At 39.8% G+C, this 52,903-nt stretch carries 83 protein-coding genes and 1 tRNA gene (2 of these 84 running past the window's edge); 15 read left to right on the top strand and 69 right to left on the bottom strand.

Annotation, left to right across the window (positions count from 1 at the left end; genetic code table 11):
* A protein-coding gene (locus H4K34_RS11610; RefSeq protein ID WP_210757561.1) for a hypothetical protein crosses the window boundary here: on the bottom strand, nucleotides 1–1,803 show its 5' portion. The gene continues 213 nt to the left of window position 1, outside the view; 1,803 of the gene's 2,016 nt are visible here — the first part of the coding sequence; its start codon is at nucleotides 1,801–1,803; its stop codon lies beyond the left edge, outside the window.
* A gap of 76 nt (nucleotides 1,804–1,879) precedes the next feature.
* Nucleotides 1,880–3,922 (bottom strand): hypothetical protein, encoded by a 2,043-nt coding sequence (locus tag H4K34_RS11605; protein ID WP_210757560.1) that lies wholly within the window; start codon nucleotides 3,920–3,922, stop codon nucleotides 1,880–1,882.
* Between the two features lie 86 nt (nucleotides 3,923–4,008).
* On the opposite strand from H4K34_RS11605, the gene H4K34_RS11600 reads away from it, so the two are divergent.
* From H4K34_RS11600 to H4K34_RS11565, 8 genes are all read left to right on the top strand, one after another.
* Nucleotides 4,009–4,081, top strand: a tRNA-Met gene (locus H4K34_RS11600).
* A 133-nt stretch (nucleotides 4,082–4,214) separates the two neighbouring features.
* Complete coding sequence (locus tag H4K34_RS11595; RefSeq protein WP_210757559.1) at nucleotides 4,215–5,333, top strand: tyrosine-type recombinase/integrase; 1,119 nt, start codon at nucleotides 4,215–4,217, stop codon at nucleotides 5,331–5,333.
* A gap of 58 nt (nucleotides 5,334–5,391) precedes the next feature.
* Nucleotides 5,392–5,718, top strand: a complete 327-nt coding sequence (locus H4K34_RS11590) for a hypothetical protein (protein ID WP_210757558.1) — start codon at nucleotides 5,392–5,394, stop codon at nucleotides 5,716–5,718.
* A gap of 29 nt (nucleotides 5,719–5,747) precedes the next feature.
* Nucleotides 5,748–6,002 (top strand): hypothetical protein, encoded by a 255-nt coding sequence (locus H4K34_RS11585; RefSeq protein WP_210757557.1) that lies wholly within the window; start codon nucleotides 5,748–5,750, stop codon nucleotides 6,000–6,002.
* A gap of 58 nt (nucleotides 6,003–6,060) precedes the next feature.
* The gene (locus H4K34_RS11580; RefSeq protein ID WP_210757543.1) at nucleotides 6,061–6,384 is read left to right on the top strand and encodes a Thoeris anti-defense Tad2 family protein; all 324 of its coding nucleotides are present in this window, start codon (nucleotides 6,061–6,063) and stop codon (nucleotides 6,382–6,384) included.
* A gap of 56 nt (nucleotides 6,385–6,440) precedes the next feature.
* On the top strand, nucleotides 6,441–6,746 hold the full coding sequence (locus H4K34_RS11575) for a hypothetical protein (RefSeq protein WP_210757542.1): 306 nt from the start codon (nucleotides 6,441–6,443) through the stop codon (nucleotides 6,744–6,746).
* Nucleotides 6,747–6,879: 133 nt separating this feature from the next.
* Nucleotides 6,880–7,164, top strand: a complete 285-nt coding sequence (locus H4K34_RS11570; protein WP_210757556.1) for a hypothetical protein — start codon at nucleotides 6,880–6,882, stop codon at nucleotides 7,162–7,164.
* Between the two features lies 1 nt (nucleotide 7,165).
* Entirely contained in the window at nucleotides 7,166–7,834 is a 669-nt protein-coding gene (locus H4K34_RS11565; protein ID WP_210757555.1) for a hypothetical protein, read from the top strand.
* Nucleotides 7,835–7,921: 87 nt separating this feature from the next.
* Here the strand turns inward: H4K34_RS11565 and H4K34_RS11560 are convergent, their stop codons facing one another.
* The 38 genes from H4K34_RS11560 to H4K34_RS11375 form a co-directional block, all read right to left on the bottom strand.
* Nucleotides 7,922–8,410, bottom strand: coding sequence for a hypothetical protein (locus H4K34_RS11560; RefSeq protein ID WP_210757540.1), 489 nt, complete (start codon nucleotides 8,408–8,410; stop codon nucleotides 7,922–7,924).
* Nucleotides 8,403–8,588: a hypothetical protein gene (locus H4K34_RS11555; RefSeq protein ID WP_210757539.1), complete on the bottom strand. Its 186-nt coding sequence runs from the start codon at nucleotides 8,586–8,588 to the stop codon at nucleotides 8,403–8,405. The genes H4K34_RS11560 and H4K34_RS11555 overlap by 8 nt, the downstream gene beginning before the upstream one ends.
* Nucleotides 8,589–8,592: 4 nt before the next feature.
* A complete protein-coding gene (locus H4K34_RS11550; protein WP_210757538.1) occupies nucleotides 8,593–9,102 on the bottom strand; it encodes a hypothetical protein in 510 nt (169 codons plus the stop codon).
* 9 nt (nucleotides 9,103–9,111) lie between these two features.
* Nucleotides 9,112–9,405 (bottom strand): hypothetical protein, encoded by a 294-nt coding sequence (locus tag H4K34_RS11545; RefSeq protein ID WP_210757537.1) that lies wholly within the window; start codon nucleotides 9,403–9,405, stop codon nucleotides 9,112–9,114.
* 5 nt (nucleotides 9,406–9,410) lie between these two features.
* The gene (locus tag H4K34_RS11540; RefSeq protein ID WP_210757554.1) at nucleotides 9,411–9,878 is read right to left on the bottom strand and encodes a hypothetical protein; all 468 of its coding nucleotides are present in this window, start codon (nucleotides 9,876–9,878) and stop codon (nucleotides 9,411–9,413) included.
* Between the two features lie 56 nt (nucleotides 9,879–9,934).
* Nucleotides 9,935–10,630 carry a hypothetical protein gene (locus tag H4K34_RS11535; protein WP_210757553.1) on the bottom strand — a complete coding sequence of 232 codons (696 nt, stop codon included), beginning with the start codon at nucleotides 10,628–10,630 and terminating at the stop codon, nucleotides 9,935–9,937.
* Entirely contained in the window at nucleotides 10,630–11,013 is a 384-nt protein-coding gene (locus H4K34_RS11530; RefSeq protein ID WP_210757535.1) for a hypothetical protein, read from the bottom strand. The genes H4K34_RS11535 and H4K34_RS11530 overlap by 1 nt, the downstream gene beginning before the upstream one ends.
* Complete coding sequence (locus H4K34_RS11525) at nucleotides 11,013–11,405, bottom strand: hypothetical protein (protein WP_210757534.1); 393 nt, start codon at nucleotides 11,403–11,405, stop codon at nucleotides 11,013–11,015. Before H4K34_RS11525 ends, H4K34_RS11530 begins: the two co-directional genes overlap by 1 nt.
* Nucleotides 11,406–11,417: 12 nt before the next feature.
* Entirely contained in the window at nucleotides 11,418–11,684 is a 267-nt protein-coding gene (locus H4K34_RS11520) for a hypothetical protein (RefSeq protein ID WP_210757533.1), read from the bottom strand.
* Between the two features lie 5 nt (nucleotides 11,685–11,689).
* Nucleotides 11,690–12,196: a hypothetical protein gene (locus tag H4K34_RS11515; protein ID WP_210757532.1), complete on the bottom strand. Its 507-nt coding sequence runs from the start codon at nucleotides 12,194–12,196 to the stop codon at nucleotides 11,690–11,692.
* Nucleotides 12,193–13,977, bottom strand: coding sequence for a zeta toxin family protein (locus tag H4K34_RS11510; protein WP_210757552.1), 1,785 nt, complete (start codon nucleotides 13,975–13,977; stop codon nucleotides 12,193–12,195). Before H4K34_RS11510 ends, H4K34_RS11515 begins: the two co-directional genes overlap by 4 nt.
* A gap of 722 nt (nucleotides 13,978–14,699) precedes the next feature.
* Nucleotides 14,700–15,935, bottom strand: coding sequence for a hypothetical protein (locus tag H4K34_RS11505; RefSeq protein ID WP_210757551.1), 1,236 nt, complete (start codon nucleotides 15,933–15,935; stop codon nucleotides 14,700–14,702).
* On the bottom strand, nucleotides 15,932–16,477 hold the full coding sequence (locus H4K34_RS11500; RefSeq protein WP_210757530.1) for a lysozyme: 546 nt from the start codon (nucleotides 16,475–16,477) through the stop codon (nucleotides 15,932–15,934). The genes H4K34_RS11505 and H4K34_RS11500 overlap by 4 nt, the downstream gene beginning before the upstream one ends.
* Nucleotides 16,478–16,620: 143 nt before the next feature.
* Nucleotides 16,621–16,977: a hypothetical protein gene (locus H4K34_RS11495; protein WP_210757529.1), complete on the bottom strand. Its 357-nt coding sequence runs from the start codon at nucleotides 16,975–16,977 to the stop codon at nucleotides 16,621–16,623.
* On the bottom strand, nucleotides 16,974–17,174 hold the full coding sequence (locus H4K34_RS11490; protein WP_210757528.1) for a hypothetical protein: 201 nt from the start codon (nucleotides 17,172–17,174) through the stop codon (nucleotides 16,974–16,976). The genes H4K34_RS11495 and H4K34_RS11490 overlap by 4 nt, the downstream gene beginning before the upstream one ends.
* Before the next feature lie 210 nt (nucleotides 17,175–17,384).
* Nucleotides 17,385–17,525 carry a hypothetical protein gene (locus tag H4K34_RS11485; RefSeq protein ID WP_210757527.1) on the bottom strand — a complete coding sequence of 47 codons (141 nt, stop codon included), beginning with the start codon at nucleotides 17,523–17,525 and terminating at the stop codon, nucleotides 17,385–17,387.
* Between the two features lie 19 nt (nucleotides 17,526–17,544).
* Nucleotides 17,545–18,066, bottom strand: a complete 522-nt coding sequence (locus H4K34_RS11480; protein WP_210757526.1) for a hypothetical protein — start codon at nucleotides 18,064–18,066, stop codon at nucleotides 17,545–17,547.
* 41 nt (nucleotides 18,067–18,107) lie between these two features.
* Nucleotides 18,108–18,356, bottom strand: coding sequence for a hypothetical protein (locus H4K34_RS11475; protein WP_210757525.1), 249 nt, complete (start codon nucleotides 18,354–18,356; stop codon nucleotides 18,108–18,110).
* Between the two features lies 1 nt (nucleotide 18,357).
* Entirely contained in the window at nucleotides 18,358–18,543 is a 186-nt protein-coding gene (locus H4K34_RS11470; protein WP_210757524.1) for a hypothetical protein, read from the bottom strand.
* A 2-nt stretch (nucleotides 18,544–18,545) separates the two neighbouring features.
* Complete coding sequence (locus H4K34_RS11465) at nucleotides 18,546–18,830, bottom strand: hypothetical protein (RefSeq protein WP_210757523.1); 285 nt, start codon at nucleotides 18,828–18,830, stop codon at nucleotides 18,546–18,548.
* A 1-nt stretch (nucleotide 18,831) separates the two neighbouring features.
* On the bottom strand, nucleotides 18,832–19,353 hold the full coding sequence (locus H4K34_RS11460; RefSeq protein ID WP_210757522.1) for a hypothetical protein: 522 nt from the start codon (nucleotides 19,351–19,353) through the stop codon (nucleotides 18,832–18,834).
* Nucleotides 19,354–19,421: 68 nt separating this feature from the next.
* Complete coding sequence (locus H4K34_RS11455) at nucleotides 19,422–20,051, bottom strand: hypothetical protein (RefSeq protein WP_210757521.1); 630 nt, start codon at nucleotides 20,049–20,051, stop codon at nucleotides 19,422–19,424.
* Nucleotides 20,052–20,191: 140 nt separating this feature from the next.
* Complete coding sequence (locus tag H4K34_RS11450) at nucleotides 20,192–20,560, bottom strand: hypothetical protein (protein ID WP_210757520.1); 369 nt, start codon at nucleotides 20,558–20,560, stop codon at nucleotides 20,192–20,194.
* Nucleotides 20,561–20,642: 82 nt separating this feature from the next.
* On the bottom strand, nucleotides 20,643–20,834 hold the full coding sequence (locus H4K34_RS11445) for a hypothetical protein (RefSeq protein ID WP_210757519.1): 192 nt from the start codon (nucleotides 20,832–20,834) through the stop codon (nucleotides 20,643–20,645).
* A 63-nt stretch (nucleotides 20,835–20,897) separates the two neighbouring features.
* On the bottom strand, nucleotides 20,898–21,497 hold the full coding sequence (locus H4K34_RS11440) for a hypothetical protein (protein WP_210757518.1): 600 nt from the start codon (nucleotides 21,495–21,497) through the stop codon (nucleotides 20,898–20,900).
* Between the two features lie 204 nt (nucleotides 21,498–21,701).
* The gene (locus H4K34_RS11435) at nucleotides 21,702–22,538 is read right to left on the bottom strand and encodes a hypothetical protein (RefSeq protein WP_210757517.1); all 837 of its coding nucleotides are present in this window, start codon (nucleotides 22,536–22,538) and stop codon (nucleotides 21,702–21,704) included.
* Nucleotides 22,538–22,885: a hypothetical protein gene (locus tag H4K34_RS11430; RefSeq protein ID WP_210757516.1), complete on the bottom strand. Its 348-nt coding sequence runs from the start codon at nucleotides 22,883–22,885 to the stop codon at nucleotides 22,538–22,540. The genes H4K34_RS11435 and H4K34_RS11430 overlap by 1 nt, the downstream gene beginning before the upstream one ends.
* Complete coding sequence (locus H4K34_RS11425; protein ID WP_210757515.1) at nucleotides 22,882–23,151, bottom strand: hypothetical protein; 270 nt, start codon at nucleotides 23,149–23,151, stop codon at nucleotides 22,882–22,884. Before H4K34_RS11425 ends, H4K34_RS11430 begins: the two co-directional genes overlap by 4 nt.
* 294 nt (nucleotides 23,152–23,445) lie before the next feature.
* Nucleotides 23,446–23,712, bottom strand: a complete 267-nt coding sequence (locus H4K34_RS11420) for a hypothetical protein (RefSeq protein WP_210757514.1) — start codon at nucleotides 23,710–23,712, stop codon at nucleotides 23,446–23,448.
* Between the two features lie 719 nt (nucleotides 23,713–24,431).
* Nucleotides 24,432–24,947 carry a hypothetical protein gene (locus tag H4K34_RS11415; protein WP_210757513.1) on the bottom strand — a complete coding sequence of 172 codons (516 nt, stop codon included), beginning with the start codon at nucleotides 24,945–24,947 and terminating at the stop codon, nucleotides 24,432–24,434.
* Between the two features lie 13 nt (nucleotides 24,948–24,960).
* Nucleotides 24,961–25,488, bottom strand: coding sequence for a hypothetical protein (locus tag H4K34_RS11410; protein WP_210757512.1), 528 nt, complete (start codon nucleotides 25,486–25,488; stop codon nucleotides 24,961–24,963).
* 127 nt (nucleotides 25,489–25,615) lie between these two features.
* Nucleotides 25,616–26,485, bottom strand: coding sequence for a DNA cytosine methyltransferase (locus tag H4K34_RS11405; RefSeq protein WP_210757511.1), 870 nt, complete (start codon nucleotides 26,483–26,485; stop codon nucleotides 25,616–25,618).
* Entirely contained in the window at nucleotides 26,478–26,618 is a 141-nt protein-coding gene (locus H4K34_RS11400) for a hypothetical protein (protein ID WP_210757510.1), read from the bottom strand. Before H4K34_RS11400 ends, H4K34_RS11405 begins: the two co-directional genes overlap by 8 nt.
* A gap of 103 nt (nucleotides 26,619–26,721) precedes the next feature.
* On the bottom strand, nucleotides 26,722–29,547 hold the full coding sequence (locus H4K34_RS11395) for a hypothetical protein (RefSeq protein ID WP_210757550.1): 2,826 nt from the start codon (nucleotides 29,545–29,547) through the stop codon (nucleotides 26,722–26,724).
* A gap of 222 nt (nucleotides 29,548–29,769) precedes the next feature.
* Nucleotides 29,770–29,967, bottom strand: coding sequence for a hypothetical protein (locus H4K34_RS11390; protein ID WP_210757549.1), 198 nt, complete (start codon nucleotides 29,965–29,967; stop codon nucleotides 29,770–29,772).
* 254 nt (nucleotides 29,968–30,221) lie between these two features.
* A complete protein-coding gene (locus H4K34_RS11385) occupies nucleotides 30,222–30,476 on the bottom strand; it encodes a hypothetical protein (protein ID WP_210757548.1) in 255 nt (84 codons plus the stop codon).
* The gene (locus tag H4K34_RS11380) at nucleotides 30,469–31,254 is read right to left on the bottom strand and encodes a hypothetical protein (RefSeq protein ID WP_210757547.1); all 786 of its coding nucleotides are present in this window, start codon (nucleotides 31,252–31,254) and stop codon (nucleotides 30,469–30,471) included. Before H4K34_RS11380 ends, H4K34_RS11385 begins: the two co-directional genes overlap by 8 nt.
* Nucleotides 31,251–31,484, bottom strand: coding sequence for a hypothetical protein (locus H4K34_RS11375; protein WP_210757505.1), 234 nt, complete (start codon nucleotides 31,482–31,484; stop codon nucleotides 31,251–31,253). The genes H4K34_RS11380 and H4K34_RS11375 overlap by 4 nt, the downstream gene beginning before the upstream one ends.
* Nucleotides 31,485–31,587: 103 nt before the next feature.
* On the opposite strand from H4K34_RS11375, the gene H4K34_RS11370 reads away from it, so the two are divergent.
* The 7 genes from H4K34_RS11370 to H4K34_RS11340 all read left to right on the top strand — a co-directional run bounded on the left by H4K34_RS11370 (nucleotide 31,588) and on the right by H4K34_RS11340 (nucleotide 35,632).
* A complete protein-coding gene (locus tag H4K34_RS11370) occupies nucleotides 31,588–31,878 on the top strand; it encodes a helix-turn-helix domain-containing protein (protein ID WP_210757504.1) in 291 nt (96 codons plus the stop codon).
* 254 nt (nucleotides 31,879–32,132) lie between these two features.
* The gene (locus H4K34_RS11365; RefSeq protein WP_210757546.1) at nucleotides 32,133–32,555 is read left to right on the top strand and encodes a hypothetical protein; all 423 of its coding nucleotides are present in this window, start codon (nucleotides 32,133–32,135) and stop codon (nucleotides 32,553–32,555) included.
* Nucleotides 32,556–32,631: 76 nt separating this feature from the next.
* A complete protein-coding gene (locus tag H4K34_RS11360) occupies nucleotides 32,632–33,264 on the top strand; it encodes a tyrosine-type recombinase/integrase (RefSeq protein WP_210757545.1) in 633 nt (210 codons plus the stop codon).
* A 56-nt stretch (nucleotides 33,265–33,320) separates the two neighbouring features.
* Nucleotides 33,321–33,632 (top strand): hypothetical protein, encoded by a 312-nt coding sequence (locus H4K34_RS11355; RefSeq protein WP_210757544.1) that lies wholly within the window; start codon nucleotides 33,321–33,323, stop codon nucleotides 33,630–33,632.
* Between the two features lie 341 nt (nucleotides 33,633–33,973).
* Nucleotides 33,974–34,297, top strand: a complete 324-nt coding sequence (locus H4K34_RS11350; RefSeq protein ID WP_210757543.1) for a Thoeris anti-defense Tad2 family protein — start codon at nucleotides 33,974–33,976, stop codon at nucleotides 34,295–34,297.
* Nucleotides 34,298–34,352: 55 nt separating this feature from the next.
* Nucleotides 34,353–34,658 (top strand): hypothetical protein, encoded by a 306-nt coding sequence (locus H4K34_RS11345; RefSeq protein ID WP_210757542.1) that lies wholly within the window; start codon nucleotides 34,353–34,355, stop codon nucleotides 34,656–34,658.
* Between the two features lie 416 nt (nucleotides 34,659–35,074).
* On the top strand, nucleotides 35,075–35,632 hold the full coding sequence (locus H4K34_RS11340; RefSeq protein WP_210757541.1) for a hypothetical protein: 558 nt from the start codon (nucleotides 35,075–35,077) through the stop codon (nucleotides 35,630–35,632).
* 197 nt (nucleotides 35,633–35,829) lie between these two features.
* On the opposite strand, the gene H4K34_RS11335 is transcribed toward H4K34_RS11340, so the two are convergent.
* The 29 genes from H4K34_RS11335 to H4K34_RS11195 form a co-directional block, all read right to left on the bottom strand.
* A complete protein-coding gene (locus H4K34_RS11335) occupies nucleotides 35,830–36,318 on the bottom strand; it encodes a hypothetical protein (protein WP_210757540.1) in 489 nt (162 codons plus the stop codon).
* Entirely contained in the window at nucleotides 36,311–36,496 is a 186-nt protein-coding gene (locus tag H4K34_RS11330; protein ID WP_210757539.1) for a hypothetical protein, read from the bottom strand. Before H4K34_RS11330 ends, H4K34_RS11335 begins: the two co-directional genes overlap by 8 nt.
* A gap of 4 nt (nucleotides 36,497–36,500) precedes the next feature.
* Nucleotides 36,501–37,010: a hypothetical protein gene (locus H4K34_RS11325; RefSeq protein WP_210757538.1), complete on the bottom strand. Its 510-nt coding sequence runs from the start codon at nucleotides 37,008–37,010 to the stop codon at nucleotides 36,501–36,503.
* Nucleotides 37,011–37,019: 9 nt separating this feature from the next.
* The gene (locus H4K34_RS11320) at nucleotides 37,020–37,313 is read right to left on the bottom strand and encodes a hypothetical protein (RefSeq protein WP_210757537.1); all 294 of its coding nucleotides are present in this window, start codon (nucleotides 37,311–37,313) and stop codon (nucleotides 37,020–37,022) included.
* Between the two features lie 5 nt (nucleotides 37,314–37,318).
* The gene (locus H4K34_RS11315) at nucleotides 37,319–38,302 is read right to left on the bottom strand and encodes a phage head spike fiber domain-containing protein (protein ID WP_210757536.1); all 984 of its coding nucleotides are present in this window, start codon (nucleotides 38,300–38,302) and stop codon (nucleotides 37,319–37,321) included.
* Nucleotides 38,303–38,536: 234 nt separating this feature from the next.
* Nucleotides 38,537–38,920, bottom strand: a complete 384-nt coding sequence (locus H4K34_RS11310; protein ID WP_210757535.1) for a hypothetical protein — start codon at nucleotides 38,918–38,920, stop codon at nucleotides 38,537–38,539.
* Nucleotides 38,920–39,312: a hypothetical protein gene (locus H4K34_RS11305; RefSeq protein WP_210757534.1), complete on the bottom strand. Its 393-nt coding sequence runs from the start codon at nucleotides 39,310–39,312 to the stop codon at nucleotides 38,920–38,922. The genes H4K34_RS11310 and H4K34_RS11305 overlap by 1 nt, the downstream gene beginning before the upstream one ends.
* 12 nt (nucleotides 39,313–39,324) lie before the next feature.
* The gene (locus H4K34_RS11300) at nucleotides 39,325–39,591 is read right to left on the bottom strand and encodes a hypothetical protein (protein WP_210757533.1); all 267 of its coding nucleotides are present in this window, start codon (nucleotides 39,589–39,591) and stop codon (nucleotides 39,325–39,327) included.
* 5 nt (nucleotides 39,592–39,596) lie between these two features.
* Nucleotides 39,597–40,103, bottom strand: a complete 507-nt coding sequence (locus H4K34_RS11295) for a hypothetical protein (protein ID WP_210757532.1) — start codon at nucleotides 40,101–40,103, stop codon at nucleotides 39,597–39,599.
* A complete protein-coding gene (locus H4K34_RS11290) occupies nucleotides 40,100–43,843 on the bottom strand; it encodes a zeta toxin family protein (protein ID WP_210757531.1) in 3,744 nt (1,247 codons plus the stop codon). The genes H4K34_RS11295 and H4K34_RS11290 overlap by 4 nt, the downstream gene beginning before the upstream one ends.
* Nucleotides 43,840–44,385: a lysozyme gene (locus H4K34_RS11285; RefSeq protein ID WP_210757530.1), complete on the bottom strand. Its 546-nt coding sequence runs from the start codon at nucleotides 44,383–44,385 to the stop codon at nucleotides 43,840–43,842. The genes H4K34_RS11290 and H4K34_RS11285 overlap by 4 nt, the downstream gene beginning before the upstream one ends.
* 143 nt (nucleotides 44,386–44,528) lie before the next feature.
* Nucleotides 44,529–44,885, bottom strand: a complete 357-nt coding sequence (locus H4K34_RS11280) for a hypothetical protein (protein ID WP_210757529.1) — start codon at nucleotides 44,883–44,885, stop codon at nucleotides 44,529–44,531.
* Entirely contained in the window at nucleotides 44,882–45,082 is a 201-nt protein-coding gene (locus H4K34_RS11275; protein ID WP_210757528.1) for a hypothetical protein, read from the bottom strand. Before H4K34_RS11275 ends, H4K34_RS11280 begins: the two co-directional genes overlap by 4 nt.
* 210 nt (nucleotides 45,083–45,292) lie before the next feature.
* Nucleotides 45,293–45,433, bottom strand: a complete 141-nt coding sequence (locus H4K34_RS11270) for a hypothetical protein (RefSeq protein ID WP_210757527.1) — start codon at nucleotides 45,431–45,433, stop codon at nucleotides 45,293–45,295.
* Between the two features lie 19 nt (nucleotides 45,434–45,452).
* Nucleotides 45,453–45,974 (bottom strand): hypothetical protein, encoded by a 522-nt coding sequence (locus H4K34_RS11265; RefSeq protein ID WP_210757526.1) that lies wholly within the window; start codon nucleotides 45,972–45,974, stop codon nucleotides 45,453–45,455.
* A 41-nt stretch (nucleotides 45,975–46,015) separates the two neighbouring features.
* Complete coding sequence (locus H4K34_RS11260) at nucleotides 46,016–46,264, bottom strand: hypothetical protein (protein WP_210757525.1); 249 nt, start codon at nucleotides 46,262–46,264, stop codon at nucleotides 46,016–46,018.
* Between the two features lies 1 nt (nucleotide 46,265).
* Nucleotides 46,266–46,451, bottom strand: a complete 186-nt coding sequence (locus H4K34_RS11255; RefSeq protein WP_210757524.1) for a hypothetical protein — start codon at nucleotides 46,449–46,451, stop codon at nucleotides 46,266–46,268.
* A gap of 2 nt (nucleotides 46,452–46,453) precedes the next feature.
* Nucleotides 46,454–46,738 carry a hypothetical protein gene (locus H4K34_RS11250; protein WP_210757523.1) on the bottom strand — a complete coding sequence of 95 codons (285 nt, stop codon included), beginning with the start codon at nucleotides 46,736–46,738 and terminating at the stop codon, nucleotides 46,454–46,456.
* 1 nt (nucleotide 46,739) lies between these two features.
* Nucleotides 46,740–47,261, bottom strand: a complete 522-nt coding sequence (locus H4K34_RS11245; RefSeq protein WP_210757522.1) for a hypothetical protein — start codon at nucleotides 47,259–47,261, stop codon at nucleotides 46,740–46,742.
* Nucleotides 47,262–47,329: 68 nt separating this feature from the next.
* A complete protein-coding gene (locus H4K34_RS11240; protein WP_210757521.1) occupies nucleotides 47,330–47,959 on the bottom strand; it encodes a hypothetical protein in 630 nt (209 codons plus the stop codon).
* Between the two features lie 140 nt (nucleotides 47,960–48,099).
* The gene (locus H4K34_RS11235) at nucleotides 48,100–48,468 is read right to left on the bottom strand and encodes a hypothetical protein (RefSeq protein WP_210757520.1); all 369 of its coding nucleotides are present in this window, start codon (nucleotides 48,466–48,468) and stop codon (nucleotides 48,100–48,102) included.
* A gap of 82 nt (nucleotides 48,469–48,550) precedes the next feature.
* Nucleotides 48,551–48,742, bottom strand: a complete 192-nt coding sequence (locus tag H4K34_RS11230; RefSeq protein ID WP_210757519.1) for a hypothetical protein — start codon at nucleotides 48,740–48,742, stop codon at nucleotides 48,551–48,553.
* Nucleotides 48,743–48,805: 63 nt separating this feature from the next.
* Complete coding sequence (locus H4K34_RS11225) at nucleotides 48,806–49,405, bottom strand: hypothetical protein (RefSeq protein ID WP_210757518.1); 600 nt, start codon at nucleotides 49,403–49,405, stop codon at nucleotides 48,806–48,808.
* A 204-nt stretch (nucleotides 49,406–49,609) separates the two neighbouring features.
* The gene (locus H4K34_RS11220; protein WP_210757517.1) at nucleotides 49,610–50,446 is read right to left on the bottom strand and encodes a hypothetical protein; all 837 of its coding nucleotides are present in this window, start codon (nucleotides 50,444–50,446) and stop codon (nucleotides 49,610–49,612) included.
* Entirely contained in the window at nucleotides 50,446–50,793 is a 348-nt protein-coding gene (locus H4K34_RS11215) for a hypothetical protein (RefSeq protein ID WP_210757516.1), read from the bottom strand. Before H4K34_RS11215 ends, H4K34_RS11220 begins: the two co-directional genes overlap by 1 nt.
* Complete coding sequence (locus tag H4K34_RS11210) at nucleotides 50,790–51,059, bottom strand: hypothetical protein (protein WP_210757515.1); 270 nt, start codon at nucleotides 51,057–51,059, stop codon at nucleotides 50,790–50,792. The genes H4K34_RS11215 and H4K34_RS11210 overlap by 4 nt, the downstream gene beginning before the upstream one ends.
* A gap of 292 nt (nucleotides 51,060–51,351) precedes the next feature.
* Nucleotides 51,352–51,618: a hypothetical protein gene (locus H4K34_RS11205; protein ID WP_210757514.1), complete on the bottom strand. Its 267-nt coding sequence runs from the start codon at nucleotides 51,616–51,618 to the stop codon at nucleotides 51,352–51,354.
* 719 nt (nucleotides 51,619–52,337) lie between these two features.
* Nucleotides 52,338–52,853, bottom strand: coding sequence for a hypothetical protein (locus tag H4K34_RS11200; protein WP_210757513.1), 516 nt, complete (start codon nucleotides 52,851–52,853; stop codon nucleotides 52,338–52,340).
* A 13-nt stretch (nucleotides 52,854–52,866) separates the two neighbouring features.
* Nucleotides 52,867–52,903: the 3' end of a hypothetical protein gene (locus H4K34_RS11195; protein WP_210757512.1), read on the bottom strand. The gene runs 491 nt beyond the window's last position; 37 of the gene's 528 nt are visible here — the last part of the coding sequence; its start codon lies off the right edge, out of view; the stop codon is at nucleotides 52,867–52,869.

The following is a 52,903-nucleotide window of genomic DNA, read 5'->3' as shown; positions in this document are numbered from 1 at the left end:
TTCCTGATCCGCCTCAATATTAAGCTGATAGTTCACTTCATAAGGCAAAGGCAATGCGTAAATATTTGCCTTTGCGGGGAAGCGTTTTAAAACAATGGCATCCCTTAAACTTATTCTTAATGAATTCTCATTTAGGACTTTCTTCCCCGAATTTACGGTATAAGATCTACGGTTAAACACCCCATTATTGGTTCGAACAAATTCCGAAGCAGTATGACAATCAAAAGCACTGTCTGGATGGACGATATACTCATAGTACATCCGATTTCGGAAGGCCCCATAAAATTCAAAATCTTCTCTTAATTCATAGCTCTTATTCTGAAGATCAACTTTATAAGTAAGTAGCTTCTTAAATCCATCTTGAGCAGCTGGATTATAGGGTAAATCTAATTTATAATACGATTTTTCATTCAGATTAAAAGCAATGGCTTGCCCACCCGAAAACTCAGAAGGAAAATGATCTACCTCATAAAAATTACCCAAATAAGGACCTAAAAAAGCAAAATGAAACTTGCCTTCTAAATCCATGAAGCCCATGGCCATAGCTTGAAACTGTGAACTAGAGATAAAGGAAGGATCAAAAGTCCCTGTTCTTTTCATTTTCATCAAAATAGGGAAGGCTGGATAGCCTCTTTTCTCCAATAGCTGAAAGTAAAACTTTGACAAGAGACTGTAATGCGCAAACACAATGGGCGGTGCTTCTTTATGACCTAAAGTCAGAATAACAAATTGGTTTACCTCTCGACTGAGTAGCCTTACAGACTCCACAATATTTAAACTGGTATCCGCCGCAAGACTATCGGTATAGGCTATCAGATCTTCCAGGGCCGTCATAACCGGTTTATTGCGCGAAACCCGTGTAAATGACAACATATAAAGGAAGCCATCAATATAACTACGATTGGAGTAACTATTAACCAAATTTACCTGAGGAGATAGATAAATCCTGTAACCAAAATTTAAATTATCCCAGCATTCAAAGTCATTAAAATCGTAAATATCTCCATTATAAAACAGGTCAGGAATATACTCGTACCAGGACGAATAGGTTCGACCATTTTCAAAGTCCACCAAATGCCGCCAATCAAAACTCACATAAGGCTCATGGTTACTATGCACATCCAAACCTGAAACTTTGGGACCGGGAAAAGCCCCCATAAGCTTAAAATTATAAACACGGATATTGTGCTTGGAGGTATCTGATACTTCTACCCTAGGATGTTTACCATAAATCAAGTCTCGATCACTGCGATAGCTCACTTCCAGTTCCGATTGCTTTATCGGTTTATCCCAATTCAAAAGATGTCTTTTAGGAAAATGAATGTCCTTAACACGGTAAAACACTTCCAGGACTGAGCCCGGCACTAAACCTTCAAGTTTTACACGAATATTAGATTGAATAGACCTTCCGGTCAAGGCAACACTAACTTGGTCATCAAGCTCCTTTTTTCTTGGCTCATAAATTACCTGCCCATCTTTCCAAACACGGTAACCGAAAGTCTCAAAACTTCCACCATATTCAGAAAAAATCATAAGACTCTTGTTTCTCTGAATAGAACTGTCGGTTGCAAATTGCTGAATATAGTGCCGCGAGAAATGCTCCTCCATCCGCTCAAAACTGTAGAAGTAAAAATCAAGATAGTCTTTGCGGTATTGATAATCCCCATCTCCTATATATGGATCCAATTGTCGCTTTTCCTGAAATCGCTCTTCTTCCCAAGTAACGGTTGAATACGGATAAATGGCCCAAAGAGAAGAACTGAAACAGAGGGCCAATACTAATGGCAGGATAAATCTAGGCATAAAGGTTGTTTGGTCGCGGCAAATATAAGGCAATCCCTAGGCCTATGTCACAGCTATTTGCAGTCCCTTTGGTATCCTATCTTTTTAAACGCCCAATATTGATCGAATGCTCCGAATTTAAAAAGTCAAAAAGATGCTGATAAAGCCTAATTTCCTCCTCCTTGATGAAGCACTTTTTCATCTTCAGGTCCAAATAAAATTCATACTTGGAGTCTGAAATCTTTTGCCATGAATTCTGAAGCTCATAAAGGGGGCTATGTTCCTCCGGTAGCCCCGATCCTATCCAAATTAAACTATCCTTACTTTCAAAGGTCCACACCCATTTGGCACTGTAAACCATAGGCAAGGCAAAGGCCCGGTCGGGGGTAGGTGCATTTTTAAGGATTAAACCCTTTGACAAATCCAGATTCATGCTGATGGTATCCTGCAGTTTTTGGCTCTCAGCGGCTTGCACTAAAATAGAATCGCTTAATAAGGCATTGTGTAGTAATTGATAATTGGTAAAACCTAGCATGTCCTGCGCCGAATCTCCCTTGATATAGGCATGTGCTAGAATAGATCGAAAAGCCCCGCTAAATAAAGTGCTATCTCGAATAATCAAACGATTCACATCTGACCTCAGCACTAAGTTTCGACGAAATTCTACTTTGTGATTTTCAGGCTTAAGCTTCGGTAAATTCACCAAATCGGGCTTTTTCTCAAACCTTTGAAATAAGAGGGCTGTGCCTCCTTGAAAATCAGGCGGGATAGTACCCGGATAAAAATACTGACCTAAATATGGGCCGGGAAAAATGTATTGCCACTCTGCATCCGGCGAAGGCCGAAAAGCCACTCCTCTAGCATAAGCCGGCCAGGGTGAAGGATAATCGATGGCCGGAACGCCACTTCTTTCGGGGTAAAAAAAGACGAGACGATGCTCAATATCAAAGTGACTGAAAAGCGCTTCATAATGAGAGCAAAAAAGGCCATACTCCGTAAATACCGGAGGGTAAACAGGCATATTGCGGATATAAGCCTTTGCCGTAGTCTCTTGAGCCCGGTAAATAACATCCATGGCCTCCCGCCAATTAGGAATTGAATTTTCCTCGATAATGGATCGCAATTGATCTTCAATCGCCAGCCACCTTTCGGCATAAGCCCGGGAAAGCCTCCATCTGCCCGCTGCATATGCCTCATTATTGGATAAGCTCTCCGACCGTTCATGAAAATACCGCACGGGACGTACCCACGAACCATAGTATTGCTGCAGGCCAAATTCTTGATCTAAGGTATTTTGATAAACCGCGTAATCCTGCACATCTCCTTTATAAAACATGTGATCTATTATCTGCGACCAGGAGCCATTTTCTTCGCGGTCGTATATAAAGATTTGATCTTTCCAATCCAGCCAAACCGAAGGCAGCTCTGCGGGAACGGTAGTTAATCCCCGTTCCAAGTTCAAAGCTTTGCAATTACTGCTCTTAAAGCTGTAAAAAATATTCTCATAGATGCGCTCTTTGCTCTGCTCCACTACCTCCGAAGCCGAAAATTGCAAAGGGTAGGCAGACAAAACCTTTATCCTTTGTATAGATTCTGATATGGGAAAAACCTCATTGAAGCCAAGGTTATAGGGCAAAGGAGCGCCCTCCAAACTTATCATCACTTCAACAATTTGCCCTGGTTTTAATTCTGGGAACTGCAAGCTAAAGGCAAAGAGTTTTCCGCTGTGAGGATCTGCTATCAGGCTATCCAAAAAATAATTTCGAATACTGGCCGCCCGGGCTTCATAAACCAGAATATCTTCTTCCCAAATGCGAAAGTCGATATCCTTTAGAATTTCATAGTTGGGTAGCTGAAACAAGATTTTTGACCAATTGTCGATGGATGACTGATCCGGGTATTGAAAGCGTGCATAATGGAAGTAGCGCTCGCCACTTACATCCGAACCGCTGTTAAAATATTCCCTTTGCACGATGTTTTGAACCGCTGCAAATGAGTCAATTCGATAATCAAAACGCGGGCGAGGCCAGTCGCGCCAATTTTTTTCCCAGTACTCTGCAGTATAAGGTCTTCCCTGCGCAAGGAGCGGATTTCCAGCCCATCCCAGGCATAGTAAAAGGACGATCAGGTATCTGGCCATGCCACTAAATTAATAGAATTCAATAATCTTTTTGTCAGTTCCCAAAAAGCTTTTATATTTGCCGCCCCAATAGGGAAACAACATATCGCGGGGTGGAGCAGTTGGTAGCTCGTTGGGCTCATAACCCAAAGGTCGTCAGTTCGAGTCTGGCCCCCGCTACTACCATCAATAAAAGCCCTGTATATCAGGGCTTTTGCCTTCTAAAAAACCCAACCGGGACAAATACGGGTCAATAATTTGACAACAGATCACGTTTTACGTGGCCTGAGCACAGCTAAAACCCGCATTTGCCATGTCTACCGTTTTACCTTACTATCCTGCCAAGCTCCACGAAGGGGCCACCTGGTATATTGCTTTTTATGTGATAGATCCGCGCACGGGGAAACTCTCCAGGCGACGCATTAAATGGAATCGCATTGAAAAGATTAGTGAGCGCCGGCGCCAGGGAAAGGAAATGTGCCGGCAGTTAAATGAGCGATTGGCCCGGGGCTGGAATCCTCTGGCAGAGGAATTAGCTTCACGATCGCAGAGTTTATTACCGGATGCGGCCCGCGAGTTTTTACGCGAAAAGGAAAAACGATTTGAAGAGGGCACCGTAAGAGCTGATACTTTGCGCTCATACCGGTCGTATCTATCGATGATTGAAAAGCATATTCCCCATTGGGAGCATACCAATTGTGTGGGCTTTCAGCGAGAAGCCATTATCACATTTTTAGACTTTGTCTACCATGATTTAGGACGATCAGCGCGGACCCGCAATAATTACCTAGGCTTTCTTCACAATTTTTGCGAATGGATGATTCAGGCCGGCTACCTCTATGTAAATCCAGCCTTGGGCCTGCGGAAAATCCCAGAGAGTGAGAAAAAACGAAAAATCATTCCCCCTTCAGAACGGCTTCGAATTTTCAAGCACCTAGAAAAGACCAATTACGGTTACTATGTGCTTTGTTTAGTAGAATATTATCTTTTTATCCGACGTACAGAAATTACTAAGCTTCGCGTGCATCACTTTGACCTGGAGCGTTGCACGGTGCTTATTCCGGCCAAGTATTCTAAGAACCGCAAAGATGATACGATTACCATCCCTAAAACCGTGGCAACGGTTTTGCGTATCTATCTAAAAAATGCGTCCGATCAGCACTTTTTTACCGGTCCCGATTTTAGGCCAAGCCCCAAGGCTTTAAGCCCCAAAAAAATTAGTGATCAATGGACCAAACTTCGTCAGGAACTCGGCTTTTTAAAGGCTTATCAATTTTATTCCCTGAAGGATACGGGCATTACTGATATGCTACGGGCGGGTATTCCTTCCATTTTAGTACGCGACCAAGCCCGCCATTATGATGTAAGCCAAACCGATCAATATGCCGCCCGGGGGAAAGGGGCCAACCCGGAAATTGAAGCCTTTGAGTAGAATTAAATATCAATGAGGTAGATTTTTCTACATTTGATGCAACCACAAAATTTACATTATGACTGAAGAACGATGGGGACATGAATACAACCTCGAAAACTATGAAGGTAAATCCAATCAGTGTCTAGTTTTTGTCGAACAATCCTGCCCTGGAGATGAACTACCTAACTCTAATGGGCCTTTAAAGACGATCCAAAATGGCACTACTGAGGAAGAAGTGCTAAAAGCTTTACTCAGCCGTCTAAGATATTTGAATCTTCAAGTTCATTTTCAGTGTAGTTCAAATTTCATTGCAGAACAAAAATTAAGGGAAGCGCTTTGGTGGCTTTATGAAAGTGAAACCAACCGGAGTAAAAGAGCCAAATACCAAGAAGCTCAATCTTAAAATCTATTTGTTCATTTTAATTAGTACCAATGTCAGAGTTTAAAAAATACCGTCGTAAACAAATCGCTGAATTACGCGAAGTTACCCAAGAGCATATTGACCTATTCAAGCTTAAACATGCTTTAGTTCTTCCTGGTGGCATTCAGGTTTCAATTTCTCCAGAAGATATCAATCATGGATCTCCTAAGCTGGGAGATATGATTGCTCGAAACCCGAAAAACTATAAAGATCAATGGCTAGTGGCCGAGCAATATTTCAAAGACAACTTTGAAGCGATTCAATAAGAAACTTTTTAAAGTGTAGATTTTTCTATATTTCGACAAGTAATATAAATATTGAATTATGACTTTAAGTTTTGGCGATGCAATCAATGCATTAGAACAGGGTAAAATGGCCCGACGCAAATCCTGGGCGGATAGCGGAAAGTTTGTATTTAGACAAGTTCCTTCTATAATCAAGAAAGAAATAGTACCTAAAATGCAATCTTTGCCCGAATCGGTAAAAAAGGAGTTTCAAAAACGATTTGATTTCTCCAATAATCAAATTGACGCAATTTATTATCAAGATCAATTTGCTTTAGTTAATTCTAGCAACTTGATCACCAGTTGGTGTCCAACTGTACCTGATTCATTGGCAAAAGATTGGGAAGTTTTGCCTAGTGATTAGTGTAGATTATTCTACATATATTTAAAGCTCGTTTTTGTCTAATCTAAATCTCAAACATGAAAAAACATCTTGTTTTAGTGCTTGCGGGCTTAGCGTTTGCGCCAGTAGTCAGCTTAGCAGAGGTTATTGAAGATGCAGAAGCGCCCATTTTTTGCGAAGTGGATGCAACGGAATCTTTCACGGCTATTGATCTAAAGATCGAAGCGGTTGATTTCTACCAGGTGGAAAGCCTACAGGTAGCAGCCGTATTGTGTGAGCCGGTGATCAATGTTGGACCTTCCGGAAAGGATTTCGCGCCAGTGGGTAGCTATAAGCATCGTCAGCCGCAGCCCTTTCGATGGGGTGGCGCCTATTTTTATTAACCTGGATACATTTATTAGGTTGAAAGCTCGGGATTTTCCCGGGCTTTTTTTATGCCCAAAAAAATCACTTTCGAATATTTTTCTTTTCTTTTTGCAGATTTTTCTATATTTGATGAATATTAAACTACTATTTATGCGTGCGACAAAACACCCCATCTGCCCTTTTACCAAAGAGCCCATGCTTATAACCGTACTGGACCTCCAAAATCGATTAACCAAAGAATATGGCATGAAGTGCGAGGTTTTTCCCTTAGACCCTACTGTGACATTCTTTGGCAGCGAATTAGAATGTTACAGAATGAGCTACCGCTTTAAAAAGAAAGAAAACCGGGTGGCTTATTCCAAGCCTCTCGAATGCTGGTACATCAGTTTTTCTCGCTGGTTTACAATCGAATTTTCCCAAAATATTATTGCTTAATATGAGTTACCAAAGCACTTTTGAAAAATGTAAGATCATTCGTGAATTTATTCTCAACGAATCTATTGAGGCCTTACTTTATGCCCATGGCCAGCCCGAGCATTGGTTTGAACGAATTTCTAAAATCCCTTCCTTGGTTCAGGAGTCTGAAGGTGATTTTTCGATTGATCCGAATGACCTTAGTCGCGAAGAGCGCATTGACCTAGGATTTAAAGATTTGAGTAATCCAGAAATATGCCTTATTCCCGTTTGGCTTTATCCCTTTTTAGCACCAGAGTTTAATTGGGTTAGTATCAAAGGAAAACGGGGCACAAAAAAGCCTCGGGATATAGATAGTCGATTAGGGCATTTAGGCTTTGGAGTGGACCTTCAAAACAATCAGCACAAGCAGTTGGCAAGACTAATAACGGAGAAAGTTATTAATCAGTGCACTGATAATGTTCTTGCAGATATTGATCTATCCAATGAGTTTCTCATTCATAGTATTCTCCAATTCAAATCAGACATTATTTGTAATCTGCATTTTTACCGACGTCCGAAAAAAGAGATTATTAAAATGATTGAAGACCTATGGCAAAAAGGCATTGAAGGTCAAAAGTTAGATCCGGTAGTGATTCAAATTTATGGCGCTTATAAAGCTGATTTAATCGACGCCATCCAAAACGCCTAATATGTTCTTTCAGAAAACTAAAAAGATTCTACGCTAGAATTTGTCCAAAGTATTCTAAATCCAAAAAGCCCCAATTAGGGGCTTTTCTTATTCAGTTACGGGCTGCTTTCTCGCCCGAATGAGCTCCTTAAAGTGGGGGGCGACATTTTGAATGGTACGTTCGCCAAAAAGGAAAGCCAGGACAATCATATTAATAGTATAAAGCATATCCTCACCGGTAGGCGTTAAATCCAGACGCTTTAAGAAATAAAGTACGTCTATGATAATGGTTCCCCAGCCCCAAATAGGCCGCTGTGCCCCTCTTAAAAACAGCACAACACGCCCCATCCAACCGGCTTGCACCAGGTCTTTTGCCGTACCTTCCAGGTCCTTTATTCGCTGGTTAAATTCCATTTCAACTTTGAAGGCTTCTGACTGAAGCGCTAATTCATGCTCATGGGCAATTTGAAGAGCAATGTTTTCTAACTGCGCCTTTTCTTCTTTGGTAGTTACAAAGCGATCGACACCATCTACAATTTGCTTTACCATATCCCCACCGGTGAAAATACCGCTGATTTTCTGCCAAATACTACTCATCTTGTATTGCTTTTTGTTTCTGCTCTAGGTGCAATAACCGAATTTTATAGCCTGTATAGACTACTGCTAATCCAGCTCCAATCATACTTAAAACTGAAGAGGCCAAATCTGAAAAACTAACTACCAGGGTAGTTAAATTGAAACCCCAAACCTTTATTTGATCGATATCGATTTGCATGCCCTCAAACATTAAATAAATGGACTTTTGAATTATAAGGATCATCGCAAACGTCTAAATGAACCCAGGAAATTGGAACGCCATTCAAATTGTTTTCCAATCGAATTGGATAGGGGCAATCCTTTTGGTTTTCGATAAACCATTGACGAACTTTAGGGGCCGGCATATCCTTTACCTTGAAGTCTAAAGCCATTCCCAAAACATGGCCGGAAATATAGACTTGTGTTTTTCCTTGAACAATATCACAAAGATTATCGCGCAATCCCCGCTCATCATATACCGTTTCCCCAGGATTAGCCGTATGCCAATTATTGGCATAAAAAGGCCGGTCAATGGATTCTCGTGCCCAAAGAATTACTGTCAGTAGTCGCGGATCAAAACGAGAGAGGAAAAAGTAGTTTCCTCGATTTTTAAATTTTGCATGACATTCCGGAGTTACTAATTCTTCAATACAGAAAAATTGTAAAAAGCGATCGTAAAGCTCCTTTGTAGTGCGGGGTCTATTCCAATCCATAACTTAGGTTTAAAACGAATGAAACAATGCATTCAACTCACTAATGTTATTCCCAAAATCTAGGTTCAAATTTTCGCTCATAACATCGGCATGAGTAAGGGGAGAAAGGATTTCTTGTTGAGTTAGATTACCCTGCTGATCATATTGCGCCCTTTGTACCGGTACATGATTTAAAATCACAACCGAATGCGTTTGCGCAGCATATTGGCCAGCCTCATTTAGTACTCCTTTAGCTTTTAAAGCTGCTGTTAGGTCCTGTAAATTAGGATAAGCAATAGAATAAATCTTCACATCTATATTCATTCCAATTATGTTGTTAGATTGTTAGATTCGGTGGCATTTAGCTTATTCGGGTTATACGCGCAAACCCGGATCCTGCCCCTAAATGGATTTGTCCCATCCGTAAAACGCCACTGATTCAAAGTACTAGGCAGACCTCCATTTGATGCGCTGCCTTCCGTGCTTCCGTCTACATGCAAGCTCATACCACTTGCCCCATAGTTGAAACAAACTTTATTGTAGGTACCGGCTACGGCCGGAGCTCCAGAAATAGAAGTAGTACCTCCGGAACCAACACAAGTCCCCTCAATTCCAGTACCATTAATATCAATGCGAATGGCGTTTGTAGATTCAGCTCCACTTTGGGAAAGCTCGATTACATTACTTACCGTATCATCAAAGACCGTGGCTTCTAGGTAAAAATTCCCTTCTAAGTCCTCCAATAAGGCTCCAATTGCACTAGATGAAACTACATCCGCATTTCGGGTACGCGCCAAGCCGGTTGTTCTAATAACGCTAGTTGCATATGTGCCAGCTTCTAATTGAAAAGCCGTTAACTGCAACGTATTACCGTCATCAACTCCAGAATTGCCCCACTACTGGGTAACTGTAGGAATAAATTATTTGCGCCCAAAGTAGTCCCTAGAATTACTACTCGTTTAATGTCATCGTTTACAGTATCGTAAACCTTTACGGAAGAAATTCCTCCTCCGGCTGTAGTTACAGTTTCGGTAGAAATACGCACTACCCCAATACCATTCCCGGTTTCTCTTACCCCGATATAATCCCCACTAGCTGATATTTTCACATACAAACTAATTGCCCAGTTTTGGCCTGGTGAAAAACCCCCATAGACAAATCCTAAATTATTGGTAGTGCCGTTTTGGGTATATAGGCCCCAGTCAAAACTATTGTTTAGTTCAAATGCGCCTGGCTCAGCAGGCGTTAAAGTGGAATTATACCAATTTGCAGGGGTGCTATTATCCGTGGCAAAATTTGTCCGATCAGGTTCATCCAATAGGCTTGGACAGTTCCCTAATTCCGCCCAACACCATCGGGGCGTATTAGCGGGCACAAATTCAATTTGCCCCGTACTATTGACGCGACTAGCATTAGAAGTATTTTGAACAGCATCAAAATCTACTAATGTCCCTAATCCCGAGCTTGGGCTTTCTCCATAAAGGGTACCAGCCTTAAAACCCCCACCTTTTCCAATCAAAATATTTGCGCTGTCAAATGCCGTTGCCATTATAAATTCACATTATTAAGTTCAATAATCCCTTGCCTATAGCAGAAAGGACTTTCTAAGGATCCACCATCTAATTCTACTGCGGCCTGATATGCTTGTAATGCTGCTAAAGATTGAATTTCAACCGAATTGAAAGCAATTAAATTTTGTCTATAACAGAATGGACTTTCTACAGACCCACCATCGGTTTCAACTGCTCTTTTATAAGCTAAAGATGTCGTCAGCATTTGTATATCTACCGCATCTAAAGCATTAATACTTGCTTGATAGCAAGTAATGCTTTCTACCTGGCCACCGGCTGCAATTACAGCTTGTCGATAAAGATTAGCGGCAGATTCACTAGTAGATAAAATTGGAGCTAGTATTTTAAATAATTGCGCCATTAATTTTGTAAAAATGAGCCTTCAACTTTAGCCCGAGTAGGTCCATAAACCCGAACATATACTGAGTTCCATTGGTTTTCAATGGAAATGCTTAAATCTTCTACTCCATTAATTGTAAAACCATTACCCCTAAATTCAAAAGATCCAGAGCCCAAACGCTCTAGGGTACAGAAAAACCCTTCGGATATATCCGATGGAATACGAACAATTACGGGATCATCTGAAAGGCTTTGAATGCAATAACCTCTATCGTCATCGGACAAATTGTAATCGGCCTCAATGGTTTTAACTGGAATACCGGCCAGCTCATTAAGAACATCCCGGTGCGTGCCATGCGTGGTACTGTTAAAATTATCTCGGTAAAGTTTCGTAATACGTTCTAATATCGTCATAGCCTTAAAATCTTAGGTAAATGCCCGAATAATAAAATTATCATTGAGACCGGCACTAATACTTTGAACTACCATGGCCAAGCCTGAATTTTGGCTCCAGTAATCCATTTGTTCCCCGGGTAAAATATCATCCTCTTGGCCATTAATAGTGATTTTAGCGGAATCACCTGGGTCTTGATTAGTAACCACAATCCTGCTAAACACTTGATTGTTAAACGGATTAATTGGATTACCTCCTGCTGGAACAACTAAAACTTTAAATAAACCTTTGCCGGCCATACCTATTATTCAATTTGATTACTATTCATCCAGCTCCAAGCAATTTCTACTTGAGGCTGAAAATTTCCTTGCCATTGGCTAATGGTATCGTAAAGAGACCCATAATCACCAGTACCCCATCCACTCACATCTAATCCTTTGATACGCTGTTCCCAGTCATTTATAACTGCAATCTTCTGATTGTAGGAAAGTGAGTTAAAGGTGGCAAATGCATTATTGATATCCGTACCATTAGGAGAATACCAACGATGGTCCTGAATAGTTTGATAAAGTCGATCGGTTACAGATTGAGGATTCCATGCATTATCACCGGTCCCATCTGAAACATATACCTTTCGAACAACATCCTTGGACCCCGTATTATCGGAATTATCATCTAAGCCAAAAAGTCGAGTGAAGAAACCCGGCTCACTACCATCGGAACGACCCTTGTAGTAAACAGCTATTAGAATAATTAGAGCCACTAAAATGGCTACTGCTACGGCTTTGTTCTGTAAAATTAAGCTTTTCATTTACCATTCCATAATTGTTGCCAAAAGCCTCCAGAGGAAGAATTAGCGGGTTCTAACTTTTTGATTTTTCTCGGTTTGATGGTTGGTTTTGTTTCATCTGGAGCATCTATTCCAGGTAAATCGTATGCCCCGGGATTTTTTGCCCATCGGAATAGGCCGTCAGCCGTAAGAGGCAGTACCTTTTTATTAATCTGAGATCCATCTATTTTTTGGCTATTGACTTTTCTTAAGCGATTAATCTTTTCCGCAAAATTCCTCACTTGGTTTTCTGATAAAATCAAGTATTCATTGATTTCTTTACGAATAGTACCTATCGAATCTCGATCTGCTTTTGAAGGCTCACTTTTAGATGGTTGATTAGCTAACTTTCGCCTTTTCGGAAGCTGCATTCCTCCCTTTTCAACAATCTCTTGGGTTTCACCATTCACTCGAATAAAGCCATCCGCGCTCTTAATTACTTCATCATACGCTTCAAGGCCATTTTCGTAAATTTCATCTATTACCGACATCGGAACATAACGCCCTGAAGTTTTGTATCGATCTAATACCCTTTGTTTGCTTAGCTCCTTTGGAACTTGGAGATAAATCACAAATACCTGGTACCCTAAATCCTTAAGTTGAGTTACTAAGGGCCCATACTTTTTGGCCTTATTCATGGTGCCATCATAAATAAGGTCATATTCACAAGGCTTGCCAATTTCACGAATCAGTTTTTTAGTGATATCGCTAGTTTCCTCATGCGTGGCACTTGCATTCCATCCCTTATATTCAGGCAATTTTGCCCTTACTTCATCTGCGTCAATGTGATAAACACTATCAGATAAAAGCCAAGGAGCAAAGTTTTTCAAAAAGGTGCTTTTACCTGCTCCAGGTGCTCCGCCCGTAAGAATTGCAATTGGCTTTTTACCACCGGTACATTTTGCATCCTTCTTAAACTCGCCTATTATTTTGGCATGCAGCTTTAAGCGATCGGCCTGGTATTCTCCTGCCTCATTGGTATGTTGCTTTTTTGTTTGGGGTAAGTTGGCTATACAGGATTCTAATTTGCGAATGCTTTCAGCATCAATTAACCGTTTACCGTCCTTCATTGGAGGACAGCCAATAATCTCTTTAAAATCATCAGCCGCTGAAACCTCCTTAATAGCTTCCTGAACCTGCATAGCCTGGCCCGTGTAAATCTTTAGCCCATAACCTTTGACCTGTCCTTTATCCAGTGGCCAGCTCTCCAAAATATTTCTAGTGCGCTTATCAAAGCTTGAACCGTCTCGCATCTCAATAAAGATGTGATGATCAGATCGGTTTTCTCCTGAAGTTTTGGTACTAACTTTTACGGCATTTCCACCGCCTAAATTCAATAGGTTTCGGATAGAAGCGGCCAAAGCTTTTAAATCTACTTTCCATTCCTTTTTCTTTGGATCAGAAATAGGATTTAGTGTTTTCTTTTTGCTTTGGTTTACCTTAAATAAATCTTCCCAAGGACCTTCACTTTTAATAAAAGAAAGCTTGGCTGTTTTAAAAATGGCATTATCGGTAACCATGCGCTGCCATGCCTTCTTACTGGGAGCCCATTTAAATCCACTTTTTTTAAGCTCATCCCTGGTATTGGCATCCGGCTTATCATCAAAGAATATCTGAATACGATTATCTAATGCGTTTAACACGACTACACCACCATCAAACTTAACTTCTGGTGTTTTCCCTGATTCCGCAATCTTACTTTTAACTTCTAACTCCTTAATGCGCTGCTCAACTCGCTTGATGTTCGCATTATTATTGCTCATTTGATAGGGCTGAATAGGAGCCGTTTCATAACTATAGTCCGGTTTCCAATTTCGTATCCTTTCTTTCACCACATCGGATAAGTCTTGGCTATCTAATGATGATGGGTCCTTTTTAAACTTTCGATAAGCGGCATTAATCGCTCTATAGTTTATCTGAAGATCTTTTAGCGCTTGAAGTTTTTCTTTTTGCCGACTCAGCTCCTCAGTTGGGTTATCAGTTGGAAGTGGCTCATTTATGAGTTCTTTCTTGATTCGAGCTAAGGCCTTAGAATCCCATCGATTCCATTCTTTTACTTTGCGTTCTTGAACATCACCTCGCTTTCGATTTCGGGCCGTTGGGAAATTTGCTGGACCGGTAACCATGGAGCTTGCAATTCCACTTTGACGATGTAAATAATCAGCCGCATAACTGCGATATTTTTCTAAATATCTATTAAAAGCAGGGGTAACTAACTCTTTAGTATCATGCTTTTCGGCTAGTTCAATAAGTTCTTGCTGTATTTCATTTAAATACCTTTCATGCTCAGCCATAAAGGAACGACCACGACGATCCGGAGACATACTTGAAGCATACCAGGCAGAAATTGCAGTTTTATACATTCGACCAGTTGGATCCAGTAAAGGATATGCATTTTCCTGCTCTCCTTTTTTGTTTTTACTTGGATCAAACTTTTCAACATTGGCTTTATTATCTTCTCGAACTGTCTTTCCTGATGGTAATTCTAAAATGTAAACCCAACGATCAATACTGAAAAAATTTCCTTCCAGAAATCCACTTCTTTCACCTTTAAACCAAAGTACTTCTGGCCATCGTAAATTAGGTTTGCTAAATCTCCCTTTTCTACAATTTTAGGAACTTGGCTTTCGCGATATTCGCGATCAGTTAACCTTTCAGTTTTTTCTTTGATCTGTTCAGATGGTTTTTTCTTTGCAGGAATTTCCTCAGATTGACTAAATAAATCAACCACCGTTTCCCGCTCAATTTTTCCCTTTTGCTGACGCAATTTATTTTGATCTTCCATTTTACGAAGAATTGCCGCTTCGTACTGGGTAATTTCTTTTTGAAGAGTAGAAATGATTTTTTCAGCATCCGGAACTTTTGCTTCCTTAGCTCTAATAATATTTTGTCGCTTAGCTTGAATGCGCTTTTGAAATTCAGTAATATCCTTTTCTAAGTCCTTTAACTGCTCTGTTATAGGATCAGTCAAGGCATTTGCGCTGATCCTATTTTCAAGGTTCAAAGCTTTATTAGAATCAAAATCAATGCGGTTTACTCGTTTATCAACCAAATCAAAAAACTGATCTTTGCCTTGCTTTAAAGCAGACGGCTTACCCTTATAGAAATAATTAAAAAGCTCCTGTTCATGGCTATCGGTAAGTTGAGGCAGCACTTTACGCAACTGACCTACCCACCTCGAATTTCTTTCTAAATAGGGAAAAGAACGAGCGCTAGATTTGCTCAATTCCTCAACAAATTGGCCTTTGGGATTTAAATAGCTTAAATCTTTAAGCTTATTCAGTTTACTTTCGGGCTTAAATATTGACAGTAATTTTTCACGATTAAAACCTTTGGCAACAGCCCTACGATAAGCTTGAATATCGGACACTAGTCCTTCCTCCGTACTCCCTCGATTACTTTCTAAAGTAGCATAATCGATAGCATCATCTAAATCACCTAAGAAAAGTTTAGCCGGCATTGTTTTCAAATCCGGTTGCTTTCCTGATTTGTAAAGCCTTTCGGAGGCTTCAAACCGAGAATGTCCAGAAATTACAACATACTTTTCTCTTTCCGCATCATACCACAATATGATAGGCTCAGCACTACGGTCATAAGCGCCTTTTGATACAATTGCCTTAACTGTATCTTCAGAAAATTCGGATTGCCTACCTTGAAAAAGTTTAGGATCTACAATGATCTTGGAGCGATCAATTTCTTTGACTTCTGAGAATCGTTTCACGAGGCAAAAAATATTTCTGCCTCTTCACGTCGGCGGGTTAATAATCCAGCTAGTAATTGACCATTTTGGGAAGTATATCGAGAAGTAAACCAGTGATAAATATCATCAGGATGCGCATTTTCATTCACCAATTTCATTAACCTGGTACTACCCCCAGTATTAAAGGTGTGAGACACTAAAGCATCAAATTGGTTTTGTGTAATGGATCGCTTTAATCGCTCTCTAACCCAGTGTTCGGCCTCATCTACATCATGCTCAAAAATTAAATTAGCCTCTTTTTGGGTAATTCTGGAATTTGCATTCACCGGAAATTTAGAATCTGAAGTATGACCATAGCCAATAGTCCAAACGCCTCCAGGGTCGCGGTATGCATTTAACCGCAATTTTTCTTCCTGCTTGATGTAGTTTTTAATATCTCTGGAGGCAAAAAGTAAAGACCCCGGTAATGGAAAGTTTTTGCGTAAGTAGTAGAACAGAAAAAGCCCAAGCGCTACCGCTCCGGCTCCAATTGCTGAATATTGCAATACCTTAGATTGCTTCACGTTTTACCGCTTTACTAAAGCAGTACCTAGCATCACTCCTAACGTAATTGCCAGAAAAATGCCAGCAGCTAAATAAAGGGATGATTTTACATCTACTTCATGTTTTAGCTTGATAGGTCCACCTTGTGTTAAAAAATCCATTTTTAAAAACTAAATTCCGAAGCGAACTGCCTTTGGCTAATAGGCCCATAAGCTATATCCGACTTTCCAAGGGCTTTCAAAGCTTCAGCAGTTAGAGGCCCCCATAGCCCATCCTCTTCTAATGGGGGTGCTGCAATAGGAAAGCGATTAATAGCAATCTGAAGATTTTCAACCAAATTGCAAGGCTCACTATTTCCGTATCTAATCGGCCAATCGCAGGGTACAGGAGGCACATTGGCATTAGAGGAACCCCCATTAGATGTATTTGTGCTTTTACCTCGTTTAAAAAGACTAAAAACAGCTAATCCAATAATTACACTAGCCAAAATTACCAGGCCCCAAACCTTGAAGGATTTCATAACCCTAGCGCATTGCGAGCCGAATTAGGCCCTGTAATATTTCCTTGAGTACCGGGAGAAATAGCGAAAATTCCCGTTTTATAGCTATTGGTCGCTACCTTGGGTAAAATTTTCTGCCCTTTAAGATATCGATCAATAGCCCATGCTGTTAACGCTAATACAACAAGGGTAACAATAATTAATCCTGTCCCTTTCATACAGCTACACGGGTTCTTTCTCAGAAACTGATACACTCAATTTCTTTGAATTGTAATACCAAAGACCAGCACCGGCCACTACCAATACTACTCCAATAATAATCCAAGTTTTACGATTCATCTTTCCAAATTTTACGTTTTGCGTATTCTACACTAATCCCTACCACTACAGCAATAAGGACCGTCAAAAGGATATTTTTAAATCCTTGGTTATTCACCTTCTGCGGCAGCTTTTTCCAATTTGCGTTCAGTGATTTTAGTTTCTAAGTATCGGCTACTTAGAGCAGCTAAAACACCACCAACAATAATGGCACCTGCGATGAAAATGAAAGTCTTACCAGATAATTTCATGGTACTGATTTTTAGTTTATTATTTTGGTGTTACCCCTAATTGAATTTGAGGGTAATTCGTTTGAGGATTTACCACAGAAATATTGCCAGTGGGCGTTGGCACCACTAAAATTTCTTTTCCCGGTTTTTGTCCATTCGTGGTTAAAGTCCATCCTAATGGGAGGGCTCCTAATGATCCATCTTTGACGCGTTTTACTCCAGCCTCTGCTAAATTTTTGTTTAGCCAATTCATGTAGGATTGATCATGAATGCGATAATAATCTTTGCCGGTTGGCTTTGTCCATAACCATGCTCGAAGCCAATTGCGCAAACGAGGATTATATTCCGTTTCAAACCAAACCAATGCATTTCTGCGGGCTTTTTCAGTTTGATTCGCCTTCCTAGCTAATTTTGCCTGCTCTTGCATCACCTCCAGATTTGCTAACTGAGTAGCAGCATCCGCAGACATTCCTTCAGCCTGCGCTTCCACAATTTTTAATTCTGCAGCTCTTTTTCGAGCCGGTAGAAAAAAGAAGTAATAACCAAAAGCTGCTAAGGCCAAAGCAATTACCAGGTATAATAAACGTGATGCCTTTTGGTCCATTAGTCTCGTAAATAATAGATTAGAAATGCTGCACCTAAAACAAAAAGCACAAGCATTGTTAAAATCTCTTGATATTGCCCAAAAAGAAACTCGCGTTCCTTTATACTTCGGTCAAATAATTGCTGATCATAGGCTTTAAATTCGCCGTAAATTTCATCCCTACGGTTTTCCTCTGCACACTCGGCACCTCGGGTTACTGAGCCCCAAACCGTATGACATCCTGCCCCAAATGATAACCAATTCGCCATTTTACTTTTTTCTAAAAAGCGCGAAACCCACAACAGCTATTACCGCAAAAACCACTACTACCGTCAAATAGAATGGAATTTGGGAATAGCTATTGGGTACCACATAGGCGTGCGCATTAGTATTGTTAAGTTGCTCAGTAGCTGAGCCCAGGCCTTGGCCAATCATTTGTGCTGAAGCTGGATCCACCTCTATCGCTTTTTAATTAGGTAAAAAGCTAATACTGCGGCTAAAACCAGCACAATGAGCACAATCCATAGAGTTGAATTACTCTTGGATTCAAAAACAAATGGAGGCCCACTTGGATTACGATTGGCAGCATTTCCACCATTTCCAAATAAACCCGTTGCTGTTGTTCCCATAGTATTAAAAAATGCGTTCCAGTTAAAGCTACTCTGCTTTCCGGTAGCGGTTTGATCAACCACTTCAGTAGGATTGGATCCGGGAACTTCTGTTGAATTAGGATCTAAGTTCATTTTACCACTTCTTGATAAGGATGATTACTAATAAAAGAGCTATGCCTACCAATAGCAGGGTTTTAACTCTTCGGATTGCACATACCTGACAGCGACTGAGTGGTAAGTTTTGGGTGCTGGTGATCGGAGGATATTCTAGGCCTTCTACAAAATCACTTTGCGCCTCTCCCAAACTTGCGGCTGAAGTCGGGTAAAGCGTGGACCAAGTAGCTTTATCCGGAGTTAAGCCTTTCCGATCAGCAACCACACTAAATGTCTCCAAAAAACCCGCATCACTAGCCTCATTATCTGGATTATAACTAAAAGGAACGTCAAAAATGAATATCAATTGAGAGGGATTCATTTGAGGTGCTACTTGCAGAATTAAGTCGAGCAATTCAGGGTTTCGTGCTGGACCATTAATAATCCCCTCATCCATCAGTTTTTGACTGATATCTTCAGGATTATTGTCAGTGGCTACTTTTGCAAATAGCAATGGCTCTTCAGCCAAGCGTATGGATAATTCTTGTGGTGTAAGTTGCATAGGTCTAATTTTCTCGTAAAACAAAAGGCCGGACCCTTAAGCATTGCTCAAGGTCCGGATGAGAAATATTAGCCGCCCACTACTGAGTTCAGCACTTCGCCAAAGACAAAGTCAACTGCAATGGTAGTGTTTGCACCTACAACAAAAGTCATGGCTGAGAACTGATCGATATAAAACTGCGTATCGATAGTTTGAATCAGCGTGTTTTGCTGAGTATTACGCTGATACTGGCCAATGTTTAAAGGTCTAGTAACGGAAGAACCATCAATTTGACCCTTATGCCATTTCACGGCCTGATCAAATTGTGCGGCACTACCGGTGGTAACGCGATAGTTGAAACCTTTGAAACTAGAAGGCCGATGTTTGAAAAACTCCTTAATTAAGGCATTAGACAGTCCGCCACTCCAAGAAGTTGGATCTACATAAGTGCCTCCCAAAATACCGGCATTAATGCCCAGTGGATCAAATAACATAACTGTAACCGGGGTTGCAGTCTCATTAGCATAATTGGCCGTAATGGTTTCCGGCATAATATCGGAACCAAAACCAAGGCCACCACCTTGCGCTACTGCACCAATATTACTAATGGGCCGGTTATTTACCTGGCGACCAATACTAGCTTGTTTGTAAGCTTGCTCATATTGAGCAGATGGCATTACTTCCACCGCAAGAGCCTTACTAGGTTTTTGAATTTTCATAATCTGAATGCTTCGTTTGCATTAAACTTTTCTCGAAAGTCATTCAGAATTATTTCCTCGTAAATGAATCAGTTAAATTGATAGAAATAATTAGGCTATTTATACAGATTAACAAGGTTTTAGCTAAAGTGGGCACTTTATCAATTTGATTTTTCGGACGGAGCAATGCCATATACATCACCTTCTACAGTAAATGTGCGAAAAGACATTAACAAAAAACCCCATCGACGTTCTCTAATAACGACGTTCTTCATATACTCACCGCCTGGTACCTCTCGAACTGCATCATCAATAGCATCTTCAATATCAGGGGAGCTCCAAGGACCAATAAACAGTATATTATCAATGCTGCTATCTGTTCCCTTCACGTACCTTTCTAAAAGCACATGGGTTTTACGATCATCTAAATCGCGAGTAGACACCGTAGTAAGATCAGCGATTCTTTGAGAACAGCTATTTAAAAATGCCATGAAGACGATAGCAATAGGCAAAACTTTTAACTTCAACATAATCAAGAAATTTTATTCCTACCAATTAACAAAAAAAGCGGCTGATCAAAAATCAACCGCTTTTTTCTAAAGTTTAAGCTATCTAAGGCTTTTCAATGATGGATAAGTAGTGATTTTTCAATAATACTAATCCATCCATCACATCGAAGCGTTCAGCGGCATTCATGCCTACGAAGGTAGGGGATTCAACTAAGCAGATCATCGCTTTTTCTACACTTTGCATTGCAACCTGAGGAGATAGTTTAGCTAGTGGGTCGAGGTCTTCTGTACTCATAGATTATGGTTTAAATTTACTATTAACGACGCTGACAGTGCTTTTTGTTGCCCCCTAGCTCTGTTACTCAGCATATTCAATGATCTTAAAATAGTACTTATTTTTTTCTTGATGCGCAATTTCATTTACCTGCCGTTGTACTTCAATCATTTTCTCCAGGTCTTGAAACTTATCTCGATGACGATTCAAATTGTCTTTTGTTCGAAACAAGAAAATAAGGTTTACGAAATCATAGAACTCTGGAGGCGCATGCGTAAGCCCATGCATTGCAATGGTCATATTTACATTTCGATGGCGCGAACTTATAAAGGCATTACGCACTTCTTTAGTTAGTCCATTGCTAGGTAAATAGCCTTTAATGTCATCGCATACTATTAGAATGTCATCACAGTATTTTAATACCTCTCCAAATTCATGCTGATCCGTACAGTCAATGGCTGCAAGTTTTCCTGGAGGAAGACTGGGAATATTTTCCGGCTTAATTCTTGGTACCGATCGAAAAGTTCGCTCGTATTTAGAGGAAGGAATTACTACAGCACGTCCACCAGATTTTAGCCATGCCATTGTGAGCTCTTTTTGCTTGGTGGATTTACCAGTTTTCCGAACGCCGGCAAACAAGGCTATTTTAGCCTCTTCATCATCTATGCTGAATCCTATACCCATTGCCTGGACCATTTGAATTAAAATAACACCAAAGCATAAAACCAATGATGGCAACAACAATCCAAATAGATGGATGAGAATCTAACCATGTAAGGACGTAATGCATTGTTTTAGTGTTTAGTTAAAAAAGGCCCGGGGCCTTCATTCCCGGGCCGAAAGCCGAAATAATACGGACAAAGAACGTTCGCGAAAAAGCCCGCGCAGCTATAAATTAGTAATCCAATCTTTGTTCATCCCCTTTTTACTGTAAATACTCATTTGACGCGCCCAACTGAGAGCCGCGTTTTGATCGGCATAGTCTCCCCTTGTAGCCGAAATTTGGCGATCTTCAAAATACCAATGGTATTTACATAGTCCGGTTGGAACTGGATCTACTCTGAATAAAATTGGTGCTCCTTTTTCATTGGCCTCTCGGTTCCATTCATGCATTTTCTCCTCTAAGTCTACAATAGTATGCTCATCGACTTCTTCTAATACATGGGCCTCCTCAATATCAGTTTCTTCTTTCTCCCTTTGCTTTCTATTAGCGGCACTTTTACGATTTATTTGTCTGTATTTGTGGGCTTCGTAAGCCTTTGGCAGTAAGATCATTGCTAATACAATAATTACCATCCACCCGGGACTGATATCACCATCAATAGTTTCAAAATATTCTGCAAACGCATCTTCTACTTCTGTCTTTTCTTCCGGATCAAATTTGAACATATCCCGATTTGGCATACCGGAATAAGCTTGACAGGAAAGACTTACAAATAAGTTTATTAGGCTAGTTACTAATCGAGCACTTCTACGCGATTTAGCATCAGGCCCATCTTTTGGATCTGATTTATCACTAGTATTTATACCCTCATTCTCATCAATGGGCTTTCCCTCAGCATGAAGAAAGTTGCTGAAATCCGAAGGTTTAGCCTCTGAGCCCTCAGTCTTTGTCTCAGCAGTTTCATTTTGCTGTGATTGGAGCTTAGCACCCGTTCGACGTCCTTTATCTGAAAAGGCCGAGGTTACATCCTCTATAGTAAGTTCGCGATACTCTGTAGTCATTACTGGCGAATGGCATTAATCATAGTTACCAGGCATTGAATACGATCGCTTTCCGGGTAATCTGGACTATCAATACGCTCTTGAATTAATCGCTCCACTAATTCAATAACTTCTGGGGTGGCCTTTAAGCACAAGTAGCCTTCAAAAATCGATTGTTGGCCTTCTTGGAATCGATTAGTAAGCATGGTTCCCAAAGCCTGTTCGGCTTTCTCTGCATCTTCATCATCCAAAGCACTAAACCAACTAACGGGATTTGTAGGATCAAACTCAGGTAAAATTTCTTCCTTTGAATTTAACTGATTAAGTGCCTCAATACTTAATGTTTTATCTACCAGTTCTTCACTCATAAATCAGCATCTTTTAAAAGTTCGCTTAATGCATTTTCCACTGTTTTGGGTTCATCCCAAAGGTTGCGTAGGTATTCACCCTTTGCATTTACAGTTACCGGCATAACCAAAATTTTACGGGTTTTATTCTCTGGCCAAAACCACATCATTACCCGATCTTCGCCTTCTTTTAAATCAACTGATTCAAAGGCATCAAATGCCACTGTCATACCATCACCAAGCAACGGTAATAGTGATTTTATTGCCATGCGCTGAATTGCATTCATGCTTTCAATTTGTTATATCGATATTTAACTCGGAAGCCTCCAGATAATGCCGCGACTACTTTACTTTTTTGTAAAATTTTGATTGAATTAAGGTGGTCCAAAGTTGAGCGAAGCCTAAAGCCAAAATTGGTCCGTTGTCGAGGGGAAGATGAATGCAAATCAATCTTGAAATGACCAATTACATAATCGTGAATTTGTTCTAGGCTAAATTCTGATTGTGGATTGCACATCAAAAAATCTAAAATGACCGGATGTAAATTACTCCGATTAAGATCATCGATCCGAAAAATGGTTTTACTGTCCATTTTCTTGAAAAGGGTCCTTTACATTAGTTTCAACAACGGTAATTGCAAAATGATCTTCCTTTTTTGGGTGGGGTAAACGACCTTTTACCAGGTACAAGTTGGTTTTACCTAATGAAATAGTATCATTTGGTAAGTAATAGTTAACCGCCTTTAATTCTTCAATTAAGGGCACGGCTTCTAATTGCTTTTCTCCATTCAGAGTTAAGGCTGATGAAACCCTTAACAAATCCACTTTGTAGGTTATTTTCTTTTGCACGCTCATACACTTTACTCATGCAAAGTAATGCATTGATGTTGAATTTTCAATCATTAGGCTAGAAATTGATTTTTTTCCGGTTGTTATTTCTACACTTTAGATCATCTAATCTAAAGCACGAAAAAAGTGTGATTCTGTATTCAATTAGCCATACAACATGAAATCAATTGAAATACAATCAATTAGATTATTACCAGAACTTTGTATTTAGATGCTTCTACCTGGTAGAAAAGTGTATTTGATCGATGCATGTAATTTTACGATTACAGAAAAAGTGTAATTGAAAACTAAAAGTGTAATAAAAAGGTAACGCCTTAAGTAGTTGTATAATAGTGTTTTAACTTTTTAAGTTACATTATTACAATAATTTTTAAATAAATATATATAAAGGGGAAAAGGGGAAAAAGGGTCTTTGGAACCGGGTCAGAATTGGAATAGGCGCATCAGAACGACCAAAAAAGGCGAGCAATAAAAAAGCCCCTGAAATAGGGGCGATCAGAGGCGAGCAACTGTAATTTATAGATACTCTGGCATCTCACTATAAATTATGCCTCCATTTAGCTCCTTTCGAATTTGTTGATAATGGACTTCCCTACAATGCCAGCAAACTAATTGGCCGGTCCTGGTATCTCGAAATCCATCAAAAAAAAGAGGGTTCTTAGCACTTATGAGAGATTGAGTGCAATAATCGCACTCTTTGTCTGTAAACAAATTCATAGCTAGTACATTAAAGGCGTCCAATGAATGATTTTGCCTTTGAAGTCTTTATTGAAATAGTTGAAGAATGCCTCAACAGTTTCGAAACCGTCATTTCGTGCTAGATTTTCGATAGTAAATGCACAATTTTTAATCTCCCCATTTATCCAAAAACATTCTGATGATCCGCCATCAATCCATACGGTAGCCTTTTCTAACTTGTTTCCGCCTCTTTGAAGAATCTTTAAATGCTTAATTACTATTTTCTGAACAGAACGGCATTTTACTACAGGCGCAAATTGTTTTCTTTCGGGTGTCCGATTGTTAATCACAAAATGAATATCTCTACCAGCGTGCCATCTATCCGACTTATCCTCTCTTATTGTGTGGTTTTTAGGCGGATATGTTCTTAAGGCGTCAAATTTCGAGTATTGTATCCAATCATCAGAATACACCTCTAGCTTTGGAAGTGAAGCCCATATCTTTTCTACAAAATGCGTTGGTTCACCATTGATTTGTTGGGAGAATGCTAAAGTCATATCCTTTTAATTATTAGTGTTTAAAGCCTTCATTTTTAAGCATGTTAACATCGAAATGACGAATCATATAGGTTTTCTGAAACCAATATTCTGGCAACGTATTAGGAATGTGCTGAGCTGGATAGAAAACTTGAAGCTCTTGAGCTAAAACTTTGACACACTTAAACTTTAAATCAATTTCAATGGCTTGATCTATTTTATCAAAGGTTCTCGATCCGATGTAGGTGAGTTGATCCCCGATTAACCTATATTTTTTTGTTTCACAGAATACCTTTGCGCCAAATGGAACATCCACACTACAATCAACCATTATAAAGTATCTATTATCAGCCCATTTTACAGAGGCCAACCGCTTCTTTAGCTTTTCGATCGAAACAAGTGGAGAGAACATAGGCACTTCGAATGTTTTTTCTTGGTGACGATATTCTGACATTTCCAATATCTCACAACGATCATCTATATCGGGATAGCGGTGGTAAAGTGATTTAAAAACCTCCTTATCATTAATGATTAGTTTCTCTTGGGTTTGCTGATTTTCCATAGTAAAGCTTTTGGTTATTGATAAGGAAATTTCCAAATGAAAAACTCTCCATTTTGGCGCTTTTCTTCGTTTACTAATTCAGCTAAGTCGAGTAAGAATACTTCTGAATATGGTGTAAAATTCATTTTCACTTCAATATTGATTTCATCCATAAGAAAAACTCGTAGGCCAACTGAGGAACAATTGCATTTCCCATTTCGGCTATTCGGTTGTTTCTATCGGCATAGTCCATCCCTTCGGGTAGCCCATTAAGCATTCGAATAATTCCGGATTCAATAATGTCCCTGGAGATATTCCCATGTGCAGAAGGGCCGAAACCAAAGTACCTTGATACCCCTTCCGACAATACTTTTGACTGGGTGGCATTGTGCTGTTGGTGGAGTCGTTGACTGTCGGGGTAGGTATCAAAAGGCCAAAGATCAACTGGCTCGATAGGTTGGCGAACTTCTTTTGATGGGCTATGCTTGTTCTTTTCGCCGGATTGTCGGGCCTCTGACAGCTTTCGGTTGGGGTCATAAGCGACAAGCCAAACTCTGTCCCGACGATGGAGCGCTCCAACGGCTTCAGCTGGTATAGTGTACGCTTGGCAGGTGTAGCCTTCACTTTCCAAATCATCAATCTTCCGGTCAAGGATGCCGTTGGTAATCGTTCCAACAACGTTTTCGTTAAGGACGAAAGATGGGTGTAAGGCCCGTACAATTCTAAATTTCGCTGGCCAGTTGTAGCGGTGATCTTCCGTGCCTTTTCCCAAGCCTGCCAATGAGCTTGGCTGGCAGGGGTCTCCTCCGCAAATAATGTCGACTGATTCGAGTTCATTAGGGTCGATTTCGTTTATATCCTTTTCAATTATCCTGTGCCCAAAGTTTCGTCTGAGTTTGGCGCAACAATGCTTGTTAAAGTCGTTGCTCCAAACTGGAGTAAGACCTGCCCACTGAGCAGCAAGTTCAAAACCACCGTCTCCGGAGAAGAGGCCCCCAACTGTTAACCTCCTATTCATAACCTTTACGATGCCTTTCTAAAATGTAAATAATGCCCTGCTTAATCATTGCCAGAAGGTCCTCTTTTGAAGTTTCCGCACGCACAAACTCAAACCACATCACCCCTTCTTTGGTCCGAATCCAGTAGGGCATATTCAAAATTTTAGCGGATTTCTTAAAATCCACAAAATCTTTAATGCTTTTACACTGTACTAGGGTATGCACATGCTTTACAACCGGTGGATTTGTAGTTTCTTTAGAATGGCACATCATCATCTGATATATCTTGAGGGTTTGAATCAAGGGATTTACCATGCAAATCGAACAGTTCTTTTTTAGCTTGCATGTAAATATGCTCTGTGCTTTTTGCAGGTGCACCTACTGTTCGAATCAGGCGTTTTTTATCATCCCTGCCAAGTGCAACAGGATTTAATTCCCATCCTCGATATTCTGCATAAATCCATAGAGCTTTAGTGAACTGGTTGATTTTATTGAACTTTGTGCGAACTGCCCCTGGAAAATGTTCCTTGAAATTATCGTATGCTTCTTTCTTGATTATCCATTGATCAGCGTATGAATCCGGAGCAAAATAGACATCTGCCCAGTCTTTAAAATCTTGGGTCATTTGAGTTAGTTGAGAGCGCTTGGTAACGTTCTCCATAGGTGGATCAATTTTTGGGTACTTTAAAAAGACCTGTAGGCATCTGGCCATGGTATTGATAAAGTGATTCCACTCATCTTCAGTGAAGTCCTTAAACAGGTTTTTACCAAATTCATCTTTAGGGCTCCAGGATCTACCATATTCACCTGATTTATCCTCGTGATAATAATCCGAAAACACTGAAAAAAGTAATCTGCGATAGGTAGAAGGAGAATCGTCCCTTAAGGCATAGTTTGAGGTAATGGCCAATTTAGGGACATCCTCAAACGGTATTTCATACTGTTTACCATGCTTCGGATTAACCGTCATTTCCCCGGTAAGCTGTGAATAGAAAAAGTCAAACTTCAGATACTTATTCGCATCATCGACTAGAATATAGTTGGTATGGCTAGTAACATTCTCATAAACGTGTGGATTTTCAGTTAGCTTCGGGTTTCGTCCCTCGAGAGTAACAGACTTCATAAAATACCGCACGGCCTTATATGCAATGGACTTTCCGGAACCTCCATGAGATTCACCATCTTCACTAATTTTATTATCCATAGCAAAAACGGCCCACGGCTTGGAAGGATCCTTATATCGGTGCAACAGATATCCTAAAGTGTAAATTTTATTAATTAAGTGTAGCTTTTCCTCTTGGCGCTTTTCCGGAGCTAATTTTTCTCCTTTACGCTTTAAAGATTGCTCTTCTTGCCAATGCACACGGCTAGTATTCCATAAGTAACGCAGGAAAAGGCATTCTTTATTTTCAATTTTAATATCATATTCACCCTGCTCATTTCTAGTAATGGTAAAAGGGTCAGGAAGAACTTTCACTTTATGATCAATCACTTCATCGGCCCAAACATTACATTCTATTTCGCCTGGCCGGTAATCCTCAATTTCATCCTTGGTAATTCTCCATACACGGTTTTTGAAAAACATTAATTGGCTTTTCTCCGTATAATCCTTAAAATCAATGTTTTTTAAGCGAAGATTAGATAGTGATTGCTCTCCTAAATGTTGACGCGATCGATAGAATGCATTTCTTAATGCCGGCTCGGCTTTATTGCCTTCAAGAAATTGATTGATGAAAGCTTTAATTTCCACATGATCAATTTCCTCTACTACTCCATTTTGTACACGGATATAGATATACCCTGTTTTTACATTAGGTAGTTTAAATCGATAGAATCCATTTCCTTCGAGGAAATTATAAAGTTGTAGATTGTTGACTTCATATTTTCGAATCCACATTTTTTCAATTGTAGGATGCTTTACCAAGCGCACATCCCACATACGATATGGCACTGCTACCTCAATTAACTTTTTAAGATCATACGCTTTATAATAGTTCAGATATTCACGCACATCTTTGCAAGGATTACCACGGTGGTCCTTTTTCTTAAGTAGGTCCATAGGCAACCGTATTAAATGCAAGTCCAAATGTTGCATTCCAAGCGAATGTTGCACCTTTAAACCAGTTGAATCAATATCTCCCAGGTAATAGACTTTGTAAGCCAATTGCTGAAGCTTTTTCATGTCTTTAAAAGTGATTTTGGCAGTTTCCGAATTAAACCAAACCACAGTACACCCGGTAGCCGCTTCCGTCGCTAATGCATCACGATCTCCCCCACAAATAATAATTTCCGGCAGCTTTTTATCTTGCCGGCTTTCCGCTTTTTCCATTTCATCCATAGAATCATACTCTACTTCTGAAACATCAGCATTTAGCTTATCAAATCGCTGTTGAGCTAAATGTAAGCCCATTATGTAGCCGTTAGGACGTTGCCCATTATACCGGAAGCGCTCGGATTTCTTTAGCGCCTTGGGCTCCAGTCTTTTATTCCATTCATTTTGGCCACTCTCAAAATTGAATTGAAATACAGGATAATGATCGGTGCTTTTCCAAATATGCTGAACTAATTCACCGGTTTTCTTATCCTTTGAAACATAAGTGTAGCTTTCTAAACTATATAAATGGTGATTTCGACATAATTCTCTCGTAACGCCAGGCCCTAATACCAAAAGCTCATTATCAGTAAAATCCTTGATCTTATAGAGGTATTGGTTTTCCTCCATGCCATCCTCTATCGGTAATTTCTCATATCCGCGATCAAAACCTAATGATTTACCATCTTCACCCTTTACACCATATTTGCGTGCTAGAAATAGTAGAGCGGTGCGGTATTCTTCAATACCCTCTTCGAGCATGCAGACTTGAATACCGTTGCGGTGTTCACCATCACCACCAAAATCGGTAACAATCCAGTTACCATCACTTGTTTGCTTTAAAGAAGCTGAAGCGGTTTTTTCGGAATCCCTGATTTTAAATTTTTGACCTTTCTTATCGAGTGCATCTTGTGCATTTTTATAGTAATCTAAGATGATTTGAAGGCCACCATTAGTTTTAGCAAAGATTTCCTGCTGATCTATATACATCCGATTATTTCGTGTTGTATTACCTAATTACATAATTGTTGTACTGAAACCTGCATGATAATGCAGACTTTAGGATGATGCACTGTCTATTAAAAAGTGCTTGAATGCTTAAGAATTAAGCAGTTTTCGAATCTTTTTCAGCCTGGGCTAATAGATCCATACAATCTTCTGGTAAAGCAAAATCATCTAAAGGAGGGAAAAACGGAGGTGAGAAGCTATTGATCATTGCCCCCTTTCTTTGCTAATTAGATTTGTACCATGCAAATCAAAACCCTGCTGCTTTGGTCCTAAATCCTTGGTTTGCATAAAATTTGCTTTAACCTGATTGAATAACCAACCATCTACCGATTTACTAACATTGTTAGTTTCATCGACTAATGAAATTTTACGCGCTTCCCGGGCTCGAATAGCCATGTCCAATCCGGTTTTAGCTTTATATGGTAATCGAAATTGGCTTAATTGCTTTGTCCCTAAGTCATAAAAGTGACCGGATGAATAATGTTGCCATAGTGCAAGTCTATACCTAAAATGCTTACTTAAACGATCGGCATCACTATAACAATCCGCTGCTTGCAGAACAAAAACCAAAGAAGTAGGCGAGGCAATATGAAAAAGGAAAGTCCACTTATAGGAAAGATGGCAAGAATAATCTAAACGCTTGTCTTTTACTATAACTAGTCGGCAGCAGCCAGCTTCTCGTAAAAACTTAAAATATGAAGTAACGCTATTTCAGTAATTGAATCATGATCAGCAAAAATCAGTAATTCCCAAGGCACGTCCGAATCTTGGTTACAGAGGGCTTTTAAAGCAATATGATAGGTGTGATGCATTTTGCGAATCGGCATACAAACCGAAAGAACTGGTACAGCATCATAAAGCCAATTTTCATGCACCACTATATTGAATAGAGTATTTTCCTTTTTATGCATCTTGCTTTACTATTTTTGGTTCTACATAAAAAGCTTTGGCTGATCGAATCAAAAGTTCTAACTTGCGAATATTCTGATCTGGTACACTTAATTTCTCTAAGTGTTGAAACCAAACCCAATTATTTATATTCTCACCGTGTTTTAGAACAAAAACCACGGTATCATCTTCGAAACTCATGGGGATTAGTGATATCTCTCTGTGTAGAGCAAATAATCTACGGTCTAATGCCGCATCTAATCCAGAATTCATAATGCGATCGTATAAGCTTCCCTTTAAGCCTTGCATTACAACTTGACTTAAGAAGCGAGCAGATCCTAATAGAGGAAGTTTACCAGGTCCAAAATAACTGATAGGCGTATTTTGATGAACGATCTCTCGAACAGTGGAATAAGTGCTACAGTCTGTATTTATTTTAACTACAGGAGCTTCCCTGGTTCCACAAATAGGAGCATTTAACAATGCAGTTTCGATATACCCTTTAGTCATTAAATCATCACTGCCAATAATGCAGTACTGATCATAACCTTTAGAAAAGGCTCGTTTTGCAGCCTTATTAAATTTTCGACTTACAGGGTGGTTTTCAACTTCCACCCAAACCACGGATATACCATAAGCTTTGGAAAACTTTTCAAGGTGCTGTTTATGCTCAATCTCATTTCCGGCTACGTAAATTGTAAAATCATGATCTAATGCCGAAAAAATTGGAAAGTGGTGCTGCAGCCAAATTGCCCAAATCAATGGACGCTGCCAAACGGCTGTCAATATTGCCACTTTCATATTGAAGCAGGCATTTTGGAAAATTCAGCCAATTCCTTTGCCTTCATTTCCCTCAATAGCTCTCGAATTTCTCCTAAACGATGCCGTATTTTAAGATACTTTATCGATTGGTCGGTTTCACTCGCGGCCCATGAGTAGATATCAGGAATTTCCATTCCTGCCGAATATCTTAAGGCCATGCCTTTTCGCACTTCTAAGTGCGCTTTCTCAATTATTGTATTTTTGCTCATTTATAGATATTATTATTAAAACAATAAATATTGAGCAACAATATTAGTAGAATTTTCTACACTAAGCAAATATTTTATTATTCTTTTCGCATAATATTCACTAATGAACTACAAACTCCTAAAGCATCAGATTGAATCACAAGGATTTAACCTGAATCAAATTGCCAAAAAATTAAATGTTAGCCGTACTGGTTTATGGCAATCCATAGAGAGAGAAACTTTAACTGTTCAAACTTTAGAGGAAATTTCTAAAATCTTGAAGGTTGATCCGCGCCTATTTATTGACAAAACAGACATTCATCCTGAAGCTTTGCCACTTCCTGAAGTGCAAGAATTAAAGGATAAGTACGTGAAAGTGTTAGAAGAAAATCACGAATTGCGCCAAAAGCATTGATATATCTACAGTTGACGCGATTTGTCCCGGGACAGATACGGGACAATTAGAAGCAATATAACAACGGTATAATGCAGGATTCAGAGCGATTTTCCTTGATTTTCAAATCTGGCCCCCGCTACTACCATCAATAAAAGCCCTGTATATCAGGGCTTTTGCCTTCTAAAAAACCCAACCGGGACAAATACGGGTCAATAATTTGACAACAGATCACGTTTTACGTGGCCTGAGCACAGCTAAAACCCGCATTTGCCATGTCTACCGTTTTACCTTACTATCCTGCCAAGCTCCACGAAGGGGCCACCTGGTATATTGCTTTTTATGTGATAGATCCGCGCACGGGGAAACTCTCCAGGCGACGCATTAAATGGAATCGCATTGAAAAGATTAGTGAGCGCCGGCGCCAGGGAAAGGAAATGTGCCGGCAGTTAAATGAGCGATTGGCCCGGGGCTGGAATCCTCTGGCAGAGGAATTAGCTTCACGATCGCAGAGTTTATTACCGGATGCGGCCCGCGAGTTTTTACGCGAAAAGGAAAAACGATTTGAAGAGGGCACCGTAAGAGCTGATACTTTGCGCTCATACCGGTCGTATCTATCGATGATTGAAAAGCATATTCCCATTGGGAGCATACCAATTGTGTGGGCTTTCAGCGAGAAGCCATTATCACATTTTTAGACTTTGTCTACCATGATTTAGGACGATCAGCGCGGACCCGCAATAATTACCTAGGCTTTCTTCACAATTTTTGCGAATGGATGATTCAGGCCGGCTACCTCTATGTAAATCCAGCCTTGGGCCTGCGGAAAATCCCAGAGGTGAGAAAAAACGAAAAATCATTCCCCCTTCAGAACGGCTTCGAATTTTCAAGCACCTAGAAAAGACCAATTACGGTTACTATGTGCTTTGTTTAGTAGAATATTATCTTTTTATCCGACGTACAGAAATTACTAAGCTTCGCGTGCATCACTTTGACCTGGAGCGTTGCACGGTGCTTATTCCGGCCAAGTATTCTAAGAACCGCAAAGATGATACGATTACCATCCCTAAAACCGTGGCAACGGTTTTGCGTATCTATCTAAAAAATGCGTCCGATCAGCACTTTTTTACCGGTCCCGATTTTAGGCCAAGCCCCAAGGCTTTAAGCCCCAAAAAAATTAGTGATCAATGGACCAAACTTCGTCAGGAACTCGGCTTTTTAAAGGCTTATCAATTTTATTCCCTGAAGGATACGGGCATTACTGATATGCTACGGGCGGGTATTCCTTCCATTTTAGTACGCGACCAAGCCCGCCATTATGATGTAAGCCAAACCGATCAATATGCCGCCCGGGGAAAGGGGCCAACCCGGAAATTGAAGCCTTTGAGTAGAATTAAATATCAATGAGGTAGATTTTTCTACATTTGATGCAACCACAAAATTTACATTATGACTGAAGAACGATGGGACATGAATACAACCTCGAAAACTATGAAGGTAAATCCAATCAGTGTCTAGTTTTTGTCGAACAATCCTGCCCTGGAGATGAACTACCTAACTCTAATGGGCCTTTAAAGACGATCCAAAATGGCACTACTGAGGAAGAAGTGCTAAAAGCTTTACTCAGCCGTCTAAGATATTTGAATCTTCAAGTTCATTTTCAGTGTAGTTCAAATTTCATTGCAGAACAAAAATTAAGGGAAGCGCTTTGGTGGCTTTATGAAAGTGAAACCAACCGGAGTAAAAGAGCCAAATACCAAGAAGCTCAATCTTAAAATCTATTTGTTCATTTTAATTAGTACCAATGTCAGAGTTTAAAAAATACCGTCGTAACAAATCGCTGAATTACGCGAAGTTACCCAAGAGCATATTGACCTATTCAAGCTTAAACATGCTTTAGTTCTTCCTGGTGGCATTCAGGTTTCAATTTCTCCAGAAGATATCAATCATGGATCTCCTAAGCTGGGAGATATGATTGCTCGAAACCCGAAAAACTATAAAGATCAATGGCTAGTGGCCGAGCAATATTTCAAAGACAACTTTGAAGCGATTCAATAAGAAACTTTTTAAAGTGTAGATTTTTCTATATTTCGACAAGTAATATAAATATTGAATTATGACTTTAAGTTTTGGCGATGCAATCAATGCATTAGAACAGGGTAAAATGGCCCGACGCAAATCCTGGGCGGATAGCGGAAAGTTTGTATTTAGACAAGTTCCTTCTATAATCAAGAAAGAAATAGTACCTAAAATGCAATCTTTGCCCGAATCGGTAAAAAAGGAGTTTCAAAAACGATTTGATTTCTCCAATAATCAAATTGACGCAATTTATTATCAAGATCAATTTGCTTTAGTTAATTCTAGCAACTTGATCACCAGTTGGTGTCCAACTGTACCTGATTCATTGGCAAAAGATTGGGAAGTTTTGCCTAGTGATTAGTGTAGATTATTCTACATATATTTAAAGCTCGTTTTGTCTAATCTAAATCTCAAACATGAAAAAACATCTTGTTTTAGTGCTTGCGGGCTTAGCGTTTGCGCCAGTAGTCAGCTTAGCAGAGGTTATTGAAGATGCAGAAGCGCCCATTTTTTGCGAAGTGGATGCAACGGAATCTTTCACGGCTATTGATCTAAAGATCGAAGCGGTTGATTTCTACCAGGTGGAAAGCCTACAGGTAGCAGCCGTATTGTGTGAGCCGGTGATCAATGTTGGACCTTCCGGAAAGGATTTCGCGCCAGTGGGTAGCTATAAGCATCGTCAGCCGCAGCCCTTTCGATGGGGTGGCGCCTATTTTTATTAACCTGGATACATTTATTAGGTTGAAAGCTCGGGATTTTCCCGGGCTTTTTTTATGCCCAAAAAAATCACTTTCGAATTTTTTTCTTTCTTTTTGCAGATTTTCTATATTTGATGAATATTAAACTACTATTTATGCGTGCGACAAAACACCCCATCTGCCCTTTTACCAAAGAGCCCATGCTTATAACCGTACTGGACCTCCAAAATCGATTAACCAAGAATATGGCATGAAGTGCGAGGTTTTTCCCTTAGACCCTACTGTGACATTCTTTGGCAGCGAATTAGAATGTTACAGAATGAGCTACCGCTTTAAAAAGAAAGAAAACCGGGTGGCTTATTCCAAGCCTCTCGAATGCTGGTACATCAGTTTTTCTCGCTGGTTTACAATCGAATTTTCCCAAAATATTATTGCTTAATATGAGTTACCAAAGCACTTTTGAAAAATGTAAGATCATTCGTGAATTTATTCTCAACGAATCTATTGAGGCCTTACTTTATGCCCATGGCCAGCCCGAGCATTGGTTTGAACGAATTTCTAAAATCCCTTCCTTGGTTCAGGAGTCTGAAGGTGATTTTTCGATTGATCCGAATGACCTTAGTCGCGAAGAGCGCATTGACCTAGGATTTAAAGATTTGAGTAATCCAGAAATATGCCTTATTCCCGTTTGGCTTTATCCCTTTTTAGCACCAGAGTTTAATTGGGTTAGTATCAAAGGAAAACGGGGCACAAAAAAGCCTCGGGATATAGATAGTCGATTAGGGCATTTAGGCTTTGGAGTGGACCTTCAAAACAATCAGCACAAGCAGTTGGCAAGACTAATAACGGAGAAAGTTATTAATCAGTGCACTGATAATGTTCTTGCAGATATTGATCTATCCAATGAGTTTCTCATTCATAGTATTCTCCAATTCAAATCAGACATTATTTGTAATCTGCATTTTACCGACGTCCGAAAAAAGAGATTATTAAAATGATTGAAGACCTATGGCAAAAAGGCATTGAAGGTCAAAAGTTAGATCCGGTAGTGATTCAAATTTATGGCGCTTATAAAGCTGATTTAATCGACGCCATCCAAAACGCCTAATATGTTCTTTCAGAAAACTAAAAAGATTCTACGCTAGAATTTGTCCAAAGTATTCTAAATCCAAAAAGCCCCAATTAGGGGCTTTTCTTATTCAGTTACGGGCTGCTTTCTCGCCCGAATGAGCTCCTTAAAGTGGGGGGCGACATTTTGAATGGTACGTTCGCCAAAAAGGAAAGCCAGGACAATCATATTAATAGTATAAAGCATATCCTCACCGGTAGGCGTTAAATCCAGACGCTTTAAGAAATAAAGTACGTCTATGATAATGGTTCCCCAGCCCCAAATAGGCCGCTGTGCCCCTCTTAAAAACAGCACAACACGCCCCATCCAACCGGCTTGCACCAGGTCTTTTGCCGTACCTTCCAGGTCCTTTATTCGCTGGTTAAATTCCATTTCAACTTTGAAGGCTTCTGACTGAAGCGCTAATTCATGCTCATGGGCAATTTGAAGAGCAATGTTTTCTAACTGCGCCTTTTCTTCTTTGGTAGTTACAAAGCGATCGACACCATCTACAATTTGCTTTACCATATCCCCACCGGTGAAAATACCGCTGATTTTCTGCCAAATACTACTCATCTTGTATTGCTTTTTGTTTCTGCTCTAGGTGCAATAACCGAATTTTATAGCCTGTATAGACTACTGCTAATCCAGCTCCAATCATACTTAAAACTGAAGAGGCCAAATCTGAAAAACTAACTACCAGGGTAGTTAAATTGAAACCCCAAACCTTTATTTGATCGATATCGATTTGCATGCCCTCAAACATTAAATAAATGGACTTTTGAATTATAAGGATCATCGCAAACGTCTAAATGAACCCAGGAAATTGGAACGCCATTCAAATTGTTTTCCAATCGAATTGGATAGGGGCAATCCTTTTGGTTTTCGATAAACCATTGACGAACTTTAGGGGCCGGCATATCCTTTACCTTGAAGTCTAAAGCCATTCCCAAAACATGGCCGGAAATATAGACTTGTGTTTTTCCTTGAACAATATCACAAAGATTATCGCGCAATCCCCGCTCATCATATACCGTTTCCCCAGGATTAGCCGTATGCCAATTATTGGCATAAAAAGGCCGGTCAATGGATTCTCGTGCCCAAAGAATTACTGTCAGTAGTCGCGGATCAAAACGAGAGAGGAAAAAGTAGTTTCCTCGATTTTTAAATTTTGCATGACATTCCGGAGTTACTAATTCTTCAATACAGAAAAATTGTAAAAAGCGATCGTAAAGCTCCTTTGTAGTGCGGGGTCTATTCCAATCCATAACTTAGGTTTAAAACGAATGAAACAATGCATTCAACTCACTAATGTTATTCCCAAAATCTAGGTTCAAATTTTCGCTCATAACATCGGCATGAGTAAGGGGAGAAAGGATTTCTTGTTGAGTTAGATTACCCTGCTGATCATATTGCGCCCTTTGTACCGGTACATGATTTAAAATCACAACCGAATGCGTTTGCGCAGCATATTGGCCAGCCTCATTTAGTACTCCTTTAGCTTTTAAAGCTGCTGTTAGGTCCTGTAAATTAGGATAAGCAATAGAATAAATCTTCACATCTATATTCATTCCAATTATGTTGTTAGATTGTTAGATTCGGTGGCATTTAGCTTATTCGGGTTATACGCGCAAACCCGGATCCTGCCCCTAAATGGATTTGTCCCATCCGTAAAACGCCACTGATTCAAAGTACTAGGCAGACCTCCATTTGATGCGCTGCCTTCCGTGCTTCCGTCTACATGCAAGCTCATACCACTTGCCCCATAGTTGAAACAAACTTTATTGTAGGTACCGGCTACGGCCGGAGCTCCAGAAATAGAAGTAGTACCTCCGGAACCAACACAAGTCCCCTCAATTCCAGTACCATTAATATCAATGCGAATGGCGTTTGTAGATTCAGCTCCACTTTGGGAAAGCTCGATTACATTACTTACCGTATCATCAAAGACCGTGGCTTCTAGGTAAAAATTCCCTTCTAAGTCCTCCAATAAGGCTCCAATTGCACTAGATGAAACTACATCCGCATTTCGGGTACGCGCCAAGCCGGTTGTTCTAATAACGCTAGTTGCATATGTGCCAGCTTCTAATTGAAAAGCCGTTAACTGCAACGTATTACCGTCATCAACTCCAGAATTGCCCCCACTACTGGGTAACTGTAGGAATAAATTATTTGCGCCCAAAGTAGTCCCTAGAATTACTACTCGTTTAATGTCATCGTTTACAGTATCGTAAACCTTTACGGAAGAAATTCCTCCTCCGGCTGTAGTTACAGTTTCGGTAGAAATACGCACTACCCCAATACCATTCCCGGTTTCTCTTACCCCGATATAATCCCCACTAGCTGATATTTTCACATACAAACTAATTGCCCAGTTTTGGCCTGGTGAAAAACCCCCATAGACAAATCCTAAATTATTGGTAGTGCCGTTTTGGGTATATAGGCCCCAGTCAAAACTATTGTTTAGTTCAAATGCGCCTGGCTCAGCAGGCGTTAAAGTGGAATTATACCAATTTGCAGGGGCTATTATCCGTGGCAAAATTTGTCCGATCAGGTTCATCCAATAGGCTTGGACAGTTCCCTAATTCCGCCCAACACCATCGGGGCGTATTAGCGGGCACAAATTCAATTTGCCCCGTACTATTGACGCGACTAGCATTAGAAGTATTTTGAACAGCATCAAAATCTACTAATGTCCCTAATCCCGAGCTTGGGCTTTCTCCATAAAGGGTACCAGCCTTAAAACCCCCACCTTTTCCAATCAAAATATTTGCGCTGTCAAATGCCGTTGCCATTATAAATTCACATTATTAAGTTCAATAATCCCTTGCCTATAGCAGAAAGGACTTTCTAAGGATCCACCATCTAATTCTACTGCGGCCTGATATGCTTGTAATGCTGCTAAAGATTGAATTTCAACCGAATTGAAAGCAATTAAATTTTGTCTATAACAGAATGGACTTTCTACAGACCCACCATCGGTTTCAACTGCTCTTTTATAAGCTAAAGATGTCGTCAGCATTTGTATATCTACCGCATCTAAAGCATTAATACTTGCTTGATAGCAAGTAATGCTTTCTACCTGGCCACCGGCTGCAATTACAGCTTGTCGATAAAGATTAGCGGCAGATTCACTAGTAGATAAAATTGGAGCTAGTATTTTAAATAATTGCGCCATTAATTTTGTAAAAATGAGCCTTCAACTTTAGCCCGAGTAGGTCCATAAACCCGAACATATACTGAGTTCCATTGGTTTTCAATGGAAATGCTTAAATCTTCTACTCCATTAATTGTAAAACCATTACCCCTAAATTCAAAAGATCCAGAGCCCAAACGCTCTAGGGTACAGAAAAACCCTTCGGATATATCCGATGGAATACGAACAATTACGGGATCATCTGAAAGGCTTTGAATGCAATAACCTCTATCGTCATCGGACAAATTGTAATCGGCCTCAATGGTTTTAACTGGAATACCGGCCAGCTCATTAAGAACATCCCGGTGCGTGCCATGCGTGGTACTGTTAAAATTATCTCGGTAAAGTTTCGTAATACGTTCTAATATCGTCATAGCCTTAAAATCTTAGGTAAATGCCCGAATAATAAAATTATCATTGAGACCGGCACTAATACTTTGAACTACCATGGCCAAGCCTGAATTTTGGCTCCAGTAATCCATTTGTTCCCCGGGTAAAATATCATCCTCTTGGCCATTAATAGTGATTTTAGCGGAATCACCTGGGTCTTGATTAGTAACCACAATCCTGCTAAACACTTGATTGTTAAACGGATTAATTGGATTACCTCCTGCTGGAACAACTAAAACTTTAAATAAACCTTTGCCGGCCATACCTATTATTCAATTTGATTACTATTCATCCAGCTCCAAGCAATTTCTACTTGAGGCTGAAAATTTCCTTGCCATTGGCTAATGGTATCGTAAAGAGACCCATAATCACCAGTACCCCATCCACTCACATCTAATCCTTTGATACGCTGTTCCCAGTCATTTATAACTGCAATCTTCTGATTGTAGGAAAGTGAGTTAAAGGTGGCAAATGCATTATTGATATCCGTACCATTAGGAGAATACCAACGATGGTCCTGAATAGTTTGATAAAGTCGATCGGTTACAGATTGAGGATTCCATGCATTATCACCGGTCCCATCTGAAACATATACCTTTCGAACAACATCCTTGGACCCCGTATTATCGGAATTATCATCTAAGCCAAAAAGTCGAGTGAAGAAACCCGGCTCACTACCATCGGAACGACCCTTGTAGTAAACAGCTATTAGAATAATTAGAGCCACTAAAATGGCTACTGCTACGGCTTTGTTCTGTAAAATTAAGCTTTTCATTTACCATTCCATAATTGTTGCCAAAAGCCTCCAGAGGAAGAATTAGCGGGTTCTAACTTTTTGATTTTTCTCGGTTTGATGGTTGGTTTTGTTTCATCTGGAGCATCTATTCCAGGTAAATCGTATGCCCCGGGATTTTTTGCCCATCGGAATAGGCCGTCAGCCGTAAGAGGCAGTACCTTTTTATTAATCTGAGATCCATCTATTTTTTGGCTATTGACTTTTCTTAAGCGATTAATCTTTTCCGCAAAATTCCTCACTTGGTTTTCTGATAAAATCAAGTATTCATTGATTTCTTTACGAATAGTACCTATCGAATCTCGATCTGCTTTTGAAGGCTCACTTTTAGATGGTTGATTAGCTAACTTTCGCCTTTTCGGAAGCTGCATTCCTCCCTTTTCAACAATCTCTTGGGTTTCACCATTCACTCGAATAAAGCCATCCGCGCTCTTAATTACTTCATCATACGCTTCAAGGCCATTTTCGTAAATTTCATCTATTACCGACATCGGAACATAACGCCCTGAAGTTTTGTATCGATCTAATACCCTTTGTTTGCTTAGCTCCTTTGGAACTTGGAGATAAATCACAAATACCTGGTACCCTAAATCCTTAAGTTGAGTTACTAAGGGCCCATACTTTTTGGCCTTATTCATGGTGCCATCATAAATAAGGTCATATTCACAAGGCTTGCCAATTTCACGAATCAGTTTTTTAGTGATATCGCTAGTTTCCTCATGCGTGGCACTTGCATTCCATCCCTTATATTCAGGCAATTTTGCCCTTACTTCATCTGCGTCAATGTGATAAACACTATCAGATAAAAGCCAAGGAGCAAAGTTTTTCAAAAAGGTGCTTTTACCTGCTCCAGGTGCTCCGCCCGTAAGAATTGCAATTGGCTTTTTACCACCGGTACATTTTGCATCCTTCTTAAACTCGCCTATTATTTTGGCATGCAGCTTTAAGCGATCGGCCTGGTATTCTCCTGCCTCATTGGTATGTTGCTTTTTTGTTTGGGGTAAGTTGGCTATACAGGATTCTAATTTGCGAATGCTTTCAGCATCAATTAACCGTTTACCGTCCTTCATTGGAGGACAGCCAATAATCTCTTTAAAATCATCAGCCGCTGAAACCTCCTTAATAGCTTCCTGAACCTGCATAGCCTGGCCCGTGTAAATCTTTAGCCCATAACCTTTGACCTGTCCTTTATCCAGTGGCCAGCTCTCCAAAATATTTCTAGTGCGCTTATCAAAGCTTGAACCGTCTCGCATCTCAATAAAGATGTGATGATCAGATCGGTTTTCTCCTGAAGTTTTGGTACTAACTTTTACGGCATTTCCACCGCCTAAATTCAATAGGTTTCGGATAGAAGCGGCCAAAGCTTTTAAATCTACTTTCCATTCCTTTTTCTTTGGATCAGAAATAGGATTTAGTGTTTTCTTTTTGCTTTGGTTTACCTTAAATAAATCTTCCCAAGGACCTTCACTTTTAATAAAAGAAAGCTTGGCTGTTTTAAAAATGGCATTATCGGTAACCATGCGCTGCCATGCCTTCTTACTGGGAGCCCATTTAAATCCACTTTTTTTAAGCTCATCCCTGGTATTGGCATCCGGCTTATCATCAAAGAATATCTGAATACGATTATCTAATGCGTTTAACACGACTACACCACCATCAAACTTAACTTCTGGTGTTTTCCCTGATTCCGCAATCTTACTTTTAACTTCTAACTCCTTAATGCGCTGCTCAACTCGCTTGATGTTCGCATTATTATTGCTCATTTGATAGGGCTGAATAGGAGCCGTTTCATAACTATAGTCCGGTTTCCAATTTCGTATCCTTTCTTTCACCACATCGGATAAGTCTTGGCTATCTAATGATGATGGGTCCTTTTTAAACTTTCGATAAGCGGCATTAATCGCTCTATAGTTTATCTGAAGATCTTTTAGCGCTTGAAGTTTTTCTTTTTGCCGACTCAGCTCCTCAGTTGGGTTATCAGTTGGAAGTGGCTCATTTATGAGTTCTTTCTTGATTCGAGCTAAGGCCTTAGAATCCCATCGATTCCATTCTTTTACTTTGCGTTCTTGAACATCACCTCGCTTTCGATTTCGGGCCGTTGGGAAATTTGCTGGACCGGTAACCATGGAGCTTGCAATTCCACTTTGACGATGTAAATAATCAGCCGCATAACTGCGATATTTTTCTAAATATCTATTAAAAGCAGGGGTAACTAACTCTTTAGTATCATGCTTTTCGGCTAGTTCAATAAGTTCTTGCTGTATTTCATTTAAATACCTTTCATGCTCAGCCATAAAGGAACGACCACGACGATCCGGAGACATACTTGAAGCATACCAGGCAGAAATTGCAGTTTTATACATTCGACCAGTTGGATCCAGTAAAGGATATGCATTTTCCTGCTCTCCTTTTTTGTTTTTACTTGGATCAAACTTTTCAACATTGGCTTTATTATCTTCTCGAACTGTCTTTCCTGATGGTAATTCTAAAATGTAAACCCAACGATCAATACTGAAAAAATTTCCTTCCCAGAAATCCACTTCTTTCACCTTTAAACCAAAGTACTTCTGGCCATCGTAAATTAGGTTTGCTAAATCTCCCTTTTCTACAATTTTAGGAACTTGGCTTTCGCGATATTCGCGATCAGTTAACCTTTCAGTTTTTTCTTTGATCTGTTCAGATGGTTTTTTCTTTGCAGGAATTTCCTCAGATTGACTAAATAAATCAACCACCGTTTCCCGCTCAATTTTTCCCTTTTGCTGACGCAATTTATTTTGATCTTCCATTTTACGAAGAATTGCCGCTTCGTACTGGGTAATTTCTTTTTGAAGAGTAGAAATGATTTTTTCAGCATCCGGAACTTTTGCTTCCTTAGCTCTAATAATATTTTGTCGCTTAGCTTGAATGCGCTTTTGAAATTCAGTAATATCCTTTTCTAAGTCCTTTAACTGCTCTGTTATAGGATCAGTCAAGGCATTTGCGCTGATCCTATTTTCAAGGTTCAAAGCTTTATTAGAATCAAAATCAATGCGGTTTACTCGTTTATCAACCAAATCAAAAAACTGATCTTTGCCTTGCTTTAAAGCAGACGGCTTACCCTTATAGAAATAATTAAAAAGCTCCTGTTCATGGCTATCGGTAAGTTGAGGCAGCACTTTACGCAACTGACCTACCCACCTCGAATTTCTTTCTAAATAGGGAAAAGAACGAGCGCTAGATTTGCTCAATTCCTCAACAAATTGGCCTTTGGGATTTAAATAGCTTAAATCTTTAAGCTTATTCAGTTTACTTTCGGGCTTAAATATTGACAGTAATTTTTCACGATTAAAACCTTTGGCAACAGCCCTACGATAAGCTTGAATATCGGACACTAGTCCTTCCTCCGTACTCCCTCGATTACTTTCTAAAGTAGCATAATCGATAGCATCATCTAAATCACCTAAGAAAAGTTTAGCCGGCATTGTTTTCAAATCCGGTTGCTTTCCTGATTTGTAAAGCCTTTCGGAGGCTTCAAACCGAGAATGTCCAGAAATTACAACATACTTTTCTCTTTCCGCATCATACCACAATATGATAGGCTCAGCACTACGGTCATAAGCGCCTTTTGATACAATTGCCTTAACTGTATCTTCAGAAAATTCGGATTGCCTACCTTGAAAAAGTTTAGGATCTACAATGATCTTGGAGCGATCAATTTCTTTGACTTCTGAGAATCGTTTCACGAGGCAAAAAATATTTCTGCCTCTTCACGTCGGCGGGTTAATAATCCAGCTAGTAATTGACCATTTTGGGAAGTATATCGAGAAGTAAACCAGTGATAAATATCATCAGGATGCGCATTTTCATTCACCAATTTCATTAACCTGGTACTACCCCCAGTATTAAAGGTGTGAGACACTAAAGCATCAAATTGGTTTTGTGTAATGGATCGCTTTAATCGCTCTCTAACCCAGTGTTCGGCCTCATCTACATCATGCTCAAAAATTAAATTAGCCTCTTTTTGGGTAATTCTGGAATTTGCATTCACCGGAAATTTAGAATCTGAAGTATGACCATAGCCAATAGTCCAAACGCCTCCAGGGTCGCGGTATGCATTTAACCGCAATTTTTCTTCCTGCTTGATGTAGTTTTTAATATCTCTGGAGGCAAAAAGTAAAGACCCCGGTAATGGAAAGTTTTTGCGTAAGTAGTAGAACAGAAAAAGCCCAAGCGCTACCGCTCCGGCTCCAATTGCTGAATATTGCAATACCTTAGATTGCTTCACGTTTTACCGCTTTACTAAAGCAGTACCTAGCATCACTCCTAACGTAATTGCCAGAAAAATGCCAGCAGCTAAATAAAGGGATGATTTTACATCTACTTCATGTTTTAGCTTGATAGGTCCACCTTGTGTTAAAAAATCCATTTTTAAAAACTAAATTCCGAAGCGAACTGCCTTTGGCTAATAGGCCCATAAGCTATATCCGACTTTCCAAGGGCTTTCAAAGCTTCAGCAGTTAGAGGCCCCCATAGCCCATCCTCTTCTAATGGGGGTGCTGCAATAGGAAAGCGATTAATAGCAATCTGAAGATTTTCAACCAAATTGCAAGGCTCACTATTTCCGTATCTAATCGGCCAATCGCAGGGTACAGGAGGCACATTGGCATTAGAGGAACCCCCATTAGATGTATTTGTGCTTTTACCTCGTTTAAAAAGACTAAAAACAGCTAATCCAATAATTACACTAGCCAAAATTACCAGGCCCCAAACCTTGAAGGATTTCATAACCCTAGCGCATTGCGAGCCGAATTAGGCCCTGTAATATTTCCTTGAGTACCGGGAGAAATAGCGAAAATTCCCGTTTTATAGCTATTGGTCGCTACCTTGGGTAAAATTTTCTGCCCTTTAAGATATCGATCAATAGCCCATGCTGTTAACGCTAATACAACAAGGGTAACAATAATTAATCCTGTCCCTTTCATACAGCTACACGGGTTCTTTCTCAGAAACTGATACACTCAATTTCTTTGAATTGTAATACCAAAGACCAGCACCGGCCACTACCAATACTACTCCAATAATAATCCAAGTTTTACGATTCATCTTTCCAAATTTTACGTTTTGCGTATTCTACACTAATCCCTACCACTACAGCAATAAGGACCGTCAAAAGGATATTTTTAAATCCTTGGTTATTCACCTTCTGCGGCAGCTTTTTCCAATTTGCGTTCAGTGATTTTAGTTTCTAAGTATCGGCTACTTAGAGCAGCTAAAACACCACCAACAATAATGGCACCTGCGATGAAAATGAAAGTCTTACCAGATAATTTCATGGTACTGATTTTTAGTTTATTATTTTGGTGTTACCCCTAATTGAATTTGAGGGTAATTCGTTTGAGGATTTACCACAGAAATATTGCCAGTGGGCGTTGGCACCACTAAAATTTCTTTTCCCGGTTTTTGTCCATTCGTGGTTAAAGTCCATCCTAATGGGAGGGCTCCTAATGATCCATCTTTGACGCGTTTTACTCCAGCCTCTGCTAAATTTTTGTTTAGCCAATTCATGTAGGATTGATCATGAATGCGATAATAATCTTTGCCGGTTGGCTTTGTCCATAACCATGCTCGAAGCCAATTGCGCAAACGAGGATTATATTCCGTTTCAAACCAAACCAATGCATTTCTGCGGGCTTTTTCAGTTTGATTCGCCTTCCTAGCTAATTTTGCCTGCTCTTGCATCACCTCCAGATTTGCTAACTGAGTAGCAGCATCCGCAGACATTCCTTCAGCCTGCGCTTCCACAATTTTTAATTCTGCAGCTCTTTTTCGAGCCGGTAGAAAAAAGAAGTAATAACCAAAAGCTGCTAAGGCCAAAGCAATTACCAGGTATAATAAACGTGATGCCTTTTGGTCCATTAGTCTCGTAAATAATAGATTAGAAATGCTGCACCTAAAACAAAAAGCACAAGCATTGTTAAAATCTCTTGATATTGCCCAAAAAGAAACTCGCGTTCCTTTATACTTCGGTCAAATAATTGCTGATCATAGGCTTTAAATTCGCCGTAAATTTCATCCCTACGGTTTTCCTCTGCACACTCGGCACCTCGGGTTACTGAGCCCCAAACCGTATGACATCCTGCCCCAAATGATAACCAATTCGCCATTTTACTTTTTTCTAAAAAGCGCGAAACCCACAACAGCTATTACCGCAAAAACCACTACTACCGTCAAATAGAATGGAATTTGGGAATAGCTATTGGGTACCACATAGGCGTGCGCATTAGTATTGTTAAGTTGCTCAGTAGCTGAGCCCAGGCCTTGGCCAATCATTTGTGCTGAAGCTGGATCCACCTCTATCGCTTTTTAATTAGGTAAAAAGCTAATACTGCGGCTAAAACCAGCACAATGAGCACAATCCATAGAGTTGAATTACTCTTGGATTCAAAAACAAATGGAGGCCCACTTGGATTACGATTGGCAGCATTTCCACCATTTCCAAATAAACCCGTTGCTGTTGTTCCCATAGTATTAAAAAATGCGTTCCAGTTAAAGCTACTCTGCTTTCCGGTAGCGGTTTGATCAACCACTTCAGTAGGATTGGATCCGGGAACTTCTGTTGAATTAGGATCTAAGTTCATTTTACCACTTCTTGATAAGGATGATTACTAATAAAAGAGCTATGCCTACCAATAGCAGGGTTTTAACTCTTCGGATTGCACATACCTGACAGCGACTGAGTGGTAAGTTTTGGGTGCTGGTGATCGGAGGATATTCTAGGCCTTCTACAAAATCACTTTGCGCCTCTCCCAAACTTGCGGCTGAAGTCGGGTAAAGCGTGGACCAAGTAGCTTTATCCGGAGTTAAGCCTTTCCGATCAGCAACCACACTAAATGTCTCCAAAAAACCCGCATCACTAGCCTCATTATCTGGATTATAACTAAAAGGAACGTCAAAAATGAATATCAATTGAGAGGGATTCATTTGAGGTGCTACTTGCAGAATTAAGTCGAGCAATTCAGGGTTTCGTGCTGGACCATTAATAATCCCCTCATCCATCAGTTTTTGACTGATATCTTCAGGATTATTGTCAGTGGCTACTTTTGCAAATAGCAATGGCTCTTCAGCCAAGCGTATGGATAATTCTTGTGGTGTAAGTTGCATAGGTCTAATTTTCTCGTAAAACAAAAGGCCGGACCCTTAAGCATTGCTCAAGGTCCGGATGAGAAATATTAGCCGCCCACTACTGAGTTCAGCACTTCGCCAAAGACAAAGTCAACTGCAATGGTAGTGTTTGCACCTACAACAAAAGTCATGGCTGAGAACTGATCGATATAAAACTGCGTATCGATAGTTTGAATCAGCGTGTTTTGCTGAGTATTACGCTGATACTGGCCAATGTTTAAAGGTCTAGTAACGGAAGAACCATCAATTTGACCCTTATGCCATTTCACGGCCTGATCAAATTGTGCGGCACTACCGGTGGTAACGCGATAGTTGAAACCTTTGAAACTAGAAGGCCGATGTTTGAAAAACTCCTTAATTAAGGCATTAGACAGTCCGCCACTCCAAGAAGTTGGATCTACATAAGTGCCTCCCAAAATACCGGCATTAATGCCCAGTGGATCAAATAACATAACTGTAACCGGGGTTGCAGTCTCATTAGCATAATTGGCCGTAATGGTTTCCGGCATAATATCGGAACCAAAACCAAGGCCACCACCTTGCGCTACTGCACCAATATTACTAATGGGCCGGTTATTTACCTGGCGACCAATACTAGCTTGTTTGTAAGCTTGCTCATATTGAGCAGATGGCATTACTTCCACCGCAAGAGCCTTACTAGGTTTTTGAATTTTCATAATCTGAATGCTTCGTTTGCATTAAACTTTTCTCGAAAGTCATTCAGAATTATTTCCTCGTAAATGAATCAGTTAAATTGATAGAAATAATTAGGCTATTTATACAGATTAACAAGGTTTTAGCTAAAGTGGGCACTTTATCAATTTGATTTTTCGGACGGAGCAATGCCATATACATCACCTTCTACAGTAAATGTGCGAAAAGACATTAACAAAAAACCCCATCGACGTTCTCTAATAACGACGTTCTTCATATACTCACCGCCTGGTACCTCTCGAACTGCATCATCAATAGCATCTTCAATATCAGGGGAGCTCCAAGGACCAATAAACAGTATATTATCAATGCTGCTATCTGTTCCCTTCACGTACCTTTCTAAAAGCACATGGGTTTTACGATCATCTAAATCGCGAGTAGACACCGTAGTAAGATCAGCGATTCTTTGAGAACAGCTATTTAAAAATGCCATGAAGACGATAGCAATAGGCAAAACTTTTAACTTCAACATAATCAAGAAATTTTATTCCTACCAATTAACAAAAAAAGCGGCTGATCAAAAATCAACCGCTTTTTTCTAAAGTTTAAGCTATCTAAGGCTTTTCAATGATGGATAAGTAGTGATTTTTCAATAATACTAATCCATCCATCACATCGAAGCGTTCAGCGGCATTCATGCCTACGAAGGTAGGGGATTCAACTAAGCAGATCATCGCTTTTTCTACACTTTGCATTGCAACCTGAGGAGATAGTTTAGCTAGTGGGTCGAGGTCTTCTGTACTCATAGATTATGGTTTAAATTTACTATTAACGACGCTGACAGTGCTTTTTGTTGCCCCCTAGCTCTGTTACTCAGCATATTCAATGATCTTAAAATAGTACTTATTTTTTTCTTGATGCGCAATTTCATTTACCTGCCGTTGTACTTCAATCATTTTCTCCAGGTCTTGAAACTTATCTCGATGACGATTCAAATTGTCTTTTGTTCGAAACAAGAAAATAAGGTTTACGAAATCATAGAACTCTGGAGGCGCATGCGTAAGCCCATGCATTGCAATGGTCATATTTACATTTCGATGGCGCGAACTTATAAAGGCATTACGCACTTCTTTAGTTAGTCCATTGCTAGGTAAATAGCCTTTAATGTCATCGCATACTATTAGAATGTCATCACAGTATTTTAATACCTCTCCAAATTCATGCTGATCCGTACAGTCAATGGCTGCAAGTTTTCCTGGAGGAAGACTGGGAATATTTTCCGGCTTAATTCTTGGTACCGATCGAAAAGTTCGCTCGTATTTAGAGGAAGGAATTACTACAGCACGTCCACCAGATTTTAGCCATGCCATTGTGAGCTCTTTTTGCTTGGTGGATTTACCAGTTTTCCGAACGCCGGCAAACAAGGCTATTTTAGCCTCTTCATCATCTATGCTGAATCCTATACCCATTGCCTGGACCATTTGAATTAAAATAACACCAAAGCATAAAACCAATGATGGCAACAACAATCCAAATAGATGGATGAGAATCTAACCATGTAAGGACGTAATGCATTGTTTTAGTGTTTAGTTAAAAAAGGCCCGGGGCCTTCATTCCCGGGCCGAAAGCCGAAATAATACGGACAAAGAACGTTCGCGAAAAAGCCCGCGCAGCTATAAATTAGTAATCCAATCTTTGTTCATCCCCTTTTTACTGTAAATACTCATTTGACGCGCCCAACTGAGAGCCGCGTTTTGATCGGCATAGTCTCCCCTTGTAGCCGAAATTTGGCGATCTTCAAAATACCAATGGTATTTACATAGTCCGGTTGGAACTGGATCTACTCTGAATAAAATTGGTGCTCCTTTTTCATTGGCCTCTCGGTTCCATTCATGCATTTTCTCCTCTAAGTCTACAATAGTATGCTCATCGACTTCTTCTAATACATGGGCCTCCTCAATATCAGTTTCTTCTTTCTCCCTTTGCTTTCTATTAGCGGCACTTTTACGATTTATTTGTCTGTATTTGTGGGCTTCGTAAGCCTTTGGCAGTAAGATCATTGCTAATACAATAATTACCATCCACCCGGGACTGATATCACCATCAATAGTTTCAAAATATTCTGCAAACGCATCTTCTACTTCTGTCTTTTCTTCCGGATCAAATTTGAACATATCCCGATTTGGCATACCGGAATAAGCTTGACAGGAAAGACTTACAAATAAGTTTATTAGGCTAGTTACTAATCGAGCACTTCTACGCGATTTAGCATCAGGCCCATCTTTTGGATCTGATTTATCACTAGTATTTATACCCTCATTCTCATCAATGGGCTTTCCCTCAGCATGAAGAAAGTTGCTGAAATCCGAAGGTTTAGCCTCTGAGCCCTCAGTCTTTGTCTCAGCAGTTTCATTTTGCTGTGATTGGAGCTTAGCACCCGTTCGACGTCCTTTATCTGAAAAGGCCGAGGTTACATCCTCTATAGTAAGTTCGCGATACTCTGTAGTCATTACTGGCGAATGGCATTAATCATAGTTACCAGGCATTGAATACGATCGCTTTCCGGGTAATCTGGACTATCAATACGCTCTTGAATTAATCGCTCCACTAATTCAATAACTTCTGGGGTGGCCTTTAAGCACAAGTAGCCTTCAAAAATCGATTGTTGGCCTTCTTGGAATCGATTAGTAAGCATGGTTCCCAAAGCCTGTTCGGCTTTCTCTGCATCTTCATCATCCAAAGCACTAAACCAACTAACGGGATTTGTAGGATCAAACTCAGGTAAAATTTCTTCCTTTGAATTTAACTGATTAAGTGCCTCAATACTTAATGTTTTATCTACCAGTTCTTCACTCATAAATCAGCATCTTTTAAAAGTTCGCTTAATGCATTTTCCACTGTTTTGGGTTCATCCCAAAGGTTGCGTAGGTATTCACCCTTTGCATTTACAGTTACCGGCATAACCAAAATTTTACGGGTTTTATTCTCTGGCCAAAACCACATCATTACCCGATCTTCGCCTTCTTTTAAATCAACTGATTCAAAGGCATCAAATGCCACTGTCATACCATCACCAAGCAACGGTAATAGTGATTTTATTGCCATGCGCTGAATTGCATTCATGCTTTCAATTTGTTATATCGATATTTAACTCGGAAGCCTCCAGATAATGCCGCGACTACTTTACTTTTTTGTAAAATTTTGATTGAATTAAGGTGGTCCAAAGTTGAGCGAAGCCTAAAGCCAAAATTGGTCCGTTGTCGAGGGGGATGAATGCAAATCAATCTTGAAATGACCAATTACATAATCGTGAATTTGTTCTAGGCTAAATTCTGATTGTGGATTGCACATCAAAAAATCTAAAATGACCGGATGTAAATTACTCCGATTAAGATCATCGATCCGAAAAATGGTTTTACTGTCCATTTTCTTGAAAAGGGTCCTTTACATTAGTTTCAACAACGGTAATTGCAAAATGATCTTCCTTTTTTGGGTGGGGTAAACGACCTTTTACCAGGTACAAGTTGGTTTTACCTAATGAAATAGTATCATTTGGTAAGTAATAGTTAACCGCCTTTAATTCTTCAATTAAGGGCACGGCTTCTAATTGCTTTTCTCCATTCAGAGTTAAGGCTGATGAAACCCTTAACAAATCCACTTTGTAGGTTATTTTCTTTTGCACGCTCATACACTTTACTCATGCAAAGTAATGCATTGATGTTGAATTTTCAATCATTAGGCTAGAAATTGATTTTTTTCCGGTTGTTATTTCTACACTTTAGATCATCTAATCTAAAGCACGAAAAAAGTGTGATTCTGTATTCAATTAGCCATACAACATGAAATCAATTGAAATACAATCAATTAGATTATTACCAGAACTTTGTATTTAGATGCTTCTACCTGGTAGAAAAGTGTATTTGATCGATGCATGTAATTTTACGATTACAGAAAAAGTGTAATTGAAAACTAAAAGTGTAATAAAAAGGTAACGCCTTAAGTAGTTGTATAATAGTGTTTTAACTTTTTAAGTTACATTATTACAATAATTTTTAAATAAATATATATAAAGGGGAAAAGGGGAAAAAGGGTCTTTGGAACCGGGTCAGAATTGGAATAGGCGCATCAGAACGACCAAAAAAGGCGAGCAATAAAAAAGCCCCTGAAATAGGGGCGATCAGAGGCGAGCAACTGTAATTTATAGATACTCTGGCATCTCACTATAAATTATGCCTCCATTTAGCTCCTTTCGAATTTGTTGATAATGGACTTCCCTACAATGCCAGCAAACTAATTGGCCGGTCCTGGTATCTCGAAATCCATCAAAAAAAAGAGGGTTCTTAGCACTTATGAGAGATTGAGTGCAATAATCGCACTCTTTGTCTGTAAACAAATTCATAGCTAGTACATTAAAGGCGTCCAATGAATGATTTTGCCTTTGAAGTCTTTATTGAAATAGTTGAAGAATGCCTCAACAGTTTCGAAACCGTCATTTCGTGCTAGATTTTCGATAGTAAATGCACAATTTTTAATCTCCCCATTTATCCAAAAACATTCTGATGATCCGCCATCAATCCATACGGTAGCCTTTTCTAACTTGTTTCCGCCTCTTTGAAGAATCTTTAAATGCTTAATTACTATTTTCTGAACAGAACGGCATTTTACTACAGGCGCAAATTGTTTTCTTTCGGGTGTCCGATTGTTAATCACAAAATGAATATCTCTACCAGCGTGCCATCTATCCGACTTATCCTCTCTTATTGTGTGGTTTTTAGGCGGATATGTTCTTAAGGCGTCAAATTTCGAGTATTGTATCCAATCATCAGAATACACCTCTAGCTTTGGAAGTGAAGCCCATATCTTTTCTACAAAATGCGTTGGTTCACCATTGATTTGTTGGGAGAATGCTAAAGTCATATCCTTTTAATTATTAGTGTTTAAAGCCTTCATTTTTAAGCATGTTAACA

Source organism: Croceimicrobium hydrocarbonivorans (genome assembly GCF_014524565.1).
Lineage (GTDB): Bacteria > Bacteroidota > Bacteroidia > Flavobacteriales > Schleiferiaceae > Croceimicrobium > Croceimicrobium hydrocarbonivorans.
This window is presented reverse-complemented; position numbering and strand designations above follow the sequence as displayed.

Bases quoted from the DNA above. Each gene is read 5' to 3' on its own strand.
- H4K34_RS11580 (WP_210757543.1), top strand. From the start codon at position 6,061: ATGACTTTAAGTTTTGGCGATGCAATCAATGCATTAGAACAGGGTAAA.
- H4K34_RS11425 (WP_210757515.1), bottom strand. From the start codon at position 23,151: ATGAATGCAATTCAGCGCATGGCAATAAAATCACTATTACCGTTGCTT.
- H4K34_RS11575 (WP_210757542.1), top strand. From the start codon at position 6,441: ATGAAAAAACATCTTGTTTTAGTGCTTGCGGGCTTAGCGTTTGCGCCA.
- H4K34_RS11240 (WP_210757521.1), bottom strand. From the start codon at position 47,959: ATGAAAATTCAAAAACCTAGTAAGGCTCTTGCGGTGGAAGTAATGCCA.
- H4K34_RS11270 (WP_210757527.1), bottom strand. From the start codon at position 45,433: ATGAAATTATCTGGTAAGACTTTCATTTTCATCGCAGGTGCCATTATT.
- H4K34_RS11440 (WP_210757518.1), bottom strand. From the start codon at position 21,497: ATGGGTATAGGATTCAGCATAGATGATGAAGAGGCTAAAATAGCCTTG.
- H4K34_RS11430 (WP_210757516.1), bottom strand. From the start codon at position 22,885: ATGAGTGAAGAACTGGTAGATAAAACATTAAGTATTGAGGCACTTAAT.
- H4K34_RS11235 (WP_210757520.1), bottom strand. From the start codon at position 48,468: ATGTTGAAGTTAAAAGTTTTGCCTATTGCTATCGTCTTCATGGCATTT.
- H4K34_RS11525 (WP_210757534.1), bottom strand. From the start codon at position 11,405: ATGACGATATTAGAACGTATTACGAAACTTTACCGAGATAATTTTAAC.
- H4K34_RS11570 (WP_210757556.1), top strand. From the start codon at position 6,880: ATGCGTGCGACAAAACACCCCATCTGCCCTTTTACCAAAGAGCCCATG.
- H4K34_RS11560 (WP_210757540.1), bottom strand. From the start codon at position 8,410: ATGAGTAGTATTTGGCAGAAAATCAGCGGTATTTTCACCGGTGGGGAT.
- H4K34_RS11330 (WP_210757539.1), bottom strand. From the start codon at position 36,496: ATGCAAATCGATATCGATCAAATAAAGGTTTGGGGTTTCAATTTAACT.
- H4K34_RS11515 (WP_210757532.1), bottom strand. From the start codon at position 12,196: ATGAAAAGCTTAATTTTACAGAACAAAGCCGTAGCAGTAGCCATTTTA.
- H4K34_RS11405 (WP_210757511.1), bottom strand. From the start codon at position 26,485: ATGAATAGGAGGTTAACAGTTGGGGGCCTCTTCTCCGGAGACGGTGGT.
- H4K34_RS11485 (WP_210757527.1), bottom strand. From the start codon at position 17,525: ATGAAATTATCTGGTAAGACTTTCATTTTCATCGCAGGTGCCATTATT.
- H4K34_RS11455 (WP_210757521.1), bottom strand. From the start codon at position 20,051: ATGAAAATTCAAAAACCTAGTAAGGCTCTTGCGGTGGAAGTAATGCCA.
- H4K34_RS11395 (WP_210757550.1), bottom strand. From the start codon at position 29,547: ATGTATATAGATCAGCAGGAAATCTTTGCTAAAACTAATGGTGGCCTT.
- H4K34_RS11360 (WP_210757545.1), top strand. From the start codon at position 32,632: ATGGATGATTCAGGCCGGCTACCTCTATGTAAATCCAGCCTTGGGCCT.
- H4K34_RS11565 (WP_210757555.1), top strand. From the start codon at position 7,166: ATGAGTTACCAAAGCACTTTTGAAAAATGTAAGATCATTCGTGAATTT.
- H4K34_RS11545 (WP_210757537.1), bottom strand. From the start codon at position 9,405: ATGAATATAGATGTGAAGATTTATTCTATTGCTTATCCTAATTTACAG.
- H4K34_RS11475 (WP_210757525.1), bottom strand. From the start codon at position 18,356: ATGGCGAATTGGTTATCATTTGGGGCAGGATGTCATACGGTTTGGGGC.
- H4K34_RS11370 (WP_210757504.1), top strand. From the start codon at position 31,588: ATGAACTACAAACTCCTAAAGCATCAGATTGAATCACAAGGATTTAAC.
- H4K34_RS11320 (WP_210757537.1), bottom strand. From the start codon at position 37,313: ATGAATATAGATGTGAAGATTTATTCTATTGCTTATCCTAATTTACAG.
- H4K34_RS11605 (WP_210757560.1), bottom strand. From the start codon at position 3,922: ATGGCCAGATACCTGATCGTCCTTTTACTATGCCTGGGATGGGCTGGA.
- H4K34_RS11530 (WP_210757535.1), bottom strand. From the start codon at position 11,013: ATGGCGCAATTATTTAAAATACTAGCTCCAATTTTATCTACTAGTGAA.
- H4K34_RS11325 (WP_210757538.1), bottom strand. From the start codon at position 37,010: ATGGATTGGAATAGACCCCGCACTACAAAGGAGCTTTACGATCGCTTT.
- H4K34_RS11465 (WP_210757523.1), bottom strand. From the start codon at position 18,830: ATGAACTTAGATCCTAATTCAACAGAAGTTCCCGGATCCAATCCTACT.
- H4K34_RS11210 (WP_210757515.1), bottom strand. From the start codon at position 51,059: ATGAATGCAATTCAGCGCATGGCAATAAAATCACTATTACCGTTGCTT.
- H4K34_RS11410 (WP_210757512.1), bottom strand. From the start codon at position 25,488: ATGGAAAATCAGCAAACCCAAGAGAAACTAATCATTAATGATAAGGAG.
- H4K34_RS11305 (WP_210757534.1), bottom strand. From the start codon at position 39,312: ATGACGATATTAGAACGTATTACGAAACTTTACCGAGATAATTTTAAC.
- H4K34_RS11415 (WP_210757513.1), bottom strand. From the start codon at position 24,947: ATGACTTTAGCATTCTCCCAACAAATCAATGGTGAACCAACGCATTTT.
- H4K34_RS11220 (WP_210757517.1), bottom strand. From the start codon at position 50,446: ATGACTACAGAGTATCGCGAACTTACTATAGAGGATGTAACCTCGGCC.
- H4K34_RS11310 (WP_210757535.1), bottom strand. From the start codon at position 38,920: ATGGCGCAATTATTTAAAATACTAGCTCCAATTTTATCTACTAGTGAA.
- H4K34_RS11340 (WP_210757541.1), top strand. From the start codon at position 35,075: ATGAGTTACCAAAGCACTTTTGAAAAATGTAAGATCATTCGTGAATTT.
- H4K34_RS11550 (WP_210757538.1), bottom strand. From the start codon at position 9,102: ATGGATTGGAATAGACCCCGCACTACAAAGGAGCTTTACGATCGCTTT.
- H4K34_RS11300 (WP_210757533.1), bottom strand. From the start codon at position 39,591: ATGGCCGGCAAAGGTTTATTTAAAGTTTTAGTTGTTCCAGCAGGAGGT.
- H4K34_RS11435 (WP_210757517.1), bottom strand. From the start codon at position 22,538: ATGACTACAGAGTATCGCGAACTTACTATAGAGGATGTAACCTCGGCC.
- H4K34_RS11385 (WP_210757548.1), bottom strand. From the start codon at position 30,476: ATGCATAAAAAGGAAAATACTCTATTCAATATAGTGGTGCATGAAAAT.
- H4K34_RS11490 (WP_210757528.1), bottom strand. From the start codon at position 17,174: ATGAAAGGGACAGGATTAATTATTGTTACCCTTGTTGTATTAGCGTTA.
- H4K34_RS11535 (WP_210757553.1), bottom strand. From the start codon at position 10,630: ATGGCAACGGCATTTGACAGCGCAAATATTTTGATTGGAAAAGGTGGG.
- H4K34_RS11520 (WP_210757533.1), bottom strand. From the start codon at position 11,684: ATGGCCGGCAAAGGTTTATTTAAAGTTTTAGTTGTTCCAGCAGGAGGT.
- H4K34_RS11315 (WP_210757536.1), bottom strand. From the start codon at position 38,302: ATGAACCTGATCGGACAAATTTTGCCACGGATAATAGCCCCTGCAAAT.
- H4K34_RS11355 (WP_210757544.1), top strand. From the start codon at position 33,321: ATGGGACATGAATACAACCTCGAAAACTATGAAGGTAAATCCAATCAG.
- H4K34_RS11275 (WP_210757528.1), bottom strand. From the start codon at position 45,082: ATGAAAGGGACAGGATTAATTATTGTTACCCTTGTTGTATTAGCGTTA.
- H4K34_RS11595 (WP_210757559.1), top strand. From the start codon at position 4,215: ATGTCTACCGTTTTACCTTACTATCCTGCCAAGCTCCACGAAGGGGCC.
- H4K34_RS11510 (WP_210757552.1), bottom strand. From the start codon at position 13,977: ATGAGCAATAATAATGCGAACATCAAGCGAGTTGAGCAGCGCATTAAG.
- H4K34_RS11335 (WP_210757540.1), bottom strand. From the start codon at position 36,318: ATGAGTAGTATTTGGCAGAAAATCAGCGGTATTTTCACCGGTGGGGAT.
- H4K34_RS11295 (WP_210757532.1), bottom strand. From the start codon at position 40,103: ATGAAAAGCTTAATTTTACAGAACAAAGCCGTAGCAGTAGCCATTTTA.
- H4K34_RS11380 (WP_210757547.1), bottom strand. From the start codon at position 31,254: ATGAAAGTGGCAATATTGACAGCCGTTTGGCAGCGTCCATTGATTTGG.
- H4K34_RS11445 (WP_210757519.1), bottom strand. From the start codon at position 20,834: ATGAGTACAGAAGACCTCGACCCACTAGCTAAACTATCTCCTCAGGTT.
- H4K34_RS11200 (WP_210757513.1), bottom strand. From the start codon at position 52,853: ATGACTTTAGCATTCTCCCAACAAATCAATGGTGAACCAACGCATTTT.
- H4K34_RS11400 (WP_210757510.1), bottom strand. From the start codon at position 26,618: ATGCCCTACTGGATTCGGACCAAAGAAGGGGTGATGTGGTTTGAGTTT.
- H4K34_RS11260 (WP_210757525.1), bottom strand. From the start codon at position 46,264: ATGGCGAATTGGTTATCATTTGGGGCAGGATGTCATACGGTTTGGGGC.
- H4K34_RS11450 (WP_210757520.1), bottom strand. From the start codon at position 20,560: ATGTTGAAGTTAAAAGTTTTGCCTATTGCTATCGTCTTCATGGCATTT.
- H4K34_RS11345 (WP_210757542.1), top strand. From the start codon at position 34,353: ATGAAAAAACATCTTGTTTTAGTGCTTGCGGGCTTAGCGTTTGCGCCA.
- H4K34_RS11375 (WP_210757505.1), bottom strand. From the start codon at position 31,484: ATGAGCAAAAATACAATAATTGAGAAAGCGCACTTAGAAGTGCGAAAA.
- H4K34_RS11215 (WP_210757516.1), bottom strand. From the start codon at position 50,793: ATGAGTGAAGAACTGGTAGATAAAACATTAAGTATTGAGGCACTTAAT.
- H4K34_RS11230 (WP_210757519.1), bottom strand. From the start codon at position 48,742: ATGAGTACAGAAGACCTCGACCCACTAGCTAAACTATCTCCTCAGGTT.
- H4K34_RS11585 (WP_210757557.1), top strand. From the start codon at position 5,748: ATGTCAGAGTTTAAAAAATACCGTCGTAAACAAATCGCTGAATTACGC.
- H4K34_RS11590 (WP_210757558.1), top strand. From the start codon at position 5,392: ATGACTGAAGAACGATGGGGACATGAATACAACCTCGAAAACTATGAA.
- H4K34_RS11555 (WP_210757539.1), bottom strand. From the start codon at position 8,588: ATGCAAATCGATATCGATCAAATAAAGGTTTGGGGTTTCAATTTAACT.
- H4K34_RS11245 (WP_210757522.1), bottom strand. From the start codon at position 47,261: ATGCAACTTACACCACAAGAATTATCCATACGCTTGGCTGAAGAGCCA.
- H4K34_RS11365 (WP_210757546.1), top strand. From the start codon at position 32,133: ATGTCTACCGTTTTACCTTACTATCCTGCCAAGCTCCACGAAGGGGCC.
- H4K34_RS11280 (WP_210757529.1), bottom strand. From the start codon at position 44,885: ATGAAATCCTTCAAGGTTTGGGGCCTGGTAATTTTGGCTAGTGTAATT.
- H4K34_RS11460 (WP_210757522.1), bottom strand. From the start codon at position 19,353: ATGCAACTTACACCACAAGAATTATCCATACGCTTGGCTGAAGAGCCA.
- H4K34_RS11250 (WP_210757523.1), bottom strand. From the start codon at position 46,738: ATGAACTTAGATCCTAATTCAACAGAAGTTCCCGGATCCAATCCTACT.
- H4K34_RS11495 (WP_210757529.1), bottom strand. From the start codon at position 16,977: ATGAAATCCTTCAAGGTTTGGGGCCTGGTAATTTTGGCTAGTGTAATT.
- H4K34_RS11350 (WP_210757543.1), top strand. From the start codon at position 33,974: ATGACTTTAAGTTTTGGCGATGCAATCAATGCATTAGAACAGGGTAAA.
- H4K34_RS11225 (WP_210757518.1), bottom strand. From the start codon at position 49,405: ATGGGTATAGGATTCAGCATAGATGATGAAGAGGCTAAAATAGCCTTG.